General features: G+C 61.0%; 42 protein-coding genes (1 of these 42 running past the window's edge). 28 read left to right on the top strand and 14 right to left on the bottom strand.

Features of this window, described 5'->3' with window-relative positions; translation table 11 throughout:
* From CFR71_RS09005 to CFR71_RS08990, 4 genes are all read right to left on the bottom strand, one after another.
* Positions 1 to 1184, bottom strand: the 5' portion of a protein-coding gene (locus CFR71_RS09005; RefSeq protein ID WP_239020333.1) for a M13 family metallopeptidase. 892 nt of this gene lie to the left of the window's left edge; the window shows 1184 of its 2076 coding nt (coding positions 1-1184); it begins with the start codon at positions 1182 to 1184; its stop codon lies off the left edge, out of view.
* Positions 1185 to 1439: 255 nt separating this feature from the next.
* Complete coding sequence (locus CFR71_RS09000) at positions 1440 to 3890, bottom strand: TonB-dependent receptor domain-containing protein (RefSeq protein ID WP_207781354.1); 2451 nt, start codon at positions 3888 to 3890, stop codon at positions 1440 to 1442.
* 1074 nt (positions 3891 to 4964) lie between these two features.
* Positions 4965 to 7964 (bottom strand): TonB-dependent receptor plug domain-containing protein, encoded by a 3000-nt coding sequence (locus CFR71_RS08995; RefSeq protein ID WP_239020336.1) that lies wholly within the window; start codon positions 7962 to 7964, stop codon positions 4965 to 4967.
* 288 nt (positions 7965 to 8252) lie between these two features.
* On the bottom strand, positions 8253 to 10913 hold the full coding sequence (locus tag CFR71_RS08990) for a M1 family metallopeptidase (protein WP_110530424.1): 2661 nt from the start codon (positions 10911 to 10913) through the stop codon (positions 8253 to 8255).
* A gap of 347 nt (positions 10914 to 11260) precedes the next feature.
* Between CFR71_RS08990 and CFR71_RS08985 the strand changes: the two genes are divergently transcribed.
* Positions 11261 to 13252, top strand: a complete 1992-nt coding sequence (locus CFR71_RS08985; protein WP_239020331.1) for a CocE/NonD family hydrolase — start codon at positions 11261 to 11263, stop codon at positions 13250 to 13252.
* Positions 13253 to 13298: 46 nt separating this feature from the next.
* Positions 13299 to 14783, top strand: a complete 1485-nt coding sequence (locus CFR71_RS08980; RefSeq protein ID WP_110530418.1) for a peptide MFS transporter — start codon at positions 13299 to 13301, stop codon at positions 14781 to 14783.
* A 9-nt stretch (positions 14784 to 14792) separates the two neighbouring features.
* On the opposite strand, the gene CFR71_RS08975 is transcribed toward CFR71_RS08980, so the two are convergent.
* From CFR71_RS08975 to CFR71_RS08965, 3 genes are read right to left on the bottom strand one after another with little or no spacing between them, the layout of a single operon-like run.
* Positions 14793 to 15572 carry an amino acid ABC transporter ATP-binding protein gene (locus CFR71_RS08975; RefSeq protein ID WP_408891787.1) on the bottom strand — a complete coding sequence of 260 codons (780 nt, stop codon included), beginning with the start codon at positions 15570 to 15572 and terminating at the stop codon, positions 14793 to 14795.
* Positions 15562 to 17076, bottom strand: coding sequence for an ABC transporter substrate-binding protein/permease (locus tag CFR71_RS08970; RefSeq protein ID WP_338065927.1), 1515 nt, complete (start codon positions 17074 to 17076; stop codon positions 15562 to 15564). Before CFR71_RS08970 ends, CFR71_RS08975 begins: the two co-directional genes overlap by 11 nt.
* Positions 17077 to 17111: 35 nt before the next feature.
* A complete protein-coding gene (locus tag CFR71_RS08965) occupies positions 17112 to 18098 on the bottom strand; it encodes a LysR family transcriptional regulator (RefSeq protein ID WP_110530336.1) in 987 nt (328 codons plus the stop codon).
* Positions 18099 to 18380: 282 nt separating this feature from the next.
* Here CFR71_RS08965 and CFR71_RS08960 point away from each other — a divergent pair, with 282 nt between their 5' ends.
* The 14 genes from CFR71_RS08960 to CFR71_RS08895 all read left to right on the top strand — a co-directional run bounded on the left by CFR71_RS08960 (position 18381) and on the right by CFR71_RS08895 (position 34975).
* On the top strand, positions 18381 to 19250 hold the full coding sequence (locus CFR71_RS08960; RefSeq protein WP_110530334.1) for a dimethylarginine dimethylaminohydrolase family protein: 870 nt from the start codon (positions 18381 to 18383) through the stop codon (positions 19248 to 19250).
* A 252-nt stretch (positions 19251 to 19502) separates the two neighbouring features.
* Positions 19503 to 20681: a pyridoxal phosphate-dependent aminotransferase gene (locus CFR71_RS08955; protein WP_110530332.1), complete on the top strand. Its 1179-nt coding sequence runs from the start codon at positions 19503 to 19505 to the stop codon at positions 20679 to 20681.
* Positions 20682 to 20745: 64 nt separating this feature from the next.
* Positions 20746 to 21471 carry a class II aldolase/adducin family protein gene (locus tag CFR71_RS08950; RefSeq protein ID WP_110530414.1) on the top strand — a complete coding sequence of 242 codons (726 nt, stop codon included), beginning with the start codon at positions 20746 to 20748 and terminating at the stop codon, positions 21469 to 21471.
* Between the two features lie 406 nt (positions 21472 to 21877).
* Positions 21878 to 23239 (top strand): Nramp family divalent metal transporter, encoded by a 1362-nt coding sequence (locus tag CFR71_RS08945; protein WP_110530330.1) that lies wholly within the window; start codon positions 21878 to 21880, stop codon positions 23237 to 23239.
* Between the two features lie 58 nt (positions 23240 to 23297).
* Positions 23298 to 23438, top strand: a complete 141-nt coding sequence (locus CFR71_RS16515; RefSeq protein WP_165829231.1) for a hypothetical protein — start codon at positions 23298 to 23300, stop codon at positions 23436 to 23438.
* A gap of 153 nt (positions 23439 to 23591) precedes the next feature.
* Positions 23592 to 24932: a dihydroorotase gene (locus tag CFR71_RS08940; protein WP_110530412.1), complete on the top strand. Its 1341-nt coding sequence runs from the start codon at positions 23592 to 23594 to the stop codon at positions 24930 to 24932.
* 206 nt (positions 24933 to 25138) lie between these two features.
* Positions 25139 to 26176: a L,D-transpeptidase gene (locus CFR71_RS16510; RefSeq protein ID WP_239020330.1), complete on the top strand. Its 1038-nt coding sequence runs from the start codon at positions 25139 to 25141 to the stop codon at positions 26174 to 26176.
* Positions 26177 to 26758: 582 nt separating this feature from the next.
* The gene (locus CFR71_RS08925) at positions 26759 to 27565 is read left to right on the top strand and encodes a hypothetical protein (RefSeq protein WP_110530326.1); all 807 of its coding nucleotides are present in this window, start codon (positions 26759 to 26761) and stop codon (positions 27563 to 27565) included.
* A 16-nt stretch (positions 27566 to 27581) separates the two neighbouring features.
* Positions 27582 to 29267, top strand: a complete 1686-nt coding sequence (locus CFR71_RS08920) for a hypothetical protein (RefSeq protein ID WP_110530324.1) — start codon at positions 27582 to 27584, stop codon at positions 29265 to 29267.
* Positions 29268 to 29339: 72 nt separating this feature from the next.
* Complete coding sequence (locus CFR71_RS08915; RefSeq protein ID WP_110530322.1) at positions 29340 to 29666, top strand: DUF4282 domain-containing protein; 327 nt, start codon at positions 29340 to 29342, stop codon at positions 29664 to 29666.
* Between the two features lie 87 nt (positions 29667 to 29753).
* The gene (locus tag CFR71_RS08910; protein WP_110530320.1) at positions 29754 to 31013 is read left to right on the top strand and encodes a hypothetical protein; all 1260 of its coding nucleotides are present in this window, start codon (positions 29754 to 29756) and stop codon (positions 31011 to 31013) included.
* A 372-nt stretch (positions 31014 to 31385) separates the two neighbouring features.
* Positions 31386 to 33083: a thiamine pyrophosphate-binding protein gene (locus CFR71_RS08905; RefSeq protein WP_110530318.1), complete on the top strand. Its 1698-nt coding sequence runs from the start codon at positions 31386 to 31388 to the stop codon at positions 33081 to 33083.
* 267 nt (positions 33084 to 33350) lie between these two features.
* Positions 33351 to 34004 (top strand): DedA family protein, encoded by a 654-nt coding sequence (locus tag CFR71_RS08900; protein WP_110530316.1) that lies wholly within the window; start codon positions 33351 to 33353, stop codon positions 34002 to 34004.
* A gap of 119 nt (positions 34005 to 34123) precedes the next feature.
* Positions 34124 to 34975 (top strand): SDR family NAD(P)-dependent oxidoreductase, encoded by an 852-nt coding sequence (locus CFR71_RS08895; protein WP_110530314.1) that lies wholly within the window; start codon positions 34124 to 34126, stop codon positions 34973 to 34975.
* 16 nt (positions 34976 to 34991) lie between these two features.
* On the opposite strand, the gene trhA is transcribed toward CFR71_RS08895, so the two are convergent.
* Positions 34992 to 35648: a PAQR family membrane homeostasis protein TrhA gene (gene trhA, locus CFR71_RS08890; RefSeq protein WP_110530312.1), complete on the bottom strand. Its 657-nt coding sequence runs from the start codon at positions 35646 to 35648 to the stop codon at positions 34992 to 34994.
* Between the two features lie 328 nt (positions 35649 to 35976).
* Here trhA and CFR71_RS08885 point away from each other — a divergent pair, with 328 nt between their 5' ends.
* The 5 genes from CFR71_RS08885 to CFR71_RS08870 are packed head-to-tail and all read left to right on the top strand — an operon-like array spanning position 35977 to position 42230.
* A complete protein-coding gene (locus CFR71_RS08885; RefSeq protein ID WP_239020329.1) occupies positions 35977 to 37842 on the top strand; it encodes a M1 family metallopeptidase in 1866 nt (621 codons plus the stop codon).
* 6 nt (positions 37843 to 37848) lie between these two features.
* The gene (locus CFR71_RS16165) at positions 37849 to 38277 is read left to right on the top strand and encodes a hypothetical protein (protein ID WP_133251120.1); all 429 of its coding nucleotides are present in this window, start codon (positions 37849 to 37851) and stop codon (positions 38275 to 38277) included.
* Between the two features lie 2 nt (positions 38278 to 38279).
* On the top strand, positions 38280 to 38966 hold the full coding sequence (locus CFR71_RS08880) for a 2Fe-2S iron-sulfur cluster-binding protein (protein ID WP_239020328.1): 687 nt from the start codon (positions 38280 to 38282) through the stop codon (positions 38964 to 38966).
* Positions 38963 to 39955, top strand: coding sequence for an FAD binding domain-containing protein (locus CFR71_RS08875; RefSeq protein ID WP_110530310.1), 993 nt, complete (start codon positions 38963 to 38965; stop codon positions 39953 to 39955). Before CFR71_RS08880 ends, CFR71_RS08875 begins: the two co-directional genes overlap by 4 nt.
* Positions 39948 to 42230 (top strand): xanthine dehydrogenase family protein molybdopterin-binding subunit, encoded by a 2283-nt coding sequence (locus CFR71_RS08870; RefSeq protein WP_110530308.1) that lies wholly within the window; start codon positions 39948 to 39950, stop codon positions 42228 to 42230. The genes CFR71_RS08875 and CFR71_RS08870 overlap by 8 nt, the downstream gene beginning before the upstream one ends.
* A 75-nt stretch (positions 42231 to 42305) precedes the next feature.
* Here the strand turns inward: CFR71_RS08870 and serA are convergent, their stop codons facing one another.
* The 3 genes from serA to CFR71_RS08855 all read right to left on the bottom strand — a co-directional run bounded on the left by serA (position 42306) and on the right by CFR71_RS08855 (position 44980).
* Positions 42306 to 43571, bottom strand: coding sequence for a phosphoglycerate dehydrogenase (serA, locus tag CFR71_RS08865; protein ID WP_110530306.1), 1266 nt, complete (start codon positions 43569 to 43571; stop codon positions 42306 to 42308).
* 105 nt (positions 43572 to 43676) lie between these two features.
* Positions 43677 to 44471: an inositol monophosphatase family protein gene (locus tag CFR71_RS08860; RefSeq protein ID WP_110530304.1), complete on the bottom strand. Its 795-nt coding sequence runs from the start codon at positions 44469 to 44471 to the stop codon at positions 43677 to 43679.
* Entirely contained in the window at positions 44471 to 44980 is a 510-nt protein-coding gene (locus CFR71_RS08855) for a c-type cytochrome (RefSeq protein WP_110530302.1), read from the bottom strand. The genes CFR71_RS08860 and CFR71_RS08855 overlap by 1 nt, the downstream gene beginning before the upstream one ends.
* A gap of 137 nt (positions 44981 to 45117) precedes the next feature.
* On the opposite strand from CFR71_RS08855, the gene CFR71_RS08850 reads away from it, so the two are divergent.
* The 4 genes from CFR71_RS08850 (at position 45118) to smpB (ending at position 48315) form a co-directional block, all read left to right on the top strand.
* Entirely contained in the window at positions 45118 to 45867 is a 750-nt protein-coding gene (locus tag CFR71_RS08850) for a 3-deoxy-manno-octulosonate cytidylyltransferase (protein WP_110530300.1), read from the top strand.
* On the top strand, positions 45864 to 46754 hold the full coding sequence (locus CFR71_RS08845; protein ID WP_110530298.1) for a prephenate dehydratase: 891 nt from the start codon (positions 45864 to 45866) through the stop codon (positions 46752 to 46754). The genes CFR71_RS08850 and CFR71_RS08845 overlap by 4 nt, the downstream gene beginning before the upstream one ends.
* A gap of 169 nt (positions 46755 to 46923) precedes the next feature.
* Positions 46924 to 47814 (top strand): 4-hydroxy-tetrahydrodipicolinate synthase, encoded by an 891-nt coding sequence (gene dapA / locus CFR71_RS08840; RefSeq protein ID WP_206057906.1) that lies wholly within the window; start codon positions 46924 to 46926, stop codon positions 47812 to 47814.
* A 3-nt stretch (positions 47815 to 47817) separates the two neighbouring features.
* Positions 47818 to 48315: an SsrA-binding protein SmpB gene (smpB, locus tag CFR71_RS08835; protein ID WP_110530296.1), complete on the top strand. Its 498-nt coding sequence runs from the start codon at positions 47818 to 47820 to the stop codon at positions 48313 to 48315.
* 116 nt (positions 48316 to 48431) lie between these two features.
* Here the strand turns inward: smpB and CFR71_RS17135 are convergent, their stop codons facing one another.
* Positions 48432 to 49100, bottom strand: a complete 669-nt coding sequence (locus CFR71_RS17135) for a cold-shock protein (RefSeq protein ID WP_110530294.1) — start codon at positions 49098 to 49100, stop codon at positions 48432 to 48434.
* 349 nt (positions 49101 to 49449) lie between these two features.
* On the opposite strand from CFR71_RS17135, the gene acuR reads away from it, so the two are divergent.
* On the top strand, positions 49450 to 50142 hold the full coding sequence (acuR, locus tag CFR71_RS08825) for an acrylate utilization transcriptional regulator AcuR (protein WP_110530292.1): 693 nt from the start codon (positions 49450 to 49452) through the stop codon (positions 50140 to 50142).
* On the opposite strand, the gene recG is transcribed toward acuR, so the two are convergent.
* Positions 50126 to 52261: an ATP-dependent DNA helicase RecG gene (gene recG / locus CFR71_RS08820; RefSeq protein WP_110530291.1), complete on the bottom strand. Its 2136-nt coding sequence runs from the start codon at positions 52259 to 52261 to the stop codon at positions 50126 to 50128. The two genes, acuR and recG, sit on opposite strands and share 17 nt — an antisense overlap.
* A 105-nt stretch (positions 52262 to 52366) precedes the next feature.
* Here recG and CFR71_RS08815 point away from each other — a divergent pair, with 105 nt between their 5' ends.
* Positions 52367 to 52678, top strand: coding sequence for an FAD assembly factor SdhE (locus CFR71_RS08815; RefSeq protein ID WP_110530289.1), 312 nt, complete (start codon positions 52367 to 52369; stop codon positions 52676 to 52678).
* Positions 52675 to 56148, top strand: a complete 3474-nt coding sequence (mfd, locus tag CFR71_RS08810; RefSeq protein WP_110530287.1) for a transcription-repair coupling factor — start codon at positions 52675 to 52677, stop codon at positions 56146 to 56148. Before CFR71_RS08815 ends, mfd begins: the two co-directional genes overlap by 4 nt.
* 381 nt (positions 56149 to 56529) lie before the next feature.
* Here mfd and CFR71_RS08805 read toward each other — a convergent pair whose 3' ends face one another.
* Positions 56530 to 57432: a hypothetical protein gene (locus CFR71_RS08805; RefSeq protein ID WP_239020327.1), complete on the bottom strand. Its 903-nt coding sequence runs from the start codon at positions 57430 to 57432 to the stop codon at positions 56530 to 56532.
* Positions 57433 to 57671: the final 239 nt, after the last annotated feature.

Below are 57671 nucleotides of genomic sequence, written 5' to 3'. Positions count from 1 at the left end.
AGGCCCACCATCTTGTCATGATAGGGTGCCGGGAAATACCGGCTGACATAGACCTTGCCCAGCGCCATGCCCATCGCTTCGCTGGTCGCATGTCCGGCACGTTTCCACCGCGCGGTCAGCTGGGGCTGTCCCGACAGGACGCGGCCATGGAAATTGAACGACGCATTGACGAACGCGCGGGGCAGGACCTGAGCCGCGTTGTCGGCAAGGTGGAAAGCCAGCCATGCCTTCAGCGTCTTCATGTCCGTCTGGGCAAGGATGTGCGCCTCGGCCGTGATGGCGGAAGGCTCGCCCACGATGATGTTGTCCGAATGAATGACGGCATCGGGAACGCCCGCGGCCTGCAGATAGGACAGCCAGTCGAAACCGGGCGCCTTTTCCTGCAGGGCAGCCAGCGTCATGGGGTTATAGATCTTGTCAGGATCGCGCATGTCCTGGCGGGCCCAGTGCGCCTGCGCCAGCGAGGTCTCGAGCTTCACGATCGCGTTTGACGCCCCGCGCGCATCCGGCCAGTGGATCAGGTTCAGGACCTGCGACACATAGTTCTGGTAGGCGGTTTTCTTGGCCTGCATCTCGGGCTTGAGGTAATAATCCCGGTCCGGCATGCCCAGGCCCGCCTGATCCAGCGTCAGGGTATATTTCGTGGGCGTGCGGGCGTCGGGCTGGATGCTCAGCGCGAAAGGCGTGAACTGGTACCCATACTGCGCCGTGCCCGACAGGCTGGCAAAATCGGTGGCGCCTGCGATCGCGCGTATTTTCGACAGGTCGTCGGAAAGGGGATGGATGCCCCGCGTCTCTATGGTCTTTTCATCAAGGAAAGTTGCGTAAAACGTTCCCAGCTTCTGTTCGATCGTCTGGGGATCCTGCACGGGATGGGCCGACAGTTCCTCCAGAATGGTTTTCACCCGCGTGCGCGACAGCTCCGCCAGTTCGTTGAACGGACCGTACGACGTCATGTCAGGGGGGATGACGATATAGCGGACCGCCGTGCCGTCCGCATATTCGAAAAAGTCGTTCCCGGGGGCGACGGCTGCGTCGCGGCCGGCAAGGTCAAAGCCCCAGCTTCCGAAATTTTCGGCCACGTTGCCGTCCGAAGCGGCAAAGGATGCCCCCGCACCGCAGGTCGCCAGCAACGTGGCCCCCATCAATCCGGCGCGTATGGTACGTCCTGTCTTTCCTGCCATTATATCTCTTCCCTGTTGCGAGAGCATGATTGAGCCGCGACATTTTGACCTCAAAATGGAATCACGACAATACGCCCACACATATAAGAAACCTGAAGTTCACATCGGGAAATGCATATCTGACAATGGGATGTATCATATTCAAATAACAGTCTTTCCAACCGGAATGGGGACACCGCGAGGACTGTTATCCGTTGTTGATTCGTATCGATAATCACAAAAAAAAGCGCGACCCGTTTCCGGATCGCGCCATGATCAGAACTGCGCGGAGACAGATCCGAAGAATTCCCGTGGCGCCGCCACGTAAAGGATGGGATTGTCATCCCCCTTGAGGCTCGCGGCCCCATACACGCCGCCGATATAGTTCTTGTTGAAAAGGTTGGTAATCCCGAACGTCGCCTTGATATTGCGGGCAAACCCGACCTTGCCGAAATTGTAGCTGCCGTTGAGGTTTGACGTCCAGTAGGCCGGAATATACTGGTCATTCAGATAGGTGAGGGGACGCCCGCCCGTATAGGTCGCGTTGAAGTTGAACATGGCGCGACGCCAAGTATAGCTCAGGTTCGCCTTGTACATGAACTTGGGATAAAAGACCTGATGCCTTCCCTTCAGGCTGGTCCCATTGATGCTGCCTTCATAAGTTGCATCATTCCAGCTGAAGCTGTTTGTGATTTCCAGTCCCTTTACCGGACGCACGGCCGCCAGCACGTCAGCGCCATTCATTGATTCGCGGCCGACATTCGCAACTTCGCTATACTGGTTGGTGGTTGGGCCGGATGTCACGGTCGCCAGACGGTTGTAATAATCCGTGTGGTAAAAATCGACGCTGGCAGTCAGCATTTTTGAATTGTAGCGATACCCCACGACATAGTTCCAGGTCCGTTCCGGGCGCAGCGTTTTCTTGTTCTCATTGAAAACGGTCTGGGCCGGGTTCGATGCACTTCCCAGTCCACCCCAGACGGTCCCGCTGCTCTGCTGGGTGGAATAGTCGTACGCGCGCATGTTTTCCGCGATATCGAAATAGACTTCGTGATTTTGCTTGAAATGATAATCCCAGTTGAAATGCGGCAGGAACGCGTTCGCGGCGGTCATGCTGCCATTCGCCGGATGACTGTAATAGGTATTCCAGTCCGCAAGGCCGGCCGTATCATCCATCTTCGTGCCGCCATGCGTCGTCTGCAGCAACGACCGGAAACCGGCGTTGATGGTCATGCCGGGAATGATATGATAGGTATCCTGCAGGTAAAACTGGAATGTATTTGTATTAAATGCATCCGAATACCAGGTTGATGCCTGGCTTGCCCGGAAATCCCCGACCGAGTTATGGGCCTGGTCCACGCCGTCCTCATACAGGCGCATCGGATACGAATAATCGACATTTTCATACCAGATGCCGGTCTGGATATCGTTATCATGGACCTTGATATCGAAACTCTGGGTAAAGCCGATGCGTTGCGTGCTCATATGGCCCGTTTCCATCGCCATGTCGACACCAGAGGTTGGCGAGACAAGGTACGGGTTGGTGCCGCTATAATCGCCGCTGGACACATGGGCATAGGCCACGGTCTTGGACGTCACATTCGGGAACAGCTGGAAATCCGCCGTGACAGCCGACAGGTAATTACGCTGCGTCTGCGTGCCGTCATAGGCATAATCGCCAATTTCGTCATTCGTCAGGATACCCTGAAGATTGGCGGGCACGCCGCCATTCTGGGCATAATAGGCGTATTCCTTGGCCAGGGCGTAATTGGGTTTCAGGAAAGTCGTGTTCCGCCCCTGCGTTTCCCAAAGCCCCTTTGTCAGCCCCATATAGTTGTACTGTTCAAAATTGGAATAATCGAAAATCGCCGTTATCTTGCCCCGATCGCCGACAGGCTGGACCAGCTTGAAATTGGCCTGCTGTTCCAGCTGATAGCCAAAGCCTTTCCACAGGTCCTGATCGGTCCGGGCATAGGAAGCATAGAATTTCGTCCCGGTCGAATTCAGGACGCCACTGTCAACGCGACCGAACGTGCGAAAGGCATTATAGCTGCCGAACGTCTGCCCCACACGCCCGCCTGCCTTGCTCAACGGATCGGACGTGGTGTAGGTCAGCGCCCCGCCAAGATTCTGCGCGGATGGCGTGTCCACGGCCCCGGCCCCCTGAGAAACCGTCATGCCCGACAGGTTTTCCTGAATGACAGCTTCATCAACGGTCAGGCCGTTGATGTTCCCGAACCCCTGTTCGCCCATGGGAATGCCATCAAGGGACGCACCGACCTGATTACGGCTGAACCCACGGATATAAAGGGTATTCGCCACGGTATCGAGGCCAAAGGCATCATCGGACGCGAAGCTGACGCCGGGGGTTGTCATGGCAAGGACCTGATTGGGGCTCGTGCCTTCGACGAAATGGTCCATCTGCTGACGCGTTACCGCCTGTACCGCCCCGTGGGAACGGATGCGCGACACACTGACCTTCAGGGTTTCCGGGGCTGAATGCGGGGTAGCCGTGCTCTGACTATGGGCAGGGCGGGCATGCGCAGCCTGTCCCCCAGCAGCCGGCCGATGAAGACGATGGGCAGTCGCGGCAGTGGATGTGGCCTTTCCTGCCTGCGTCGCAGCCATGGCGGCAGAACCAACCGACAGCAGCCATAAAAATGCAGAACCTGCCAGCACCGGCCGACAGGACAGACGAATTTTTTCCCGCCTCGCTATATTTGGCATAGAGGACTTTTTCCAATCACAGCCATGACGTGATGCCGCATCGGATTACTCCGTGTCCTGCACCGTCATATTGTTGATATTCACGCCACGGCGTGAGGAAAAAGCACGGAATGTCTTACTCATTATCCCCCCTCGTACGGCATTGCCGACTACCGCAGCATGATTTCACGATGAAAATCATTACAGGGTCAGAAGAGGGAAGATTCAACGCAGAAAAAAGACAGCACCGAGCAAACGCGCTTTTTGTGTTCAAAAAGCAACATTCGTCAGCCTATCTTACAAAACATCAGATGTGATTTTTACAAACTTTTCCGCATCATGCCGTCGCGGAAAAATAGCCTGTTATCTGACTGTTATTTTCAACCCTTTCAAAATAGATTTAATATATTTCCCAATCATATCAGAAAACCGAATCAAAAGGAAAGATAAATTCTCATTCCACAGTCGCACCAAACCGAGACATCGGCTTACCATTTTGAAAATACAACGTTTTTCCCGTTGAAGAGACGGCTCTCTTGACACAAAAAATTCACGAAAACTCTGTTTTGTGACGTTTTGCGTCCAAATGGGGCTAGCCAACAGGAAAAAAGTAATATCCTGAACACCTTAGGAAATTTTCACGAACATAAAATATGAAAAATATGTTTTGAAGTTAATGATATTGCAAACTTAGAGAGACGACACAATTCTGCCCATGCGAAACTTATTCAAATTTCGATTTAATGACGAAAATAGTATAAGGATTTTGAATTAACGATTTGTCTTCCGGATGCCCGAAAAACAGCCATGTGCAGCCTTCGGATTATCCATCTGCCTGAGGGAAGGGGATTGAAGCCCCTGACAGGAGAGAAAAAGCATTTTCTGCCTATCTCGATCCCGGAAGAGTCTGGCACGACGCTTTGCCTGTCGGCAGCAGGTTCTTATTTCTGTTTTTCCTCATCCAGCTCTTGCTGGACAGGCAGGCGCCCCTTCAACGCAGACAGCCTGCTCCCTGTTTCAAGGGAAACATGAGAGAAAAAAATAATCCCGGGCTTTCGATTGCTCGAAAACCCGGGATATTTCAATGCGTTCCGATCAGAGTTTTACGTTAACGCCGAACTGGAACGAGCGGTAGATAACACCCTTCTGCGACCAGGAAGAGTTGTAGAGGTAGGAACCATAGGTTCCATAGTCATACGGAGAGCGGAAGCCAAGCAGGTTATACACGTTGGCATAAACCGACCAGCGACGGTTGATGTTATAGTTAACCGTCAGATCCACATCCCAGTAGTTCTTGACGTGGCACTGTCCCTGCGGTGCGAAGGTCTGGGCATACTGTGTCACCGAGTTGGCGCACGACCCGCGGGTTCCAGGACCCGTCGCATCTTCAGCAACGGTCTTGTAGCCACTGGTGTAGTACACGGTCGGCGTTACGGACAGGTTCCTCCAGCTGAAGGTGTTCTGCCAGTTCGCACGCCAGCGCGGCGTTCCCGAAGCCGAGGTGATTTCCCACGGCCCTTCGGTGCCCGCGAAGTGCTCAACCTGGCCATCCGGCAGGGTCAGGTTGAAGCTGCGCACATACGTCGCTTCACCACGGCTGTACCAACGGATGTTATGCAGGAAGCCCGGCAGACGACGGCTGGCGTCAATATGCAGGTCAACACCATCGGTCGTAAGCTTGTTGGTGTTGACATAACCCATGTTGATGATGCCGGGACGGACCGGAGCATTCGGGTGCAGTGTGTCAACCACGTCTGGCGTGACCGTCACACCGGCCGGCAGCGCCTTGCCTTCCACGTAATCTTCCGCAACCGCGTCGTACGACACGGGGTTGGGGGCGATATAGTTGGACTTCTTGATGTAGTAGTAGTCAGCCGTCAGGCTCAGCCAGGGAAGGGGACGGATAACCGCGCCACCCGTGAAGTTGGTTGAGATTTCAGGCTTGAGGTCAGGGTTACCCGACGTGTTCAGACCCATGCTGTAGGCCTGCGCATACGAGTCAGCCGTGCCGTTGGAGTTCAGATGCTGGTTATGCCATGCAGGATCCTGAATGGTGTAGGTCACGTAACCAACGTTCGCGCCACCCGTTTCCGCGAAGCTGGGAACGCGGAAGCCGCGGGAGAACGTGCCACGCAGGGTGAACTGCTTGACCGGCTTGAAGTTCACGCCGACCTTTGGCGAGAAGTGGCTGTATCCTTCCGAGTAATGGTCATAACGGCCGGACACGTCGACGTTCAGCATCTTCACGATGGGAATGCCAACTTCGAAGAAGCCGGATTCAACCCAACGGCTGCCATAAGCATAGAACGGGTTGATGTAGCCCGCGTACTGCGCTCCGGGATCCGCCGGATTGGACTGGTTTGCACTGGGATCGTTCAGGGATTCGTAACGGACGTTGGCCCCGATCGCGAGGTCAACCATACCGCCCGGCAGACGGAACAGCCCCTTGCTGAGCGAAACTTCGCCCGAATATTCCTGCGTCTGGGCGTTCATCACGTTCTTGGGCGCGATCGAATTGAGAACCGACTTCGAATTCGCGGACGGATCCAGGAAGTTGTAGGTCCCGTTTATGATCGCGTCTTCAATGCCATTGATCGTGGGGACGCCAGTGATGGTCTGCTGCAGATCGGTGTTCATGCCAACAAAGTTGGCATCATATTTCCAGTCCGAACCCCAGTTGGAATGCGCGCTGCCGTTATAACGCACGGAGCCACGGAAGTTCTGGCTGTACTGGCTGGTTCTGGGAACCATGCCGGCAAAGGCATATTCCATTTCCGCCGCCTTGCCCTGGGAGGCATACGGATCGTTGGGGTTGAGCTGACCATTGGGCAGGTACGCCGGAATGGGCACGCTCAGTGTATTCGCCAGTTCCGACTGGGTGTAGTTACGCACGGTGTCATAGCTCAGCGGATCGCCGGAATACTGCGACAGGGCCTGCGAGTAGGTGAACATCGCAGTCAGCTGGGAATGCGACGTCACGTTGGCGGTGAAATGCGCCGTAGCCTCGATACGGCGGAGCGACGGAGCAATCTGGCTGTAATCGTGGGTGCTGTCCACAGTACAGGTCGTGCTGGTGGAACCAGCCGGCGTGCCCGTGACATAACCCGAAACCTCTTTACCCCTTGCGCAGCCCGCTGACGGATTCAGCAGCTGCCAGGCGCCCGTTCCGCTGTTGCCGCCATCGCTGGGACGGACAACCGGGGTCGTCGTGGCACCGAAGTTCTGGATCGAGCCATCGGCCCCCAGCGCGTTGGTGTCACCGTTGGTGCCGCCGATACCGGTCAGGTTGCTCGAGCTGTAGGGATAACCGACCTGACGGTTATACAGCGCGTCATCCTGCTGATATTCGGAGTTGATGTAGAAGTTGTAACCATCGCGCTCAAGATCGCCATGACCATAGGTCGCGTAAAGGCGCTGATGTCCCGCGTCCCCGCGCTGGCTCACGCCGCCTTCGGCATTTCCTTCAAAACCCTGGATTTCCTTACGGGTAATGAAGTTGATCACGCCCGCAACGGCGTCAGCACCATAGGTCGCGGAACCACCGTCGTTCATCACGTCGATCGTCTGCATGATCGAGGATGGCATCCAGTTGGTATCGACGAAGTTACGCTCACCATCATCCGACAGCGGATAATAGGAAAGACGCTGTCCATCCATCAGGACCAGGGTGGAGTCAGTACTCAGTCCGCGCAGTGACGGGGCCGACGCACCGCCAGCGAACGCGCCGTTGGCCGAGAAGGCGTTCGTCAGGTTGCCCGAACCGTTGGAAGCCAGAAGCTGCAGGGCGTCGGTAACCGTCTTGATACCACGCTTCTGCATGTCGCCGGCTGTGATGTGCGTAATGGGCGATGCGCTCTGCAGGTTGGGATCATGCAGCAGCGAGCCGGTCACGACGATGTTTTCAGACCGTGACGGCGGGTTGGCGGAGGCATCCGTCTGCGCCTGCGAAACTGCAGCCGCACCGGTGGAAGTCGCGGTGGTGCTCGTCGAGCCCGCGTTCGTAGTTGCCTTCTTTTTGCTTTTTTTGACAGTCACCTTGTTGTCGGTGGTTTTCGACGCAACCGTCTGGGCCTGTGCATAGGCCTGCGGCCACATCAGGACCCCCAGCGAAACGTAGGCCAGCAAGAAACGAGAATATCTAGAATCTATCGACAGCCTGCGTGATGATTTGAACATTAGCAATTCTACTCCCTACGACATCCAGTCGACAGCTAACACATGCATACATTTTGCGATGCGCCGATGGGCGAATTATCGGTGTTCTCATTACACAGTCGAAAACAACCTCGTTCAATAAGAATATACTAAAGTGTAACCTTACCCCACGTTGTGTTGCTCAAAGACAACACAACGTGGGTCATTCCTTTAAGTTTACATTCGTTTTTATTTAACGTTTCTGGACTGCATCCACTCTGTCAGCTCGGTACGCGCCCGGCCATAGATCTCGGCGTTGGAGCGTATCTTGTCGGCGGCCTGACGTGCCGCGATCAGGCTCCCGCGTGAGGAGTTGCTTGAGGGATTCGCCAGCAGGGCGGTTGCGATATCAGGATTCACGCTTTCCCCCGCCACGGCGGGAAGCAGTTTTTCCTGCGACCAGGGGGCCAGAAGCTTCCTAATGGCATCCTGATTCTTCAGGACGATATCCCACACCTGATCGGGATGCCCGCTTCTGCGCGCGACCGTGGCGAGGGACATGACTATGCGCCCGTTGGGGATGATGCCGCTATACGCCAGGGCGACGCTGCGCTGCATCAGCGCGGGATCATGCGCCGAAGCCAGTGCGCCGAAGAAACGAAGTTTCTGTTCGGTGTCGGGCGCCGTGCGGATGACCTTCTCGATCTGGTCGTACGTTTTTTCCGTCGCTTCGCTGCCGACGATGACGGCGACCGGCTCAATCAGGCTGGAGGGCAGGGAATTCGGCTTCTTGATGTATTTCTGGAACCGGACCTGTGCCTCGGCGATGATGTCACGATCCCCGAACTGACCCAGCGCCCGGATCACGCTCGGCCGCAGCAGCGTGTCGGTAAAGGGTTCGTCCGCGCGCACGTCCCAGCCCAGGCGCTGCATCTGTCCCTGCAGGACCGAACGGGCGAAGGCATGGAACTGTGCCTGCGCCGGCGTACCGGTCATCATGGTATCCAGCGCCATCAGATGCGAAATCGTATCCTGCCATACGGCGATATCGTTTTCATGCGTGGCGGGCAGGTTGGCCACCAGCGACAGGTAATCCTTCAGCGACGCCTGCCCGGACTGGAACAGGGCGAATTCGTCGCCAAGGATGTTGGCGCGATCCGCCGGCCCGAAGGAGGCGAAATCCTTCTGCAGCAGCGCGAGCGAGGCCGCGTCATAGCGCGTCCGGTAATACCCGTTTTCGCCAAGGTTGATCTTCACCGCCTGATCACATCCCGCGACACGCAGCGTGACGGGGCTTTTGCCAAGAACGGTTTTCTGCACGGTGGCACCCGTGGCGTTGCCGGCGACAACGGGGATCTTCCACTTCAGCGGCGCTGCATGCGGGTCATGGATGCTGAAGCGGCTTTGCGTCAGGGTCAGGACCGTATTGCCACCGACACAGCGGCGCGCCACGTTGACCTGCGGAATCCCGGGCTGTTCCACGAAAGTGCGGGCGAGGGGACCGACATCCTGTCCCGAAGCATGCGACAGCGCCTTCCAAAGGTCGTCGCTGGTGGCGTTGCCATAGGCATGGGCCTGCATGTATTCGCGCATGCCGTCGCGGAACCGGTCTTCGCCCAGCCAGTTCTCGATCATGCGGATGACCTGCTCACCCTTCTGATAACTGATGCGGTCGAACGCACTGCTGGCTTCGCTGACATCATGGATGGTCTGCTGGATCGGATGGGTGGTCGACTGCGCATCCAGCGCCATCGCCGCCTCACGATCGGAATGCTGCCGGGGCCAGATTTCCCATCCGGGATTGAAATGATTGGTGGCCTTTGTTTCCATCCACGAGGCGAAACCTTCGTTCAGCCAGATGTCATTCCACCATCCCATGGTCACAAGGTCGCCCGACCACTGATGCGCCATTTCATGCGCCACCACCAGATAGACCCATTCCTTGGTTTCGGGGGAGCTGTGCTTGGGATCGAAAAGGACCGCATTGTCGATGAATGTCATCGCGCCCCAGTTTTCCATCGCGCCGGCTTCGTAATTGCCGGGGATGGCGATCAGGTCCAGCTTGGGCAGGGGATATGAGACACCGAAATACTGGTTGTAGTACGGCAGGATCGCGGTTGCGGCACCCAGGGCGTATTCGCCCTTCTTTTCCTCACCCGATGGGGCATAGACATTGATGGGGGTTGCGCCGGCATTGCCATGCACCGCGCCCAGATCGCCCGCGACCACCGCCAGCAGGTAGCTGGACATGCGGGGGGTCGTTGCGAAATTGACGTATTTCGTGTCGCCCTTTTCCTTGGAAACCGAGGTGACGGGCATGTTGCTGACAGCGGTATAGGAACGCGGCACCCGCACGCTCAGCTGATAGGTCGCCTTGAAGGACGGCTCATCCCAGCTGGGGAACATTCGACGGGCGTCGGCGACCTCGAACTGGGTCACCAGCATCCGCTTCTTCTTGCCCTTTTCGGTGCGGTAGTCATCGTAATAGATGCCATTGGGCGTCTGGGGGATCGGCCCGCTATAGCGGATGGTCAGCACGTGCTTTCCTGCCGGAAGCTGCCCCGGCACCGGCACGGTCAGGGTGGCGGTCTGCGCGGCCTCGTCCTGCGTGACCTGCAGCGGGGTGCCATCGACGGTGGCGGCCTCCAGCTTCAGTCCCGCCTGGTTGAGCACGATCCGCCCCACGGGACTTGTCACGGTAAGGTCGATATCCTCATGCCCCTTCAGCACGAGGGCCTTCATGTCCGTATCGACACTGATGCGATAGGCTGACGGAACGACGCTCCGTGGCAGGCCACCCGGCGTCAGGTCGGAAGAGGAAGCGGAAGAAGAAGGCGCGGCTGCCTGGGTCGGGGAAACGCATGCGATCCCCCCTGCGACCAGGGTAAATACCGACAATATATGACGCATTGAAAATTTACCCGACGCGTCGTCATCTGCGAAACGCACAATATCCCTCCTTGCGGAATGTCATTTCCCCTCCTGTCATAGACATAAACCGTTACGGTTCCATATTTTTTTATGTGAAATTCATTAAAATAAATACAGTTCCGGCCACGCGTTCCGCGAAATTCCGCCATCCATGACCTTTCATCGCAGGCTTGTGTTCCCGTTTTTTGCAGGGGCCGGCAGGGCAGGCGGACGCCATTTTCCGGTCCTGGGGAGGGTCTGGCGTTTTGACCGTTCGGAATGACGGGTTGCTATGATAAGGGCAGTGCGACAACAACGTCCCATGGGCAACAGTGGAGTGGAATGACGTGACACGGCTTTCCTGGCGGCGGCTGCCGTCGCTGGCAATCATGATTGCATGCGTATCGACCGGCGCGATGTTCGACAGGTCATATGCGGCGGATACAGCGCCCGCGCCGGCAAAGGCGGGATCCCCCGATGCCGACGCGCTGACGGTACAGACCGGCAACGACATTCCCGCCCATGTGGTTTTCCCTGACAGCGCGCGCAACTATATCAAGCGCGACGTCATGATCCCGATGCGCGACGGCGTGAAACTGCATACGGTCATTGTCATTCCGAAAGGGGCCACGCAGGCGCCGATCCTGCTGACGCGCACGCCCTATCACGCGTCGGCCCGGGCGAACCGCATTCCCGACGCGCCGGACATACGTTCGATTCTGCCGCAGGGGGACGATACCTTCGTCGAAGGCGGCTATATCCGCGTCTTTCAGGACATCCGCGGCAAATACGGATCGGAAGGGGATTATGTCATGACCCGTCCGCCGCGCGGTCCGCTCAACCCGACCAAGACGGACGAGACGACGGATGCGTGGGATACGATCGAATGGCTGACCCATAACGTGTCCGAAAGCAACGGGCGCGTCGGCATGCTGGGATCGTCCTATGAAGGATATACGGTGGTCATGGCGCTGCTGGACCCGCATCCGGCCCTGAAGGTCGCCGCCCCCGAAAGCCCGATGGTCGATGGCTGGATGGGCGATGACTGGTACCATTATGGCGCGTTCCGCCAGGGTGGCCTGGACTATTTCACCATGCAGATGACCGAACGCGGATCGGGAAAGGCCATCCCGCGCGTCGACCATGATGACTATACCAATTTCCTTGCCGCCGGTTCGACCGAACAGTTCGCGCATGATGCCGGACTGGACCAGTTCCCGTGGTGGCAGCGCATGCTGGCCCATCCCGCGTACGACAAATTCTGGCAGCAGCAGGCCCTTGACCATCTTCTGGCGCAGCGCAAGGCCACGGTCCCGACCCTGTGGGAGCAGGGGCTGTGGGATCAGGAAGACATGTGGGGCGCCATTCATGCCTGGCAGGCCCTTCAGGCCACGACGCCTGCCGTTCCCAATGTCCTGATCATGGGACCATGGCGGCACAGCCAGGTGAATTACAACGGTTCGTCGCTTGGGCCGCTGCAATGGAATGGCGATACCGCCTCGCAGTTCCGCCATGACGTCCTGCGGCCATTCTTCGATCAGTACCTGCGTCCCGGCGCGACCCCGGTCCATCTGCCCGAAGCGATCATCTATAACACCGGCAAAAACCACTGGGACTATCTCGATCGCTGGCCGCTGGCGTGCGACGGACACTGCCCGCATCCGCTGCAACCGTTCTTCGTGCATGCGGAACATGGGCTTTCCACCCGCCAGCCGGATCATGAGGAACAGCCGTCGGACCGTTATGTTTCCGACCCGCAGCATCCCGTGCCCTTCATCGCGCGCCCGTTCTCCTTCGTTTCCGATTCAGATCGATGGAAGACGTGGCTGGTGCAGGATCAGCGCCAGGCCGAAAGCCGCCCGGATGTCCTGACCTATGAAACGCCGGTGCTGACCGCCCCGGTCAAGGTCAGCGGCGTTCCCATGGCGGACCTGTATGCCGCCACCACGGGCACGGATTCCGACTGGGTCGTCAAGGTCATCGACGTCAATCCGCCAACCACGGCCGACCGTCCGGAAATGGGGGGATACGAACTCGCCGTGTCCATGGATATCTTCCGTGGCCGCTACCGTCAGGACTTTGCAAAGCCCACCGCGATCACCCCGGGTCAGGTGACGCGCTACCGCTTTACGCTGCCTGCGGTCAATCACGTCTTTGAACCGGGCCACCGGATCATGATCCAGATCCAGTCCAGCCTTTTCCCGCTGTATGACCGCAACCCGCAGAAATTCGTCCCCAACATCCTGCAGGCCCACAAGGAGGATTACACCACGGCCACGCAGGACATCTACCATGACCGGGCGCACCCGACCGCAGTATGGCTGCCGGTCGTGCCCTGAGTTCAGCCAGATGCAGATTCCCGACGTCAAGGCGGACATGAAATCCATGTCCGCCACCGACAGGTCCGCCGCCTTCCGCGTCGTCCTTGCCATCGAGATATGGGAGAGGTTCGGCTTCTATGGCATGCAGGCGATCCTGTTGCTCTACATGGTCCAGAAGCTGGGCATGCACGATACGCAGGCCAACATGCTGTGGGGCAGCTTCGCCGCCATAACCTATGCCGCCCCGGTGGTGGGGGGATGGCTTGGCGACCGGGTGCTGGGATCGCGCCGGACGATGCTGGTGGGCGCCATGGTCCTTGCGACCGGCTATCTCCTGCTGGGCCTGATGAGTGGGGACGCCCATTCCCTCTTTATCGGGATGGCGACCATTTCGGTGGGCAATGGCCTGTTCAAGCCCAATTCATGCAATACGGTAAACATCATCTATCGTGACGAGCCACACAAACTCGATGTGGCCTTCACGATCTATTACATGTCCGTCAATGTCGGATCGACATTTTCACTGTTCCTGACCCCGTGGATCCAGCAGGCCTATGGCTGGGGCGCGGCCTTCATATCCTGTGGCCTGGGCCTGGGGCTGGGGATCTGTGGATATTTCCTGCGCCAGGCGCGGCTGTCGGCCATCGGCACGGCACCGGATTTCCAGCCGGTCCCCATGCGGCGCACGGCGGTGATATCCGTGACGATGCTGCTGGCGATCGCGATCATCGCGCGCATTTTCGAATCCAGTTCGATTCAGGGCCTGCTGGTCATCGCCTCCGGCCTGCTGATCATCGCGGGATGGATCGTCCTTTATTTCAGGGTGGCGTCCCATGAACGGCCGGGCCTGAAGATCATATATCTGCTGATTTTCGAGGTGGCCCTCTATTTCGTTTTCTATCAGCAGATGGTCACGTCGCTGACCCTGTTCACGCTGCGCAATGTGGGCAAGGATTTCACCCTGTTCGGGCTGAACCTGTTTTCGCTGTCAGCCGGACAGTTCCAGGGATTCAACCCGTTATGGATCATGCTGGGCACCCCCCTGGTCATCGGGGCGTACAACTGGCTGGGGCGCCGCGATGCCGACCTGAGCATCGCGGGGAAATTCGTGGTCGGGTTCGCCTGTGTCACCCTGTCCTTCGTGATCTGGTGGCTCAGCGCGCGCATGTCCTCCACCCCCTATGTGTCGCCGTGGTGGATGCTGATCGGATATGGTCCGCTTTCCATCGGGGAACTCATGCTCAACAGCCTCGGCCTTGCCGCCATCGCGCGCTATGTTCCCGCGCGTATCAGCGCCCTCATGGCGGGCTGCTTTTACGTGATGATCGGATTTGCGATGTATGTCGGCAGCATGGTCGCCAACATGGCCGCCATCGACAATACCGGGGGAAAGGAAGCTGATCCCGCGCAGACGCTGATGATCTATGGCAGCCTGTTCCGTGACCTTGCATATGTGGCGGGCGCGGCGACGCTGATCTTCGCGCTGCTGCTGCCGATCGTCAGGAAATGGGAAAGCGCGCACGCGCGGCAGGCGACAGGGCAGGGGTAGGCCATCCGGTCAGAGGCAGAGCATACGATCAAGAAAAGCCCGCGCGCGGGGACTGTCGGGCGCGTGAAAGAAGGTGGCGGCGGGAGCGGTTTCAAGAAGCTTCCCACGGTCCATGAACATGACACGATCAGCCACGTGCCGGGCAAAACCCATTTCGTGCGTGACGAAAACCGTCGTGATCCCCGCCGCGCACAGGTCGTTTATGATGTTTTTCACATCACTGATGGCCTCGGGGTCCAGTGCCGCGGTCGGTTCATCAAACAGCATGATTTCCGGCTGCATGCACAGGGCGCGGGCGATCGCAACGCGCTGCCGCTGCCCGCCCGATAGTTGCGCGGGATATTTTGCCGCCTGTTCCGCGATCCCCATCTTTTCAAGAAATTGCAGGGCAAGATCGCGGGCACCCACGGGGTCCGCATGGCGCACGATACGCGGGGCCAGCGTGCAGTTGTCCAGGACGCTCAGATGCGGAAACAGGTTGTAATCCTGAAAAACCAGTCCGACCATGCCCCGCAGTTTCACCAGATCCGTATTGCGGTCGATCACCTGCCCATGGATTGACAGCGTACCGCTGTCATGGGCTTCGATCCGGTTGAAACAGCGGATCAGGGTCGATTTGCCCGCGCCCGATGGGCCCAGGATGGCTATTTTCTCGCCCTTGCGGATTTCAAGGTCAATCGCGTCCAGCACGGTGAAATCACCATGATACCGGCTGAGCGCGCGCGTCCTCAGCACGACCGGCCGGGACATCGCGGATGTGGCCGGATCATTTGGGGGATCATCTTTCATGCACATGCCCCACATCCCACCCAAAGCGCCGTTCCATCCATTTCTGCACCATGATGAAGGACAGGACCATCAGCAGGTAATATACAAGCGCTGCCGCGTAATACTCCGTAAACTCGAAACTGCGTGCCACTTCCACCTGGGCTACGGAAAGCAGTTCATGCAGGGAAATGACGGATGCCAGCGACGTGGTCTTGAGCAGCGTGATGAAATCATTGATCGTCGGGGGCAGGGCGATCCGCAACGCCTGCGGAAAAATCACATGCCGATAGATCTGCCATCCCCGCATCCCCAGCGCACGCGCGGCGGCAATCTGTCCCGCATCGACAGAAGCGAGGGCGGAGCGGTTGATTTCAACCTGATAGGCGCTTTCGTTAAGTGAGAGGGATATCCATGCCGCAAGAAAGGGCGTGAACCAGGCATGCCGGAAAACGGGACAGAACTGCGGCAGGGCGTTCCATACGAACAGCAGTTGCAGCAATGTCGGCACGGCACGGAACAGATAGACATAAAGACGCAGGAACGAGCGCAGCAGCCCCGGCCGCCCATCCAGGCGGAGCGCCATGGGCACGGAAATCACGATGGCCGTCGCATGCGACGCCAGCGCCAGCCCGAGGGTCAGCGCCGCGCCACGCAGGAACGACAGGGACGTCAGGGCGCTGAAAAAGTCATGCCACGCGAAAACGCCGCCGTGGCCGGAGGACAGGGCAGTCGCATCCCCGGCGGCCAGCGACCACCTGCGGATGATGGCATTGAGCTGCCCGTCGCCAGACAGGCTGCCAACGGCACGTCGCAGGGCGTCGCGATCATGCGGGTTCTTGCGGATATACAACGCGAACTGCCGGTAATCGGGATCGTCCGCGCGCAGGATGACATGCACCCTGCCATGCAGCTGTTTCTGGCGGAAAGATACCTCCACATCCTGGCTGATGAAGGCGAAATCCCGTTCCAGAAGCACCTGCTGCACCACGGCGTCTTCGGTCGGATACTGGTCGATTTCAATGGGAAGGCGATGCCGCGCCACCAGGATTTCATTCTGGCGTTCAAGCATCGCGGCGTAACTTGTCCCCGCCTGCACGGCGACATGCTGTCCCGACAGATCCTCCATGCCGGCAATCGGGGCCGCCGTGACAGGCGCGACGACCACCATCGCCGTATCCAGGTAGGGCACGGCGTCAAAGTTTCTTTCCCGACTAGGCAGGCGCGCGACCCCACTGGCAACCAGCGAACATCTGTTGCCCATCAGCGCAGGAAACAGGCCGGCGAAATCCATGGAAGAGATATCAAGCCGGACATGCCAGTGCGTCGCCAGCGCCCGGGCCAGGTCGATATCCACCCCGGTCGGGACAGCCCCATCCGCGTGATCCATGAAGGTCATCGGGGGGAGGACCGGATTGGTACACAGCGTCAGGACGCCATCATGGACGAAACCCGGCAGGTCCACCGACTGCGCCATGACAGGACGCGCAATCAGGGACAGGAATACAAAAAAAACAAGGCAGAACAACCGGATATCCGTAATTACGCGACAGACGGAATATTTCAATACGATTCTTCCAGGATCGTACGGAAGGTTTCGATCATCAGGCTGGTGTCGGGGGAAGGGCGCACCAGGAAATGGAAACTGGTCATCAGGCGCAGGCTTTCAGGCCCGATATGACGCAAAAGCCCGTCTTCGACCAGGGGACGGGCATAGGCTTCCGGCAGGAAGCCGATATAATTCCCCGACAGGATCAGCAGCGCGCGCGCATCGACATTTTCCGCGCCGGCGCAGAACGTCATCTGTCCCTTGATCCTGTCCCACGCGGGGGAGGAGACCGCGCTGGAAACCTCGATCATACGCTGCTGCGTCAGGGTTTCCAGCGTGATCTCCTCTTCCGGCACGCCGGCAAGCGGATGGCTCGCCCCGCAATACAGGCCGAGGGATTCCGTAAATAACGCCGTGCTCTGCAGGTCGGGACGATGGGGGGCATGCAGCACGATTCCCGCCGTGGCGCGTCCGTCAAGGACGGCAAGCTCCACCTCCCGCGGGGAGGCCGAACACATGTTCATGAAGACCGACGGGTTGCGCGAGGTAAAGATCTTGATCGCGCGGATGACCGCCGTTTCACCATGGATCAGGATGTTATCGGGCATGTAGAAGGAAAAACGCCCCGACAGGATACCGCTTGCGCTGTTGATGCGCTGCTGGAAACGGTCGATGTCCGACAGAAGTTCTTCCGTTGCCTCAAGCACCATGCGCCCTTCGCCCGTCAGTGCGAAACCGCTGCGGCCGCGCTGGCACAGTTTTATGTTCAGACGGTTTTCCAGCGCCGATATGTCAATACTGATGGAAGACTTGCTTTTACCCAGCGCGATTTCCGCGGCGGAAAAACCCCCGCGCTCCGCCACGGTCCGGAATACCCGCAGCAGACGCAGATCAACTTCGGCAACCTGACCGCGAAATCCCCCGCTCCTGCGTCGTTTTGACGCCCGGCGCTGCCCGGAAGGCTGGGGTGGGGAAGAAAGGGTGGTCGGTTGGGCTGTCATGTGCGTCGGGATCCGTCCATGTTACCTGCGGCGGTTCTGTCTGAATGGGTCCAATCGGAACGATGTTACCTGAAAGGTGCCATAATCGTCTCTTATCCCCCTTCGTTTGTCCAGACAGTGCAACAATATATTTCTGGACACAAACAAGTTTTCCGGTTCCATAAATTAATGGAATTTCAAAGTGAACTCATTATCATTTTTATCCCGTCACGTTCCGGACGCTGATAGCGTTTTTCCCTGCCTGGAAAGCAGGTTGCTGTATCTGTTGAGGATTTTCACGTCATGAGAGCAAATCGCTGGTTCATCGACAGCGAAAGCGGGAACCTGTCTGATGTCCTTCTTTGCCGCCCGGATCATTATTCGTGGCTTCCCAGTAACGACATCGCAATCCAGACCATGGCCGGGGGACAGCGCGTCAATCATGCGGTCATGCTGTCACAGTTCGATGAACTGGTGGACGCCCTGCGCATGGCCGATGTCACCTGTCATTTCCTGACGCCCCGAAGCACGATGCCCTATGAGGTCTATACCCGCGACAGTTCCCAGACCACGCCATTCGGCACGGTCGTCACCAACATGGCCCGGCCAGAACGCCGCCCGGAAGAGGCGCAGGTCAGGCAGTTCTATGGCCCGGACGAAATCTGGAAAACCTGCACGCAGGGCCATATCGAGGGCGGGGACATACACTTCATACGGCCCGGCCTGCTGGTGATCGGCGTCAGCGGGGGACGCACGGATGAAGCGGGCGCGCGCGAATTCGCGCAGTGGTTCACGCAGGAAGGCTGGACATGCCGGCTGATCCGTTTTCCGGCGCATTTCCTGCACCTGGATGTCATTTTCACCATGGTCAGCGACGATACGGCCATCGCGGTCACGGATGTCCTGCCGGATGCCGACCTGCAATGGCTGCGCGAACAGGGCATACGTCTGCTGCCAGTCAGTTACAAGGAAGCAATGAATGACATGGGGTGCAATGTTCTTGCCCTTGGCAGGGGACGGGTCATAAGCCCGCGTCACTGCACCCGCATCAACCAGATGCTGCGCGGCGAAGGAATCGAGGTAATGACCCCGAATCTGGATCAGTTTTCACGTGGTGGCGGCAGCGTGCACTGCATGACCATGCCTCTGCGGCGGGACTCCCTCGCGACATGATCATTACCCGTATTGCATGGTAGAATATAATTTATGGAATATCTCATCCGCATCCGGCGCAACCATCAAAAAGAAAATGGCATGTCCCGCCTGCCATTGCCGAGCTGCGGCAAATGACCGTTCCATGCATGTTACGACAGTGTTTTTCACAACGAATCTTGATCGTAACGAATAACCTTGCATGATATGCGAACCTGTATATGGATCGGGGCCACCTTCCGCCCGTGCCCTGTCACAACAAGGAACGCATACATGAATACCCATGCGACTTTGTCGGCTGATGCCCGACGCGACCTGTTGGAACGTGGATATTCACGTCGCCAGTTCGGTCGCATCGGCGCGCTGCTGGGGGCAGGGATGGCACTGGCGTCGCTGCCGGGCAGGGCGGCGCAGGCCCGTGGCGTCGTCGCGTCGGCAGGCAATAACGAAGGCAAAGTGTTAATTGACAGTAACGAATGGTGGACCGGCCCGATGGAGGAAGGCGTGCGCGCCGGTTCCGCCATGGTGGCGCGGGGAAATCGTTACTGGCCCGGTCATCTGCGGCAGGACCTGATCAACGCCGTGGCGTCGGTTGACGGGGTACCCGCCGATCACATCATGCCATGGCCGGGATCGGGCGATCCGCTGTGCCGTGCGATCGTGACCTTCTGTTCCCCGCAGCGTGGGCTTGTGACCGTCAATCCCACCTATGAACCGTCGTGGGAAACGGCGGAATGGCTGCAGGTTCCCCTGACCAAGGTACCGCTGCGCCCCGAAAACAACTGGCGCCCGGATGTCCGCGCCATGCTTGCCGCCAATCCCCGGGCCGGGGTCTATTACATCTGTTCGCCCAACAATCCCACCGGGACGCTGACCCCGATCGAGGACATCGCGTGGCTGGTTGCCAACAAACCTGCCGGTTCGATCGTGCTGGTCGATGAGGCCTATATCCATTTCGCAGGCACACCCAGCGCCGCCACGATGGTGACGGCGGGCAAGGATGTTGTCGTACTGCGTACCTTCTCAAAGCTGTTCGGAATGGCCGGGCTGCGTCTGGGGCTGAGCATGGCGCGCCCCGACCTGCATGAGAAGATGATGCGCTATGATGGCTTCGCGCAGTCCTTCATGCTGTCGACGGTGGGGCTGGCCACCGGCCTGGCCAGCATCACGCGGGCGCAGGAAATAGCGCAACGTCGCGCGCAGACCACGGAAATCCGTGAAAAGACCCTCGCGCACCTGCGCCAGCGGGGCATATCCTATATTCCCAGCACGGCGAACATGTTCATGGTGGACTGGAAACGTCCCGCGCAGCCGGTGCGCGAGGCAATTTCAAAACAGGGCGTCGTGATCGGGCGCAACTGGTCCATATGGCCGAACTGCTCACGCGTCACCGTCGGCTCCGAAAGCGACATGCGCAGTTTCTGCAATGCCGTTGACGTGGTCATCGCCTGAACCCACGCGCATGAAACCGGGGGGCAACAGGCCCATGTCGACCACCACGCCAGACGTGCCCTCCATGCCGGAGAGGGCGCTGAGGCAGGAACTCGCCGCCGCCTACCGGCTGATTGCCCATTTCGGGATGACGGATCTTGTCTATACCCACCTGTCGGTGCGGCTGCCCGGTCCGCAGCATACCTATCTGGTCAATCCCTATGGCTTCCTGTTCGAGGAAATCACCGCCAGTTCGCTGGTGAAGGTGGATGCGGACGGCCATCCCCGGCAACCTACGGCATGGCCCATCAATCCGGCCGGCTTCGTCATCCATTCCGCCATCCACCGCGCCCGTCCCGACGCGGCCTGTGTCATGCACACCCATACGGTCGCGGGCATGGCGGTGGCCGCACAGGATCAGAGGATCCTGCCGGTCAACCAGATCAGCATGGAATTTCATGACCGGATTGGCTTTCACGCCTATGAAGGGATTGCCGCCGACGACAACCTGAGCGAACGCGAACGTCTGGTTCGCGACCTTGGGCAGCATCACGGGCTGATCCTGCAAAATCACGGCCTGCTGACGGTCGGGCGCAGCGTGGCGGAATGTTTTTACCGCATGTATTATCTTGAACAGGCATGCCGCATCCAGATCGCGGCGCAATCAACCGGAATGCCGCTGCATTTCCCCTCCCGGGACAGTATTTTACGGGCACGGCAGCAATTCGAGGATGATACGGACCAGGGACAGCTGATCTGGCAGGCACTGATCCGCAAGCTGGACCGTGAACAGCCTGATTACAAGGACTGAAGACGGCCCTGCGCTCCTGTTCGCGCCATGGGACAGTAAACGCGACAGCCTGACATTACGCCCATTCATTCCATTCGTTTGCGCCGTGCCGATGCGCAGGAAGCGCACGCACTGATCAATGCCAGTCCGGCAACGGAACCGGGCCGGGGTCCAGCGCGTCCTGACGACGCCGCGACCACGGATCGCCCCATCACACCGGCATCAGAGGCGCCAGACAGAGACGCCAGACGGGCAGGGGCCGGACATCGCCACCCCGAGCCAACATCCGACGATGGTTTTCCCTTCCAGCCATGCGTGATCATCCACGCACCATGAAAAATTGTTGTTACCACAACATATAGCATATTGCATATTTCCGGACCGTCGCGTTCAATGGGCACATACCAGCGTCCTGAGGCACCGAGCCATGTCCGACAGCCCATCCGTGCCCTCCCCCCCCGGCTGGCGCTTTGCCCGGCGGAACAGCACGAGCCCCAGCCTGCCGGACGTCCACGGCAGCATTCATGTCCCCGAGGCCACGGCCCCCTGGTGGCGCCGCTTCGCCGCGTTCGTGGGGCCGGGATACATGGTCTCCGTCGGATACATGGACCCGGGAAACTGGGCGACGGACCTGCAGGGGGGAAGCCTGTTCGGTTATCGCCTGCTGTCGGTCATCATGCTGTCGAACCTGATGGCCATCGTCCTTCAGGCGCTGGCGGCCCGGCTGGGAATTGTAACCGGGCGCGATCTGGCACAGGCCTGCCGGGACCATTTCCCGCCCATGGCAAGCATTGCATTATGGCTGTCCTGCGAACTCGCGATCATCGCCTGCGACCTGGCGGAGGTCATCGGCACGGCGGTCGCGCTGCAACTGCTGTTTGGCATTCCCCTGATCGGGGGAACGATCCTGTCCATCGGCGACGCGTTTCTCGTGCTTTTGCTGATGCGGCGCGGCTTTCGGTATCTGGAGGCATTTGTCATCGGGCTGCTGCTGGTGATCGCGGGCTGCTTCGTGGTCCAGCTTGTCGCCGCCGTTCCATCGCTGTCGGCGATCCTGCGTGGCTTCATGCCGTCTCCGCAGATCCTGACCAACAGTTCCATGCTGTATGTCGCCATCGGCATCATCGGCGCCACGGTGATGCCGCATAACCTGTACCTGCATTCGTCCATCGTGCAGACCCGTGATTTCCAGCACACCGTCGCCGGACGCCGCGACGCCATCAGGTGGGCAACGCTGGACAGCACGATCGCCCTCGTGCTGGCGCTGTTCATCAATGCCGCCATCCTGATCGTCGCGGCGGCGGCATTCCATGCCCACGGACATCAGGACGTGGCGGAGATTTCCGATGCCTATCGCCTGCTGTCCCCCGTCCTTGGCGTGGGAATCGCCTCGACCCTGTTTGCGACGGCGCTGCTGGCGGCGGGCACCAATTCCACGGTGACGGGCACGCTCGCCGGGCAGATCGCCATGGAGGGCTTCCTTCACCTGACGCTTCCCCACTGGGCGCGCCGCCTCCTGACGCGTGGCCTTGCGGTGCTGCCGGTCCTTGTCGTCATACCGCTGTATGGCGCGCGGGGGGTGGGGGAACTGCTGATGTTCAGTCAGGTCGTCCTGTCGATGCAACTGCCTTTCGCGGTCATCCCACTGATCATGTTCGTTTCCGATCGGGAGAAAATGGGGGAATTCACCATTTCCTTCCCGATGAAGATTTTCGCATGGATCGTTGCAACGACCATCCTCGTTCTCAATTTCAGGCTGCTGTGGGACACGCTCTCGGGGCAGTCATGAAAGACACAGGCGCATACGACGACGCAACAGCCCCTCACATCCGGGCAAAGGAGGGATCATGACAGAGCGGCATCGCGATATCGTCCCGACAGCCGTCCCGCTTGGCGGTCGGCATGCGGGACCGGATTACTGGTCCGGGCATCTCCTCATCATCGTGATGGCCACCCTGTGCGTCATCATGCTTTTCGTTGCGCAATAGGACCGCCGTCAGGTCATGGCGGCCTCATGCCGCATCGAAACATGAAACGAAATGCCTGCTTCTGGACGTTCGCATGCATGTCGATTATTTTCCGTTCCACGCCGGAGCCGGTTGAGCATCTGCTCCACAAACGCATACGAGACGGAAGAGCTGATGCCTGGCACATTTTACGACCTGCTTCTAAAGAACGGGACGGTTGTCCTGCCTGACCAGACCGTGGCGACGGACCTGTACGTGCGCGACGGGCGCATTGCCCGCATTGGCGGCACGGGGGAGGCCCGTCGCACGATTGACTGCACCGGCCTGACCATCCTGCCCGGCGTGATCGACACGCAGGTCCATTTCAGGGAGCCGGGTCCCGGCGATGCCGAAGACCTTGAATCCGGCAGCCGCGCCGCGGTGCTGGGCGGGGTGACCGGCGTTTTTGAAATGCCCAACACCCAGCCCCCCACCGATACCCCCGAAGCCGTCCGGGACAAGCTGGCGCGGGCGCATGGCCGGATGTGGTGCGAGCATGCTTTTTATGTCGGCGCCACGACCGACAATGCCGACCGGTGCGGCGAACTGGAAAAGCTGCCGGGTACGGCGGGCATCAAGATTTTCATGGGATCCTCGACCGGCAGCCTGCTGGTTTCCGACGACCGGATCCTGGAGCGGGTGCTGCGTTCCGGATCCCGCCGCGTGGCGATCCATGCCGAGGATGAGGAACGCCTCCATGAACGGCTTGGCCATCGCGTGGAGGGCGATCCGTCATCGCACCCGGTCTGGCGGGACGAGGAAACGGCAATGCGCGCGACCCGGCGCATCGTGCGGCTGGCGCGCAGGACGGGACGCCGCATCCATGTCCTGCATGTCACGACGCCAGCGGAGCTGGAGTTCCTGTCCGCGAACAAGGATATCGCCAGTTGCGAGGTCACGCCGCAGCATCTGACCCTTGCCGCCGAGGATGCCTATCCCGAACTGGGCACGCTGGCGCAGATGAACCCGCCCATCCGCAACCGTGCCGCCCGCGACGGGCTGTGGTTCTGGATGGGGCAGGGGGTTCCCGACATCATCGGCTCCGACCATGCCCCCCATACCACGACCGCGAAGGAACGCGCCTATCCCGCGTCCCCGTCCGGCATGCCGGGGGTGCAGACGCTGCTTCCCCTGATGCTTGACCATGTCGCCCATGGACGCCTGACGCTACGTCGCGTGGTGGACATGACATCCGCGGGTCCGCAGCGCCTTTTCGGACTGGTGCGAAAGGGACGTATCGCCGTTGGGTATGACGCGGATTTTTCCATCGTGGACCTCAATGCCCGATGGGAAGTCAGGCAGGACTGGCTGGCCTCGCGCTGCGGGTGGTCGCCCTTTGTCGGGCGCACGCTGACGGGACGGCCGGTGGGGACCATCATCCGGGGCCATACCGTCATGTGGGAAGGCGAACTGCCGGGCACGGCCATTGGCGAGCCCCTGCGTTTCGAGGCCACGGATCGGCCCCAGGACACCTGATCGGGTCCCATCGCGCATCCGTGGCGTAATTTGGCCGCCATGGATGCTCGCGCGCCTGATCCCGCCTTGCGCCATGTCCCATTCCGCCCCGATGACAAGGACATCAAAATCAATAGACAATTGAATATACAGACATGTCCCTGAACGACTTTTTCAAGATGGCACGGAATAACGCTGGATCATCGGGTCATCATGTCAAAAACCACATGTGGATGGTTTCATGCGCGGCCGGGGTGTTCCTCATTCTGGGCTGCGCGATGGAACAGGGGAGGGCGGAGCCTTCAACGCCCGATGTCTCACGCGAAATAGGCGCTCTCCAGACGGCCATGAAGGCCGAGGTGGGAACGCAGATCGTACGGACCAGCCCAGCCCTGACCAGCCACAGCCTGTCGCTGGCGAAGCAGCTTCTGGACAATGCCCATCTCTGGCCCGACAGCCCGCAGGTCATCCTGGTGGTGGACCGTTCCGAACGGGTGCAGAGACTGTGGGTTACCGTTGGGGGAGGGGACCTTGGCACCCTGACCTCCCTTGGCACGGTGCGCGTCAGCACGGGACGCCCCGGCCGCGCGGAACATTTCCGGACCCCGGTCGGCATCTTTACCAATGACGGGCAGATTTATGGATATCGCGCGCAGGGCACGAAAAATGAATTCGGCGTCAGGGGCAACGGCGGCAAGGGCATGCGGGTATGGGATTTCGGCTGGCAGACGACCGAGGACTGGCGCAGGAAAGGCGCGGTTGCCGTCGTGCGGCTGGAAATGCATGCAACCGATCCGGACCTGCTGGAACAGCGGCTGGGCCGCTCTGATTCCGAAGGGTGCATACGCATCCCCTCGCGTTTCAATACATTCCTTGACCGTCACGGCCTGATTGACCGCGACCTGGATAACCTTATCCGTGACGGGCACGAGGCGCGGGGCCTGCAGGCGTTGCTGGGGGCGGGGCATGTGTCCGCCTCCCTCGCGGGGGACAAGGTCGTCGTGATCGATTCCTCGCAGGTGGATGCGCTGGTTTCCGATCCGCAACTGGCGCGCAAGATACAGGACGATTTTGCAAAGTTCCTTGCACAATCGGCAAATCCTGCTCCTGCTCCTGCTCCTGCTCCTGCTCCTGCTCCTGCTCCTGCTCCTGCTCCTGCTCCTGCTCCTGCTCCTGCTCCTGCTCCTGCTCCTGCTCCTGCTCCTGCTCCTGCTCCTGCTCCTGAAGAAGGTCAGCCCGCGGACGAGGCTACGACAACCCTCTGATCCACAATTCATGAAATAAATATTTCATCATGTATTGTATTTTTCAATGCATCCAGCACGACACCCAAAGTATCGTGTAAATATTCCACCTCATTTTATGCTGGATCATATTTCGGGATTTTTCATCCCGATACTCCCGGCACCGATTTTCCATGGGCAGGTTTCAACCGGCAACCATGGCGACGTATTATCCGGTCAGGATATCGACCACGATCTCTCCCCAGACATTTCCGGGCAGCCCGTTAATCATTTCTTTAATGGAACATTATACGGAGGATTCTGGAAATCCGTCAGAAATTCCCAAATACATGTCAAAAATCTGTAACACAATGCCCTTTCGAACAAGGAGAACCCAAAATCCGGAATACTGACCGATCATGCATGTCAATCGCGTTTAGAGAAGAAAATTCAAAAAGATAATATTTATTTTTCCGTTTTTATATCTTCATCTTTCACGTATTCAACCTGAAATTTCCTGGTTAGATGTACATCCGGTCTATTTTTTTGATTGACGATCCGTTGAAGCAACGTTATCCCCGTCCGAAATTTCAACTTGCATAATACATTAGGAAAAGATCGGTAATGCGTGACTTTTACAGGATTGGCGCAAAAACTTTTTCCATCCTCTGCATTTCCGTTTCGATTTCGGGGTGTGTGACGGACCAGTCAGGAAATACTGCCCAGACCGGAACGGAACCCGGTGTCCATACCACCCGCAATCACGTCGTGGCTGGCCTGGCAAGCCTGATTGGCGGTGAATCCTTTGGTTCGAGCATCGGCAACATGCTCGACAACATGGATCGCAAGGCGCTGGCCCGCAAACAGCAGCAGCTCCTGATGGCGCAGGGCGATAACCGCACGGTCACATGGCAGTCGGACCATTCGGCCATGCGCGCCACCATCACGACGTCGAACACCCGCCAGGAAGAAAAGTCGATCCGCATCGTGCGTAACGCCAATGTCGCGGCACCCGGATCCATTCATGCGATTGGCGCGCGTTATCAGGTGACATCGGCGGCCCCCGTCTATCTTTCCCCCTCCACGTCAGCCACGGTTGCCATGACGCTTCCGACGCAGTCCACCATCATGGTTGTGGGCCAGCTGACAGGGCAGAACTGGATGCTGGTTTCACAGCAGGGACGCGCGGTCGGATATGTCACGGCATCCGCCCTGCATCCCATGACCGCAGCCAGCCGTCACGCGGCCAGCAGCGGCACGTTTGACCTTGATGCCGCGCCGTCGGCCCCGGCCAGCAAGACCGTGTCGTCTACCGTCAATGCAAGCGTCACCTGCCGCGACCTGAAGACCGTCGCCACGGACAAGGGGAAATCCAGCACCGCGACCGAAACGGCATGCCGTTCGCCGCAGGGCGTGTGGGAACTCAACTGACGTGAGGAGCAAGCGCATGATCCGGTCGGTCCTGCATACCCCCGGCGCGCGCCAGCGCCTTGTGGCCGGGGTGGCGCTGGCGATGGCGTTGATCCCCATGGCGGCACGGGCCGATGACGAAGCCCTGATCGCACGTTCCAGCGCCCGCCATATCGAGGTCTATGCCGCAGGTGGCGCCAACTGGTGCCAGCCCAGCCTGCACCTCAGGATGGTCCTGACAAGCGAAAGCGCGGACAGGGGCAATCCCGCGGCACAGGTCGAGCTTCTGGACAAGATGCGCCGGGAATTTGAACAGACCTGCCCGACAGCGGAACGCGCGGACGCCAACGTGTCCGAAGATGGAAACATTACCGGCCATTTTCACGCGGAACGCAGCTCCGGCTGGACTTTCGCGGCCGTGACGCCTCCCGCATCCACATCCCCGGCATCATCTTCCGCCGAGCCGCCCCCGCCATGGGCGCTGTCGCCTGACGGCAGCACGCCACAGGGCGCGGACGCCACGCCGGCACAGCCAACACCTGCCGCGACACCGCCAGAACCTGCGCCCGCGCCAGCCGCGCCATCAATCACGATACCGCCCGTGGGTGACCAGAATTACTGGGGCTATCTGCTGTTCGCCGGCAAAAATGACCCCTCGTTCCTTGCCAATCCCGACGTCCAGCGCTGCTGGGCGCAGGGCCATATGCAATCCGAATGGTTCCGTGCCGGCAGCGACGATTTCCGCCAGCATGAAATCCTGGAAAAAGCCGGCCAGGACATGCAGGCCCAGAGCAGCGTGATCGGGCCGAACCTCATTTACGCAAGCATCGAGACCGAATTCGGACATTACGATTTCCAGACAGGCACGTTTCCCATCGAAATCCATGGGGATACGCTCAACCTGTCAGGATCCTGCGCGGGCGATGGCATTCCCTCGCGCGTTCCGCTGCATGTACCGGACATGCAGAGCATCACCGGTTTTGCAATGTCGCCTGAGGATGCACGTAATTTCGAACGCAAACGCGAAAACTTTGGCTGGATGAACCGCCGCATCTGGGTCCTGATGACTTTCGAAGTCAATCCCAAGAGCGCCAGCGGCAATGGTGGACAGACGGCATATTCCGCCACGCTTCGCGGATATGCCGTCTATGGAAACAGCCATATGGAAACGCCGATTTACCAGGCGGGTCCGGAACAGATCGCGGCACAGCGCGCGCAGGCGGCAAAGGTCGCTGCCGAAAAGCGGCAGAAACAGCTCATGGCCCGTCGGGACAGCGAAATCCAGCAGCTGTCCAACGCCCCGCCGCCAGTACGCATGGCGAACTGGATCAACGATGACAAACCGGTCGAGCTGTTCCGTTCGCTTAACAATATCCGCGATACCCGTTTCGCATCGATGCAGAACAATGGCAGCCCGGTGGAGGCCAGTTTCCTGGTCCAGACAGACGGTTCCGGCCACAAGGACGTCGCCACCACCTGGCCCGGTCACCTTGACCTGACAATGGCTGATGAAAAAGCCACGTTCGGGGATGCCGGCTGGTATCTGGTGCGCGGTACCCTTTCGACCCCCACGACGGGTGATTTCCCCGACGCGCAGATGACGGTCGTGCGTGCGTATGCCTGCAAGCAGGCGCAGTGCGCCGACGCAACCGACCCCACGGAAATCGAAAACCGCAAGATCGCCAATGCCACACAGGCGGCGACGGGTGCTCCGGCACCCTGATTTTCCTGAATCCGGCCCCTTTTGCTTCTGACACCAACCGTTATGTTTTTTTCCTGACAAGGACCAAATGCAATGAAGAGCCTCCTGTCCTTCAATACGCTTATTACGCCCCAGTTCATGAAGATATTCTATTATATCGGCGTCGTGAGCTGTGTTCTGTCCGGACTGGGCACGTTCGTCGGAATACTTGGGCTTTTCATCAATTCAGCGGAAATGCTGGGACAGTCCACGACGCTGGCCGCCCTTGCCGGTCTGTTCATCGGGGGGATAGCCGCCCTTATCATCACCGTCCTGAGCATCATCCTGACGCGCATCGCCTGTGAAACCGTGCTGGTGGTGTTCATGATCCGTGACGAACTGGCATGGCAGCGCGAAAACGCGCAAAAGCGCGTCGCCTGATCCGGCAGAGCAGACAAAGGGACGATGACGGCCATGCTGACCCCCGGCACACCTCCTCCGCCAGGCGCTGCTGCGCTTGATTCCTCCATGTTGCTGCCGCCACTTGGCGAACTGCTGCCGCCAATCAGCCCCCTGATTCCCTCTGGGACCCTGCTGGCGGCAGGCGGGATCGCCCAGACCGCCGCTGGCGGTGACATGGGCGCCACGCTGAAGGCGGATGAAACGCTGGAGCAGCTGGGCAAGGGGCTGAAGGAATTTTCCGCCCGCACCTCCAGCTTCGTCGCATCGCAGGCGCCCAAGGTCCGCGCGGCCCAGCGTTCCGCCACCGAATACATGAACAAGGCGGCCCATGAACTGGGCAATGCGGAAAACCGCCGTTCCTTCGTGCAGAAATACCGCCGGTGGCTGATGGCCGGGGCAGGGGGCATGGGCTGCCTGCTGCTGGCCGGATGGGGCGTGATGCATCATCTGGCGACGGAAAAGGCGACGAAATCCGTCCATGACGCCCTGCTGTCCGCCCATCTTCTGGACGTGGTGCAATATGATGGGGTCAGCGCGTCTCCCTTTGGCACCGTGTGGCTGTCCGGTGTGAAATGGCACGTGACGCCGAATGCCGACATCACGATTTCCAGCCTTGGTATTTCCAATATCGATACGGCGCATCCGGTTCCGCACCATCTGGATATCTCGGCTTCGGGAATGGATATCCCTGTCCAGAAACTTCTCAACAGCGGATCGGGCATGATGATGCCCGATATCCTGAACAAGCTTGTCCACGCGACGGCGCGCGACGGATACAACAACCTGCGCGGTTCGTTTGAACTGGCCTACAAGCTGCAGGATGCCAAGTCGTTGATGGATATCCGGACCAGCGCCACGCTGGATGATTACGCAAGCTGGAAAGGCCATGTCGAACTTTCCCAGTTCTCGTCAGTCCTGCTCGACCCTTCGCTGTTTGCTCTGCTGTCGCAGAACAAACGGGGCATCAACGGTTTCCTCGTCTTCAACATCCTGCAGAGCCTGTCGCGGATCGGTGTGCAGAACGAGGACATAACGATCGACACGACGCCCCAGACCAGGCGGGAAAAGGAACTGCCCAATACGCCGCTTCCCGTGGATGGGTCCGATACCCAAAAGGACGGAATGATTGCCATCAAGGAAAACCAGGCCCGTCGGGCCGGCCTGTCGGATAAGCAGGCACATCTGGCGGCCCTGCTGGACACGGACAATCTTCCGGCCTTCAACCTGAAATCGGACAACAAGAACGCCGTGCCGCTTAACGAACTCAAGGACATGCAGCTGCCTGAACTTATGCAGCGCCTCAACGCCACGCTCAGCCAGATGTAAGGCGGTCCGTTTCCACGCGCCCTCGCAAAACGCCGCGCGGGGGCATCATGTCACATGTCCACCCGGCCCCGTTCCGTTGGCTGGGCGACATGGCAGCGGGAAGGACATGGACCTTCCCCATCCCGCATCATGTTTCGGGAGAAAGGCTGCCCCTCGGGACGGGGAGGGGCACATCCGCCACATGCCGGGCGGGCCGGCCCGGGCATGAGATCATAACATTATATTCTGAAATATGTTTTTGAATATAAATAACCGATAATCACATCCAAACTGTTCTCGTCTGTCTTATATGCGTCGGGGCCATATTGGACGGATGACAATCCCTGTTTTCATATTACAGTCGCAACGACACCAGTATGAAAGAGGCCATTCATGCAGATCACGGCAGTCAGTGATATCGACGGTCAGCGCAGCCGCAGGGGCGCTGACATCCTGCTCGAACTTCTTGAAAGCGAGGGGGTCAGGTATATTTTTGGCAATCCCGGCACCACTGAACTGCCGCTGATTGATGCCCTGCAGAAACGCCCCGACCTGCATTATGTCCTTGCCCTGCAGGAAGCCAGCGCGGTCGCCATGGCGGATGGATATGCGCAGGCCGCGGGACGTCCGGGCTTTCTGAACCTGCATACCGCGGGCGGCCTGGGACATGGCATGGGCAACCTGCTCAACGCCAGCGTGTCGCAGACGCCACTGGTCGTTACGGCGGGCCAGCAGGATTCACGCCATACAATTTCCGACCCCCTGCTGTTCGGTGATCTGGTCAGCATCGCGACACCCGCGGTCAAATGGGCGCAGGAAGTGATGCATGCGGACCAGTTGCCGATACTGGTGCATCGCGCGTTCAACGATGCCATGGCGGCGCCCACGGGACCGGTGTTCCTGTCATTGCCCATGGACGTGATGGAGGAAATGAGCAACGTCGCCTCCACACCGCCCTCGCATATCGACCGGCAGTCGATTGCAGGCGGCCTGCCGGAACTGGCGCAGGCGCTGGCGCGGATTGCGCCGGGACGGCTGGGCATCATCGCGGGCGACGAAGTCCATGCCGCCGGTGCCTCGGCACAGGTCGCGGCGGTGGCGGAACTTCTGGGCGCGCCGGTATTCGGATCATCCTGGCCTTCGCGCATTCCCTTTGCGACGTCCCATCCGCTGTGGGAGGGGAACCTGCCGCCCCGTGCCGCGGACATCGCGGCAAAGCTGCGCGATTATGACGCGATTTTCGCCCTGGGTGGCAAATCCCTGATTACCATCCTGTATTCCGAAGGCTCCGCCGTGCCGCCGGGCTGCGCGATCTATCAGGTTTCGGCCGATATCGGGGATCTGGGCCGCACCTTTTACACGCCGCTGTCGCTGGTCGGGCATATCAGGTCCTCGCTGGAGGCATTACTGCCCCTGCTGGAACAGGCCACCGTGGCCAACCGGGAGGCATACGCCAAAAACCGCAAGGAAGTGGCCGACCGGAACGCAGGGCGTCGCCGTCATGCGATCAAAACCGCGCTGCAGCACATGGATGAGCCCGTCATCGCCCCCTGTGTCGCGGCCTACGAGGCCGTGCGCGCCATCGGTCCCGATGTCGCGATCGTCGATGAAGCCATCGCCACGTCTTCCCATGTGCGCTCGTTCCTCGACAGTGACTGGCCGGCGCAATATTCCTTCCTGCGGGGCGGCGCGCTGGGATGGGGCATGCCCGCGGCTGTCGGGGCCTCGCTGGGGCTGGGCAGGGAACCTGTCGTCTGTCTGGTGGGGGACGGGGCCTCGCTCTATTCCCCGCAGGCGATCTGGACGGCGGCGCATGAGAAGCTGCCCGTCACCTTCGTCATCATGAACAATCAGGAATATAATGTCCTGAAGGGCTTCATGCGGCGGCAGACGCATTACGTCTCCAGCCGCAATGGCAATTACCTTGCCATGGACCTGAATGACCCGGCCATAGATTATCAGGCGATGGCGACTTCCTACGGACTGTCGGCCATCCGCGTTACCCGCGCCGCCGACATCGGCCCGGCCATCCAGGCAGGGATCGCGTCAGGCCGCGCGAATGTCGTGGAGATCATGATCCGCGCCGAATAGGAAACGCCGCCCACGGGATCGCAGAAGATCGGTTGTTTTTCCCGTCTGCCTTCTGCGATCCATTTCCGCCCGACACCCTCGACATGATGGAAAGCAGCTATTTGAAAAATGGGGTTCCCACGGGTTGCAAATTCCCGCATTGCGGTGTCCACATGGCATGTCAGGCGACTGGGGATCCCGCATAACAGGTGATGGTAGCCATTTCCGGCCGCATGAAAGGCGCCCCGCGCATGCCACGCGCAAGGAGATTGTAAGCTGCTTCACCACATGGACTCCCTGTTCCAGCATTATGGATATGGCGTAATCACCTTCATCGTCATGCTGGAAAGCATGGGCCTGCCGCTGCCTGCGGAAACGCTGATCATCTCGGCCTCGCTCTATTGCGCGGCGACCCACCACATGAATATCGGATGGGTGGCGGTTGCCGCCATCATCGGCGCGATCATAGGGGACAATATCGGCTACATGATTGGCAGGGCCGTGGGCATCCCCCTGCTGCAACGTTACGGCACGCGGATCGGCATGACGCCGGACCGCCTGCTGCTGGGCAGGTTCCTGTTTCGTCGCCATGGCAGCGAAATCGTCTTTTTCGGCCGTTTTATCGCAGTCGTGCGCGTGTTCGTGGCGCTGCTGGCGGGCGCAAACCACATGACGTGGCCGCGTTTCCTGATTTTCAACGCCGCCGGCGGCATCTGCTGGGCCGGTGGCTATGCCATGCTGACCTATTACCTGGGCCACAAGATCATGCAGTTGTCCGGCCCCGCGAGTGTCATCGGCGTGATCGGCGTCGTCGTGGGCGTTGGCGGTTCGGCCATTTTCCTGCGGCGGAATGAAAAACGCCTGACGGAAAAGGCAATGCAGGAAGCGCGCGACGACATGAGCGGCAATGATGAAAAATCGGGCACATCAAAGTCACGGTGAAAGGGGCAGGCGTACAATTTGCCTTCGACGCACTGATGACGATATGTTACAACAGGTAACATGAGCCGTAAGCATATCAGGTTGAAAATCATCACTTTCCCACCCAGCGCGAGATTGCCATGACGGATCCGCTTCCATCATGTTCGACGCGGCATCCACTGGCGGTCATTACCGGCGGCGCTGGGGGAATTGGTCGCCTTGTGATCAGGGGCCTGCTTGCGGCCGGGTATCATGTCGTGGCGATAACGCGGCGGGGACAGATCCCGATGCTGCCGGATTCACCTGACCTGACCACGCTGCGCTGCGATCTGGGCGATACGCACTCCATTGTTCCGGTCACGGCGCAAATCCGTGCCATGGGCGCGCCGGTTCAGGTGCTGATCCACTGCGCGGGCGTAATCGTGCCGCAAACCGTGTCGGATCTTGATGACGCGGCCGTCGCGGAACAGATGAAGGTCAACCTGCAGGCGCCCGTCATCCTGACCACCCACCTGCTGGACCTGATGCCGCGCGGGGGACACATCGTGTTCGTCAATTCGATGGCGGCCATCGTCCCGCTTGCCGGAAGCAGCGTCTATGCGGCCACGAAATTCGGCCTGCGCGGCTTTGCCCTGTCCCTGCGCGAGGAAGTGAAGTCACGCGGCATACGCGTGTCGTCCGTTTTCCCGGGCGCGGTTGATACCCCCATGCTGCAGCGCGAGATGCAGAACGGCGGGTCCGCCCTGAATTTCGTGACACTGCCCGTTCAGCCGCAGATCATCGCCAACATCATCCTGCGTACCCTGCGCCGCGGCAGCCGGGATGTGTTTGTTCCGTCCTCGGACGGGATCTTCGGGCAGATCCTGCTGATCTTCCCGGCCCTGTGGCAACGCCTGCTCCCGATCATGCTATGGATCGGGGAAAAGGGACGCCGGAAATACCTGCGTGCCCACAGGGACGACGGGGCAGGCCCCACCGACCGTCCTGCCTGACATCCACGATCCGCCCTCAGGTCGCAAGATCGATCATCCGCTTGACGGCGTAGATATGGGTGGAAGCACCCAGCACGACGAAGACATGCCACAATACATTCGAAAACGGCATGTCTTCGTGATTATAAAATACTGTCCCGATGGAATAAAACGCCAGGCCAAGAATAATAAGCAGCACCACCTGAAATGGGAGGTGCCAGAATACCGGATCAGGGCACAGGAAAAACATCCATGCCACGGCCAGATAGGGGATGACCTGATATTTCTGGCTTTTGGCGAACCAGAACAGTTTCATGGCCATTCCCGCCAGTGCGCACAGCCATAACAGCATGCAGAACCACAGGCTGAGCGCGCCGCTTCCCCCCATGATGATGAAGGGGGTATAGGTGCTGGCGATCGCGATGAAGATCATTGCCTGATCGACCCGCTGCAATCCGCCCTTGAGACGGCAGGCCGGGCAGAAATTATAGGCCGCCGAACAGAAACAGACCAGGATCAGGCAGCTTCCGTAAAGGAACACGGACTGACGCGCCGCCCAGGACGCATCGCGCGGCACGGAAGCGCCCAGCCATCCCGCGCCGGCGACCATGACGGCGACCCCCACGATATGGACGGCAAAATCCACCACACGTTCGAACAGGGTATAGGAAGGAAAGCGGGCATTTATTCTCATGGCCGCGAATTATATCCCAAATACGCCCTGCCGCGACACGCGGCAGCCATGCATCCCCTGAATGAAACAGGCAGACCTGTCGGCATTCGTTACATCAACATGCCGAATTGATCGGGAACCGATATGGTTTTCAGGGATCTTTTTGATATCATGACATTTCATGCTCCCGCAGGAAGAAGGTTTCCAGACACTTATGAATTTTCATGAACGTTCAGCGAGATACCGTCTCCTGCTTCTGGGCTGCGTGGCCTGTATCGCATCCGCCCCTTCGGCATGGGCACGCGAAGAACATCCATCGGGCATGACATCCAGGGCTCCGGCGATTTTCATGCCCCAGCCAATGCCTGACCGGCCAACCGTTTTCCGCTCCGCCGCGGGGGTGCCGGGCCGTGCCTACTGGCAGAACCGGGCGGACTATGCCATCCACGCCACCATCACGCCCGAAACCCGGACCCTTTCGGGGGAGGAAACCATCACCTATACCAACAACAGCCCGGACGGGCTGGATGAGGTATGGCTGAATCTGGACCAGAACATCTACCAGCCCGGTGCGCGTTCCCAATTTGCGTCTGATCGCTTCTCCGCCTCGCGCACCGATGGCGTCCGGATTGAAAAAGTCGTCGTTGAATATCAGGGAACCAAAAAAGAGATCACCCCGGTCATCAGCGACACCCGCATGCAGCTGCGCCTGCCTGCCACGTTGCGGGCAAAGGGGGGACGGGCGCGGATCCATGTGACATGGCATTACGTCGTTCCGGGACCGTGGGGGGGACGCACCTCCGTCACGCCCAGCAGAAATGGCGATATTTACGAAATCGCCCAGTGGTATCCGCGCATGGCGGTGTACGACGATATCCGGGGATGGGACACCGCACCTTATCTGGGGCAGGAATTCTATCTCGAATATGGAAATATTGATTACCGGGTGACGGTGCCGTGGAATTACACGGTGGCCGGGTCGGGCACGCTGCTCAACCCCGACAGGGTGCTGAGCACGGTCGAACGCAGGCGCCTGTCACAGGCCGCCCACAGCGACACGCGCGTCATGATCCGCACCGCGCAGGACGTCACGGACCCGGCCAGCCACCGCCACGACCATGGAAACGCCACATGGCATTTCCGCATGGACAATACCCGTGACGTGGCCTTTGCGGCGTCGCCGGCATTCATCTGGGACGCGGCCCGGATGAACCTGCCATCGGTACGCGGCGTGACGAAGGGACCGCACCTGGCCATGTCGGTCTATCCGGTCGAAGGGGTAGGGGCCGACGGCTGGGATCGCTCCACCGAGTATGTGAAGCATGCGATCGAATATTTCTCGGCCCAGTGGTATCCCTATCCCTGGCAGAACGCGATCAATCTTGGCGGCCATGGGGCGGGGATGGAATATCCCGGCATCGTGTTTGACGGGATGGAGGATCGCGGCCCCCCGCTGTTCTGGATCACCACGCATGAACTGGGGCATGGATGGTTCCCCATGATCGTCGGTTCCAATGAACGGCGCAACGCCTTCATGGACGAGGGATTCAATACCTTCATCGACGTCTATGCCTCCGACCATTTCAACCATGGGGAATTCGCCCCCAAGAAGGACAACGAATTCGCGCCCAAGACCGGCAATCCCGCCGATGATATCGTGCCGCTCCTGCGCGACAGGGATGCCCCGACCCTCATGACGCCATCGGATCTGGTGCAGGAGAAATATCGCCACCCGGTTACCTATTTCAAAGGCGCGTATGGCCTGAAACTGCTGCGGGAACAGATCATCGGGCCGGAACGTTTTGATCCGGCATTCCGGCGCTACATCCAGGTCTGGGCCTTCCATCATCCCACCCCCTCGGACTTCTTCCGTTTCCTCGGCAGCGAAACCGGGGAGGACCTGTCATGGTTCTGGCGGGGATGGTATTTTGAAAACCAGGCCCCCGATTACGCCTGCACGGCGATCCATCCCGACACGAACGGATACAGGGTGACTGTCAGGAACAAGGGGGGCCTGCCAATTCCGGTCGTCATGCAGATGACGTACATGGATGGTTCAACGCAGCGCAGGACCATCCCGACCGAGGCATGGTACCAGCACGACGCCATCGACGTGCCGGTCGCGACCCATGGCGTGCTGAAGACGGTCACACTCGACCCCGATCATGCCATTCCCGATATCGACCGCGCCGACAACACCCTACGCGTGCCCTGACCGGACATGAAAGGCGCGCCTGATTTCAGGCGCGCGATCAATGTCGGCATGACCTCGGAAGAGGGGATTTTATCCATCGCATTGCCTGTCGCGTGGAAAAATCCCCCTCCGCGCCACGCCCCTGTCGGGGCGGAACGGCTTTTGAGCCTGCCTGAAAAGTGCGGCCCGATAATACCTTGGAATCATAAAGGTTTTTTGGTGAAGCTTTTTCCAAAAAGCTTTAAAAGACATTCCCTTTTTGGAAAAAGGCGACACATTGACGTGAACCTGATGCCATCACGCGCAAGGATGGACCATGATGCATCGCAGGGACAATCAGCCAATCATCCGACATATCCGGCATCCCGGGGAACTCTCCGGGGCAACCATGGGTCAGGCCCCGATTTAATACCCCGTATTCCCTTTTTTCCATTCGTGGCGAAAGGCAGCACTTGAACGTGACGTTTCCCCGTAAATCCATCGGCCTGCTCCGCACCTCCCTTTCACGCCGCATCGTGCTTCAGGCCGGCGCGGCGGTAACCGGGATGGTGGATGCCTCCCTGTCTTTGGCACGCACATCGCCGGGCCGGATTACACGATCGGCCCGGGCCACTCCCGGCAATGCGCAGCATGGGATCACGGTGCGCCTTACGGTCAACGGGACGGCCCGCGAGGTCGAGATTGACACGCGCACCACGCTTCTCGACCTGCTGCGCGAGCATCTGCATCTGAGCGGAACGAAAAAGGGGTGCGACCATGGACAGTGCGGGGCCTGCACCATCCTGATTGACGGACGCCGGGTCCTGTCCTGCCTGTCGCTGGCCGCATCCCATGACGGGGCGGAAATCACCACGATCGAAGGACTTGCACAGGGCGGCCACCTACATCCCATGCAGCAGGCCTTTGTCGATCATGACGGCTTTCAGTGCGGATACTGCACCCCGGGACAGATATGTTCGGCAATCGGCATGCTGGCGGAATGGAAGGCAGGCTGGCCCAGTCTGGTCACGATGGAACAGATGGAACGCCATCCTCATCTGGACATCGCCGACCTGCGCGAACGCATGGCGGGCAACCTCTGCCGATGCAGCGCCTATCCCAACATTACGGCAGCCATCCTGGATGTTGCGGAACATTCGGCATGAAACCGTTTTCCTATGCACGCACGACCAGCCTGGACGCCGCGACGCGGGAAAAAACCACGGGGGCGACCCTGCTGGCAGGCGGGACAAACCTGCTGGACCTGATGAAGCTTCAGGTGATGCAGCCGGATCGTCTGGCCGATATCAACCGGATTGACGGATTGCGCGACATCACGACCGATGACGCGGGCAATACGCATGTCGGCGCGCTGGTCACCAATTCCGACGTGGCGGCGCATCCGACGATCCTGCGCCATTACCCCGTGCTGGCGCATGCCATCCTGGCGGGCGCATCGGGGCAGATCCGCAACATGGCCACGACCGGCGGGAACCTGCTGCAACGCACGCGCTGCGTCGCTTTTTACGATACCGCCGCATCGTGCAACAAACGCCAGCCGGGCACGGGATGCGACGCCATGGGCGGCGGCAACCGGATGAACGCCATCATCGGCGGCAGCGAACACTGCATCGCGGTCAATCCGTCCGACATGGCGGTCGCGCTGCGCCTGCTGGACGCGCGCGTCCGGACGCGACGGGCAGGGGGCGCAACGCGCGAGATTCCCATGGCCGACTTTCACCTGTTGCCCGGCGCCACACCGCAGGTGGAAACGGCATTGCAGGGGGATGAAATGATCACGACCCTCATCCTGCCGCCCGCCCCGCCGGGACGCCATGCGTATCGCAAGGTACGCGATCGCGCGTCCTATGCCTTCGCACTGGTTTCGGTCGCGGCGATCATGCAGGCCAGCGACGGATACATGCGCACGGTCCGCTTCGCCCTTGGCGGAATCGCCCCCCGGCCATGGCGGATCGAGGCGGCGGAACAGGTCCTGACGGGACAGAAGGTATCGCTGCCTGCCCTGTCGCATGCGGCGGATATCGCGCTGGCCGGGGCGCAGGGGCATGGGGATAACGATTTCAAAATCCCGCTTGCGCGACGCACGCTGATCCACGTCCTGTCCACGCTGGCGCGGGAGACTGAGGATGAATGATCGCGTCATGCCACCAGCCGACATGCCCGATACGGCCGCCCCGCTGATCGGGGCAGGGATGCAGCGCGTGGAAAGCGCGCTGAAAGTCCGGGGCGAGGCACGCTATGCCTATGAAATGGATGCCGCGACATTGGGCGTCACGACCGAACCCCTTGTCGGTGTCATGGTGCTTTCGACCATCGCGCGGGGCCGGATCACCGCGACACGGACCGCGACGGCCCAGGCCATGCCGGGCGTGCGACTGATCATGACGGCGGACAATGCCCCAGCGCAGGCGCCATGGGGGCCTCTGGTTGCCAAAGACCGCTTCGCACGGGCGCAGCCCGTCCTGCGGGGAACGGACGTCCATTATTATGGGGAACCTGTCGCCCTTGTCGTGGCCGACACGCTGGAGGAAGCACGCGCCGCCGCCATGGCTGTCGACGTCCGTTATGACAGGTTGCCGCACGACGTCCTTCTGGATGCCGCCCGCGCGACGGAGCCGGAATTCCTCAACGGCTTCAAACCGGCCAAAACGGAATTCGGCGCGTTCGATACCAGCTACGCAGGTTCAGAAATCCGTGTGGAGGCCATATACGAAACCCCGCACCAGAACCATGCACAGATGGAACCCCATGCCACCACGGCGATGTGGCAGGGCGATACGCTGATCCTTCATACCTCGGCGCAGAATCTGGTCTCGATCCGCAATGGCATTGCCGCGACGCTGCAGATCTCGCCCCATCGCGTCCGGGTCATCAGCCCGTATGTCGGCGGTGGGTTCGGCGGAAAACTGCCTTATTTCGCGGATGCGATCCTGGCTGGGCTGGCGGCGCGGTCATTGGGCAAGCCCGTCAAGGTCGGCATGACCCGGCCCCAGATGTTCTCCGCCACGACCCATCGCACCGCGACCCGCCAGACCCTGCGCATCGGCGCGGACCGCTCCGGCCGCCTGCGCGCCATCAGCCATGACGCGCTGTCGCACTGCGCATCGTTCGATAATTTTGTCGAGGATACGACCACCATCACCCGTGGCCTGTATCGTGCCGATGCCATCCGCACGACGGCCCACCTCAACCATCTTGACCTGCCACGCTCGGATTCCATGCGCTCGCCCGGCGACGCCGTGGGGATGATCGGGCTGGAATGCGCCATGGACGAGGTCGCGCATGCCACCGGCATCGACCCGGTGGAACTGCGGCTGCTCAACGATACGCCAGACGATCTTACCGCCCACAAACCCTTCAGCAGCCGTCACCTGAAGGAATGCCTGGAGGAAGGCGCGCGCCGTTTCGAATGGGCGGCGCGAAATCCGCTTCCGGGACAGACGCGCGAAGGGGAGTGGCTGATCGGGATGGGGATGGCCTGCGCGATGCGCTACAACCTGCTCAAGCCATGCCAGGCGCTGGCGCATCTCGACGTCGGGGGGAACCTGACGGTGCAGCTTGCCATGACGGATCCGGGCACGGGCACCCAGACCATCCTGACCCAGATCGCGGCGGCCGCCATGGGCCTTTCGCCCACGCAGGTCCATGTCGAAATGGGCGATACGGCCTATCCTCCCGCGCCGGGATCGGGCGGGTCGTTCGGGGCGGAAAGTGCGGGTTCAGCCGTGCTGCGCGCCTGTGAAAACCTGCGCGAACTGCTGTTGCAGGCCTGCGTCGCGGACGAACGTTCCCCCCTGCATGGGCTGCCGCGGGAACAGCTTCATCTTGGCGGCGGGAACATCCATGCAGGAAACCGGCATGAATCCCTGTCCGCGCTGATGGAACGGGCGTTTCCCCATGGCGTGGACGCCCACGGACAGATCGAAGCCGACGCGGCCTCCCTTAAATGGTCACAGGCTTCCTTCGGCACGCACTTTGTCGAAGTGGCGGTCAGCGCCGTGACCGGGGAAACCCGCGTGCGAAGGATGCTGGGCGTCTTTGCCTGCGGGCGTATCCTCAACCGCCGCACCGCGCGATCGCAGCTGCTGGGCGGAATGGTGTGGGGCGTGTCAAATGCCCTGCATGAGGAAAACGCCCCCGATCCCCGTACCGGACAGTTCATGGCGCATGATCTCGCGAATTACCATGTCTCCACGCATGCCGACATGCCCGAAATGGACGTCGTCATGATCGCCGAAGACGAGCCTGTTTCCAATCCCCTGCATATCAAGGGACTGGGGGAGGTCGGGATATGCGGGGCGCCGGCTGCGATCGGCAACGCCATCTTCAACGCGACGGGAATACGCGTCCGCAGCTTTCCCATCACGCCGGACCAGCTATTGCCGCACCTGCCTGCCGTCACCGTGTAGAAACGAAAGAAAGGGACACGCCGGAAGAACGTGCCCCTTCTTTCATTCGCGCAACAGGGAAGGGCGGTTTACCGCTCAGCGCTGCTGATAGAGCAGGCGGGCGCGGATCGTTCCCTTCAGGTCCCGCAGCATGGACAGGATGCGGTTGTCCTTTTCCACGTCCCCGCCCGTATCGGCCTCGACCACCACGTATCCCAGTTCGCCTGCGGTCTGCAGGTACTGGGCGGTAACGTTGCAATCCTCGCGCGAGAAGATCTCATTGATCTGCAGCATGACGCCCGGCGCATTGGTATGTACGTGCATGAAGCGGGTGCCGTGCGGATTTTCCGGCAGCTGCACGGTAGGAAAATTTACCGCCCCCAGTGTGGAGCCGATATCGGAATATTCCAGCAGCTTGCGGGCCACTTCCTGACCGATCCGTTCCTGTGCCTCGGCCGTGGAACCGCCGATGTGCGGCGTCAGGATGACATTGTCCAGCCCGCGCAGCGGCGTCTCCAGGCTTTCGCCCGCGGCCTTGGGCTCCTTGGGGAACACGTCGATCGCCGCGCCGAGCAGATGCCCGTCCTTGAGTGCCGCGGCCAGGGCGGACAGGTCCACCACGTTCCCGCGGGCATTGTTGATCAGGAAAGACCCCGGCTTCATCGCGCGGATCTGCGCCTCGCCCATCATGTTCGCGGTTTCGGGCGTCTGCGGCACATGAAGGCTGACGACATCGCTCAGCGCCAGCAGTTCCTCAAGCGTGGCGACGGGATGGGCATTGCCATGCACCAGCTTGTCAATAATGTCGTAATAGAACACGCGCATGCCAAAGGCTTCGGCCAGCACGGAAAGCTGCGACCCGATGGAGCCGTATCCCACGATCCCCAGCGTCTTGCCCCGGACTTCCCAGCTGTTGTGCGCGGATTTGTTCCATATGCCCTCATGGCATTCGACCGACTTGGGAAAGATCCGGCGCATCAGCATGACAATCTCGCCCATCACCAGTTCGGCAACGGAACGCGTGTTGCTGAACGGCGCGTTGAAAACGGGAATGCCGCTTTCACGGGCCGCGACCAGGTCGACCTGATTGGTGCCGATGCAGAAACAGCCAATGGCGATCAGGCGGTCCGCGCCCTCGATCACCTGCCGCGTCAGCTGCGTGCGCGAACGGATGCCCACGATATGCACCCCCTCCAGCGCCTTGCGCAGGGCTTCGCCCTCGAGCGCGGTCTTGAGGCGGGTAACGTTCTCGTACCCATTTTCCCTGAGCAGCGCGACCGCGCTGTCATGTACCCCTTCGAGGAGGAGAATGCGGATCTTGTCCTTGGAGAGGGAAAGATGGCTGACGGAGGGCTGAGTCATGTCGAGTGCTCACGCTTGTTCGATCAAAGGGATGCCCTATCTGATTGCATGGCGCATGGCTAGGGCGGTTTCACGCGGGACAGGGATTAAGGAAGGAATAATGTCCTAATCCGCCAGCAGGTCCCGGACAGGGGAAAGCAGGGCCGGGTTGCCCAGCGCCAGGACGGTCCCGTCGCCATCCAGCCGCAGGGGACGGCCCGCCCAGTCGGTCACGCTGCCGCCCGCGCCCTCGATCACGGGAACAAGGGCGGCCCAGTCCCATGGCTTCATGGTGCATTCGGCGATGACATCCACCTGTCCCAGCGCCAGCAGGCCATAGGCATAGCAGTCCCCCCCCCACGAGGTGCGCTTGACGGCACGCGACAGACGGTCCCATCGCGCCCGATAGGCCCCTTCGAGGATTTCCGGCGACGTGCATGACAGTTCGGCCCGGTCCAGCGCGGGGCATGCCCGCGTTCCCGCCCGCCCCGGAAAGGACGAGACGTAGCGCGTGCGTTCGCCCCGGATCCCGATCCACCTTTCGCCGGTGATCGGCTGGTCAATCACGCCAAGCACCGGCACCCCGTCATGCAGCAGGGCGATCAGGGTGCCAAAGGTGGGACGACCGGTCAGGAACGCCCGCGTGCCGTCAACCGGGTCAATCACCCAGCGATAGGACGCACCGGCGCGTTCCAGGCCGAATTCCTCGCCCATGATCCCATGTTCCGGCAGGCGTTCGCCCAGAACGGCGCGGATCGCGCGTTCGGCGGAACGGTCGGCGATGGTGACGGGGCTCTGGTCAGCCTTGTCATCGGCCGCGACGCCCACGCGGAAAAACGGCCGCACGATGCACCCGGCCACATCCGCCGCCGCCAGCGCCGCGTCCAGCAGCCGATCGCGTTGTGGCAATGATCCGGACATCAGTTATCCCCATCATGAAGCGAGCGGATGAACGCCACGAGATTGGCGCGTTCAACCGGCGAGGAAACGCCCGGGAAGGCCATCTTGGTGCCCGGCGCGAACGCATCGGGCTTCTTGATCCATTCCGACAGCAGGGCAGGGGTCCAGACGTCTTTCTTGCGCGCGCTCAGGGCTTCGGAAAATTCGTAGCCGGGGATGTCGCCTATGTGCGTGCCCATCACGCCAAACAGGTCCGGGCCGATGACGGACGGGCCATGCGGGGCAAAGCTGTGGCACATCCCGCACTGATGATCCGCCAGTTCGCGTCCCTTTGCCACGTCGGCATGCGCCAGCAGCGTCTCGATCGGGGGATCCTGTCCATCGTCTGGCGTGGATTGCGGCATGGGAACCGCCGTCTGCGCCGCAGCGTGATGGGGTACGAGGACATCGCCCAGAACCCAGCTGCCGCCGAATGCAACCGCCGCAACCAGACAGGCTGCCCCCATCTGGTTAAGCCGTAGAGTGTTCATACCTTAAAGACACCTTTCGTGCGCGGTTGCATGACTTTGCTTCATTACCTAGACTGCCGCGCAGCTTGTGTGAAGCATCCACAAGCGCGCACGTGACGTGTCGCCTCAGATGAACCGATGGGCCAAAACCTGATTTCATGAACCCGATTGTCATAATACCGGCCCGCATGGCGTCATCGCGCCTGCCCGGAAAACCACTGGCCGATATCGCCGGCCGCCCGATGATCGCCCATGTTCTTGAACGCGCCCTGGCCGCCGGTATCGGGCCGGTGGCTGTCGCCGTCTGCGACGCCGCCGTTGCCGAAGCGGTGGAAAGGGCAGGGGGAATGCCCGTCATGACCGACCCCGACCTGCCATCGGGCTCGGACCGCGTATGGCAGGCGCTGGAGCGGATCGACCCGGCGGGGCGGCATGACATCGTCATCAACCTCCAGGGCGACCTGCCGGAGGTAAAGCCGGATGTCCTGCACAGGGTCCTGCAGCCGCTGGACGACGCGCAGGTGGATATCGCCACGCTGGCGGCACCCGTCCGCGACGCGGCGGAAGCGGCGGCGGAGTCCGTGGTCAAGGTCGCATGCGCCTTCGACAGTGGCGCGGACGTCGCGCGCGCGCTCTATTTTTCCCGGATGCCCGTTCCGTGGGGACCGGGTCCCCTATGGCATCATGTCGGCATCTATGCCTATCGCCGCGCCGCGCTGCAGCGATTCGTCAGCACGCCGGAATCCCCCCTCGAACGGCGCGAGCGTCTGGAACAGCTTCGCGCGCTGGAGGCGGGCATGCGCATCGGATGCGCCCGGATCGCCCATGCGCCCTTTGGCGTCGATACGCCCGCGGACCTTGAACGCGCCCGCACGACGGCCCGACAGTCCTCCTGCGCCCTGACATGACAGACGCGCACGCCACCGGAACCATCGCGTTCCAGGGTAGGCCCGGGGCCTATTCCGACCTTGCCTGCCGTGAAGCCCGGCCAAGCTGGACGACATTGCCCTGCGAAACCTTTGCCGACACGATCGCAGCCGTGCATGACGGCCGGGCCGACGCGGCAATGCTGGCCTGTGAAAACAGTCTGGCGGGGCGCGTGCCCGATATCCATGCGCTGCTGCCGCAGTCGAACCTGTTCATCGTGGGCGAACATTTCCAGCGTGTCGAACATTGCCTGATGGGCATTCCCGGCACGACCCTGCAGGATGCGCGCCGCATCCACACCCACCCGGTCGCCATGGCGCAGATCAGGGGGCTGATCCGCGAAACGGGCCTGAAGCCCGTCGTGGAATTCGATACGGCGGGATCCGCGGAACTGGTCCGTGAATGGGGCAGGAAGGAAGACGTGGCCGTGGCCTCGTCCCTTGCGGCGGACCTGAACGGGCTGGTGATCCTGCGTCACAATGTCGAGGACGCGGCCCACAACACGACCCGTTTCTATATCGCCGCGCGCACGCCGGCCGAACTGCCCCGTGGCATCCGTGACAGCATGACGACGCTGCTGTTCCGGGTCAGCAACCAGCCCGGCGCGTTGTACAAGGTCCTGGGCGGGTTCGCCACCAACGGGATCAACATGACCCGGCTTGAAAGCTACATGCTGGAGGGATCGTTCGCCGCCACGCAGTTCCTTCTTGACGTGGAGGGACACCCGGATGATCCCGCGCTGTCCGCGGCCCTGCGTGAACTTTCATTTTTCGCCGAACAGGTCGATCTCCTCGGCGTCTATCCCGCGTCCCCCTTCCGCCACGACAGCGTGTCCCCGCCGCGATCCGGAACGCCCGTCATGAAATGACAGGACGATCCAGATCGGGATGCTTTGCCATCCCCGGTCCCCGTACCTATATGTGAGGGGACAGTCGCGGTCGGGGCCTGTATCCCGCCCACAGAGTTCAGACAGAAAAAAGATCCTCCGCCATCGCGCTCCGCTCGCCTGAATCCGGGTGGCGGGATCTGACAAGCAAGTGGAAACAACCATGTTCAAGGGTTCCATTACCGCCCTGATTACGCCAATGAACCAGGACGGGTCGCTCGACCTGGCCTCCATGGGTGGCTTCATCGACTGGCAGATCCAGCAGGGAAGTTCCGCGCTGGTTCCTGTCGGCACCACGGGCGAAAGCCCGACCCTTACCCCCGAAGAACATGCGCAGGTGGTCGAATTTACCATCAAAACGACCAATGGCCGCGTTCCCGTCCTTGCCGGCGCGGGCTCCAACAGCACGGCGGAGGCCATCAAGATGGCCCGGGATGCACAGTCGGCGGGGGCTTCCGGCGTGCTGGTGGTCGCCCCCTATTACAACAAGCCCGTGCAGGAAGGGATCTATCGCCATTTCATGGCGGTGGCCGACGCCATTACGATCCCGCTTATCCTGTACAACATCCCCGGACGCTCGGTCATCGACATTTCGGTGGAAACGATGGCACGGCTGGCAAAACACCCCAATATCATCGGCGTCAAGGACGCGACGGCCAATCTGGTGCGGCCGCTGCAGACACGTCATGCCATCAGCAAGCCGTTCATCCAGCTTTCGGGCGAGGACGCGACGGCAGTGGCGTTCCTGGCCTCTGGCGGGGACGGGTGCATCAGCGTGACCTCCAACGTCGCCCCGACGCAGTGCGCCGAAATCCAGGCCGCGTGGAACGACGGGCGCGTCATGGAAGCCATGGAAAAACATGACCGGCTTTTCCCGCTGCATGAGGCGCTGTTCTGTGAAAGCAACCCCGTGCCCGTGAAATTCGCCGCAAGCGTGCTGGGCCTGATGGGGGAAACCTGCCGCCTTCCGCTTGCCCCCCTCAGCGACGCCTCACGCGCGCGCGTGAAGGACGCCATGTCGATGGCGGGATTGCTGGACTGACCCATGGCAGCGAAACAGAGAAACGGCAGCGGCATGATCTCCACTGGGATCGCCGCGCAGAACCGCAAGGGTCGCTTCAACTATACCATCCTTGAAACCCTGGAGGCCGGGCTGGTCCTCAAGGGACCGGAGGTCAAGAGCCTGCGGATGGGGCGCGCCACCATTACCGAGGCCTATGCCGCCGAACGGGACGGTGAACTGTGGCTGTTCAACAGCTACATCCCCGAATATCAGGGCGGGGTCCTGTCGCGCTTCGAACCCCGTGCCCCGCGCAAGCTCCTGCTGCATGGAAAGCAGATTGACAGGCTGCTGGGGGAAACCGCCCGCAATGGCGTCACCCTTGTCCCGCTGGACATCCATTTCAACAGCCGTGGCATTGCCAAGCTGACGCTGGGAATAGGGGAGGGGCGTAAGAAAGCCGACAAGCGCCACGCCATCGCGGAACGGGACTGGCAACGCGACAAGGCACGCCTGATGCGCAACAAGGGGCGCGAGGACTGACGATACCCCGTCCACCGGGCATAAAAAAACAGGGCGTCCCGCAAGGAACGCCCTGTTCTGATTCCTGACGTGGCCTGATGTTTTTCATCAGGCCACGGGAAAATCAGTAGATAAAATCAGTCAACGCTGATGGCAGCGGCTTCCGGACCCTTCTGGCCCTCGACCACCTGCACGTTGGCCGTCTGGCCTTCGGCAAGGCTGGTCAGGCCCGAACGTTCCAGGGCGGAGGCATGCACGAAGATGTCCTTGCCACCGCTTTCGGGCGTGATGAAGCCAAAGCCCTTGGTGGCGTTGTACCACTTCACGACGCCGCGCATGTCCTGTGCCTGCGACAGGTCGGGGGCGGGACGACCGGAGCGGGAGAAGCCGCCACCGGCACGCGGGCCACCAAAGCCACGGGGCCGTTCCGGCTGCGCCGTGCTTTCGTCAACGGACACCACGGCGGCGACCTGACGTCCCTTCGGGCCCTGACCGATACGCACGACAAGCGTGCTGCCGGGGGAGACCGTCTCGAAACCGGTCGGGTTCAGTGCATTCGCATGCAGGAACACGTCGCCCGATCCATCCGACAGTTCGACAAAGCCGAATCCCTTTTCGCTATTGAACCACTTGACAGTGGCGCCAATCTCCGGCCCGGATGCGACGATCTGCGGACCTCCGCTGCCGGCAAAGGGGCGACGGGGTGCGCTGGCGCGGTCATTGAATGACGGTGCCGACATGAAATCATCGTCAAATCCGCCGCGGCGCGGTGAGCGGGAGCTGCGGTCGGTCCTGTTACTTCTCAACGGTCGTAATCCCGAGGTCTAGGTGGCGGGTCCCTGTCTCGGGAAGCCGCCGATATGAAAACGCTTGTTCGCAGAATAGAGTTTTGCCTGTCTGGCACTGCCGTGATTCAGGCGGCCCGCCGGGAAACATATTCTCCGTCCTGTTTTTGATCCTAGCATGAACTGCATCGGTATCACCAACATCTAAAGCATATTCCGAGCGCAGGATTCCACAGCATTTTTCGACTCTGAACATTTTTGTGACAAACCCGGGGTGGCGAAGCGGCCTTAACCCTGTCAGGAAAAGTCGCCGCACCATGTTCCATCGCGAAACACCGCCATTTTCCCGAAACAGGGAGAGATGCCTGACATGAACCCGACCGCATCCACAAGGCCCCCCGGGAGGCGCGGACGGGGACGGCCGCGCAAGGACGTCTCCGAACAGCACGACATCCGCCAGCAGCTCATACAGGCGGGCACCATCGCCCTGACGGAAAAGGGATTTTCGGCAAGCGGACTCGACGACATCCTGCACGCCGCCAATGTGGCGAAAGGCTCCTTCTACCATTATTTCAGGAACAAGGAGGATTTCGGCAGCGCCGTCATCGAAAGCTACGCCCGGCATTTCAATGCGAAGCTCGACAGATGGCTGGGCGACGAGGCCTATCCCCCCCTGCAACGCCTGCGTCATTTCATGGAGGACGCCAAGGCGGGCATCATGCGCCACAGCTACAGGCGGGGCTGCCTGATCGGCAACCTGGGTCAGGAACTGCCGATTCTTCCGGCCTCATTCCATCAGGAACTGCGCGGTGTGCTGGTCGGATGGGAACGCCGCGTGGCCACGTGCCTGATGGCCATATTCGACACGCCATCGCCCGCGTGCAGCCATATCTGCCTGCGCTGGGCGGAGTTTTTCTGGATAGGGTGGGAAGGGGCGATCCTGCGCGCGCGCCTTGAGCGGTCGGTCCAGCCGATGAGCCTGTTTTCGGACATCTTTCTCGAAATGGTGGAAACCGAATGCGGCCTGAAGGACACTGCCCCCATCCTCAGCCCGCCTTCATGATCCGCTGCGCATCGGTGCGCGAAAACAGTTCCAGCAGCAGCCCGATGGCCGCATGACGTCTGCGCACGCCGGGCGCCCCGTCCTCCACGACGCGCCGGGCATCCTGCGCCGCCGCACGCAACATCTGCTCGATATGCACGCCTGCCGCCATGCGGAAATCCGGCAGTCCCGACTGCCGATGTCCCGCCAGGTCCCCACCGCCGCGAATGCGGAAATCCTCATCCGCGATGACAAACCCGTCTTCCGTATCGCGCAGCAGGGCCAGGCGACGGCGCGCGGTCTGGCCCAGTTGGCTGTCATGAAGCAGGAGGCAGAAGGATTCCGCCTGCCCGCGCCCCACGCGGCCACGCAGCTGATGCAATTGCGCAAGGCCGAAGCGTTCGGCATGTTCGATCATCATGACCGTCGCGGAGGGAATATCCACCCCGACCTCGATCACGGTGGTCGCGACAAGGATACGGGTCCGGCCACTGGCGAAGGCGCTGATCGCTTCCTCGCGCACGGCGATGTCCTGCTGGCCATGGGCAAGGCCGACCAGATCGCCGAAATGTTCACGCAGCATCGCATACCGCGCTTCCGCCGCCGCGATATCCAGCGCCTCGCTTTCGGAGACGAGGGGACAGACCCAGAAAACCTGCGCGCCGCGATCCAGCGCCCGGCGCAGGCCCGCCACCAGTTCGGGCATGGCCGACAGCGCGTGCAGGGACGTGCGCACGGGCTTGCGCCCCGCCGGTTTCACGTCGAGGCGACTGACCTGCATGTCCCCCCACTGCGTCAGCAGCAGTGTGCGCGGGATAGGGGTTGCCGTCATGACCAGCATGTCGGTCCTGTCGCCCTTTTCCCCCAGCATCATGCGCTGCGCCACGCCAAAGCGATGCTGTTCATCAATGACGACAAGGGCAAGGTCGGCGAATTCCACCTTGTCCTGAAACAGGGCGTGCGTGCCTATGACAAGTGGCGCGGCACCGGTGCGGATGTCTTCGAGCGCCTGCCTGCGCGCGCGGCCACGCACGGATCCGCTCAGGAACGCGACCGGCACCGGCGACAGTTTCTGGAATGTCGCCAGATGCTGCCGTGCAAGGATTTCGGTCGGCGCCATCAGCACGGCCTGATGCCCCGCCTCCACCACGCCCAGCATCGAAAGCAGCGCCACCAGCGTCTTGCCCGCGCCCACGTCCCCCTGCAGCAGGCGCGTCATGCGATGGGGGGCGGCAAGGTCGCGGCCGATTTCTTCCAGCACGCGGGTCTGTGCCGTGGTGGGTTCGTGGCCAAAGCGTGACAGGGCAACGCCACGCAATGCGCCTGTTCCTGCAATCGCGCGGCCGGGACGTTCGCGGTTGTCCATCCGGGCACGCGCCATCGCGATCTGCATCGCCAGAAGCTCGTCATAGGACAGGCGGGCCCGCGCACGCTCGCTCGCGGCGGCATAGCGTTCGCCTTCCATCAGGTCGGGAAAATCCGCGGGACGGTGCAGTATCCTCAGGGCCTGTTCGAAACCCGGCCACTTGCGCTGTCGCACCATGTCCGGGTCCAGCCATTCCGGCAAGGCGGGGAACCGGGCAAAGGCCCCCTGCAGGGCGGTGCGCAGGTGGCGTGGAAACAGCCCGCCCGTCAGGGGCCAGACCGGATCCAGCAGGGGAATCGTGGCGGCCTGTTCGGCGGGAACCATGTAATCGGGATGCGGCATGCTGAGGCGATCGCCAAAACGTTCCAGCATGCCCGATACGCATATCTGCATGTCCACCCGCAGCCGCTGCGCCTGATAGGGGGAGAAGAAAACCAGTTCAGCCTGGCCTGTCCCGTCGCTGACGACGATACGCCACGGCTTGCGGCCGCGACTGCCCTCCGGGGCGATGATCCGCATGACCCGCGCGCAAAACGTGCAGACCCGGCCTGCCTGCGCCTGCGCCAGCGCGGGACGGTACCGCCGGTCCACCAGCCCGTCGGGCAGGTGGAACAGGAGGTCGATCACCCGGCCGCCACGCGCCACGCGCCCGATCAGGCGCGCAACCGACGGGCCGATGCCCGGCAGGGTATCCACGCCGGCCAGCAATGGCGCAAGGAGCGCGTCGTCATGTTCGGGCGGGGAAGGGGGACAGGGTGACACGCGTCGGTTCATCCGGCAGGTTGGCATGCTGGTCGTCCGGGCTGACAGACAGCCCGGGGACGGCTATAGGACAAATGCGTTACAGAACAAAACGCAACCATGACGGGGTGGAACGCAATGCAAACCAACAATCCTGATATGTCGCACCTCGATCCGCGCCGGCGCCGTATCTATTACCGCGCGGTGCATCGGGGCACACATGAAACCGATGTCCTGATCGGCGGCTTTGTCGCTCCGCGCCTTGCCACCATGACCGATGCCGAGCTTGATGCGCTGGAGGAAGTGATGGAGCTTCCCGACGCCGACCTCGCCGACTGGCTCAGCGGTCGCCGGCCCATCCCGCCGGAGGTGGACACCCCCATGATGCGCGCCATCCTGGCGGACGCGAACGACCCCGCGCGCCTGGCCGCGATCCGAGGTCCCAAATGAACGAAATCCGCGCCGCGCGACAGACATCCGGCCTGACCCAGATATGGGGCGTGCCAGAGGGATATGACGCGTTTCTTCTCGCCCGCCGCATGTCGGAACATGAGGGCCCGCTGCTCCATGTCGCGCGCGACGACGCGGAAATGGCGCGGATTGGCGACCTGCTGTCCTTTATCGCCCCCGACGCGGAAATCCTGCGTTTCCCGGCCTGGGACTGCCTGCCATATGACCGGGTTTCACCAAACCCGGCCATCGTGGCCGAACGCGTCGCGACGCTGACATGCCTGCTGGAAAAACCGAAACGTCCGCGCATCGTGCTGACGACGGTCAATGGACTGATCCAGCGCGTCCCCCCGCGCCGCGCGTTCGAGGGACAGTCGCTGAACATCGCGACCGGGGAGGCGCTGGACCAGGAATTCCTGATCGAACTGCTGATCGCCAACGGCTACAACCGGACCGACACGGTCATGGAACCGGGCGAATTCGCGACGCGCGGGGGAATTTTCGATATCTTTCCGGCGGGTGAGACCGAACCTGTCCGCCTTGACCTGTTTGGCGACGAAGTGGAAAACATTCGCGGATTTGATCCCGCGACACAGCGTTCCACGACGCAGAAGACATCCCTTGTCATGCGGCCCGTGGCTGATTTCAGCCTGGACGCCGACAGCATCTCGCGCTTTCGCACCGGCTGGCGCGACCTGTTCGGTCCCGCCGCGGCCGAGGATCCGATGTACCTGCACGTCTCCGAAGGACGGCGGCATGCGGGGATGGAGCACTGGCTGCCCCTGTTCCACGAAAACATGGAAACGCTGCTGGATTACCTGCCGGGCGTTTCCATCTCGCTGGCGCATCAGGCGGAAGAGGCGTTCACGGCACGGCTTGAAATGATCGCGGATCATTTCGATGCCCGCCGCCAGCTTACCCGCGAAGGGGAGGTGCCGTATCGCGCGCTGCCCCCGCACCTGATGTATCTGGATCGCAAGGCATGGGACGCCATGCTGTCGGGTCGTCCGGCGATGGTCTTCATGCCCTTTGCCAAGCCCGACGGTGCCTCCGGCATCGACGCCGGCGGGCGGCCGGGCCAGATGTTCGCCAGGACCGCGACCGATGGGATGCGCGAAAACGTATTTCCCATGCTGGGCGCGCGCATGAACGAATGGGCGCAGACGGGACGGCGCACGTTCGTGACGGCATGGAGCCGCGGGTCCGCCGAACGCCTGGGCGTACTGCTGCGTGAATACCGCCTGCCGGTGCAGTCGTTCGCGACGTGGCACGAAGCGGCGCGTATGAAGGCGGGCACGATCGGCCTGCTGACGCTGGGACTGGAGCGCGGATTCGTGGCCGACGACATGGCCTTCGTCTCCGAACAGGACCTGCTGGGGGAACGTATCTCCCGCCCGCCGCGCCGCCGCAAGAAGGCCGACCAGTTCATCGCGGAAGCGTCGGAGATCGCTGAAGGCGACCTCGTCGTGCATCAGGATTACGGCATCGGCCGCTATGACGGGCTGGAGACGATCGGCGTGGGATCCGCCCCGCATGACTGCCTGCGCCTGATTTACGACGGCAATGAAAAGCTGTTCCTGCCGGTCGAAAACATCGAACTGCTCAGCCGCTTCGGCTCCGAACAGACCGGGGTCGCGCTGGACAGGCTGGGCGGCGTGTCGTGGCAGTCGCGCAAGGCGAAGATGAAGCAGCGCATCCGCGACATGGCGGGTGAGCTGATCCGCACGGCCGCCGCCCGTGCCCTGCGCGAGGCGCCGGCCCTGACCCCGGCCGAGGGGCTGTGGGACGAATTCTGCGCCCGCTTCCCGTTCGTGGAGACCGAGGACCAGTCACGCGCCATTGCCGATGTCCTGGACGACATGGCGTCCGGTCGCCCGATGGACCGGCTGGTATGTGGCGACGTCGGGTTCGGCAAGACGGAAGTCGCCCTGCGCGCGGCGTTCGTCGCCGCCATGTCGGGGGGGCAGGTTGCGGTTGTCGTGCCCACCACCCTGCTGGCGCGGCAGCATTTCCGCACATTTTCCGCCCGTTTCGCGGACCTGCCGATCAAGGTCGCGCAGCTGTCGCGCATGGTCACGGCCAAGGAGGCGACCGCCGTGCGCAAGGGACTGGCGGATGGCACGATCAATATCGTGATCGGCACGCACGCCCTGCTGGCCAAGACCGTCAAATTCGCGGATCTCGGCCTGCTGATTGTCGATGAGGAGCAGCATTTCGGCGTCGCGCACAAGGAAAAGCTCAAGGCCCTGCGCGAGGGCGTGCATGTGCTGACCCTGTCGGCCACGCCGCTGCCGCGCACGTTGCAGCTGGCCCTGACGGGCGTGCGGGAAATGAGCCTGATCGCGACCCCGCCGACGGACCGGCTGGCGGTGCGCACCTTCATCATGCCCTTCGACAGCGTCGTGATCCGCGAGGCCATCCAGCGTGAGCGTTTCCGTGGGGGACAGGTGTTCTGCGTCGTGCCGCGTATCGAGGATCTGGACCGCATGGCGACGCGGCTGAATGAGATCGTGCCCGACGCCCGGATCGTGCAGGCGCATGGCCGTCTGACGCCGACTGAACTGGAACGGGTCATGACGGAATTCAGCGATGGCAAGTATGACATCCTGCTGTCCACCAACATCGTGGAAAGCGGGCTGGACATGCCCGCGGTCAACACGCTGATCATCCATCGCGCCGACATGTTCGGGCTGGGACAGCTCTATCAGCTACGCGGGCGCGTGGGACGTGGCAAGCAGCGTGGATATGCCTACCTGACATGGCCGCAGACGCATGTCCTGTCGGCTGCCGCGCAGAAACGGCTGGAAGTCATGCAGACGCTCGATACGCTGGGGGCGGGCTTTACGCTGGCCTCCCACGATCTGGACCTGCGCGGGGCGGGGAACCTGCTTGGCGACGAGCAGTCGGGGCATATCCGCGAGGTCGGGATCGAACTTTACCAACAGATGCTTGAGGACGCGGTGGCCGACCTGCGTCATGAAAAGGGACGGCGCAAGGCAGAAGATCGCGACTGGACCCCCAACATCATACTGGGCCTGCCGGTCCTGATCCCCGATACCTACGTGCCCGACCTGCCGGTGCGGCTGGGGCTTTACCGACGTATTTCCGCCCTTGCCAACGACGCGGAAATCGAGGCGATGGAGGCGGAACTGATCGACCGTTTCGGCCCCCTGCCGGACGAGGTCCGCAACCTGCTGGATGTCGTAGCACTCAAGCGCATGTGCCGGGCTGCGGGCGTGGAACGGCTGGAGGCCGGGCCAAAGGGCATGGTGATCCAGTTCCGCAACAACAGTTTCGTCAATCCCGCCGGCCTGGTCACATGGATTGCGCAACAGAAGGACAGCAAGGTCCGGCTGCGTCCCGACCACAAGCTGGCGATCATTCGCGAGATGACCAACGCACAGCGCATCACGGAGGCCCGCAGGGCACTGACCGCACTCAACAGGCTGGCCGAGGATACGGCCGCCTGACACGTCACGGCCTATTTCGGAGCCATGCAGAGGGGACGAAGGAAGATGGCATCCTTCGTCCCTTTTCCATTTTGTGCGGCAATAGCGGAAAATCCCGCTCAGGGTTATCTTGCTTTTTCCCTGAATCAGCCTTGCGGAAGGAAAGCGCTGCCATATGCCAGCCCCAAGAAGTTTTCCCGGCTTTTGATGACAATGGCCTCGTTAAGACATTCATTCCCAGCGGCCGTTAAAGCTTTCGATCGGCCAGTTCCGCCGGGAAGTCACCGGGTCGATATAGCGCCATTCGACCTACATCTCATCGGTCCATTCCATGACGTAAACTTCATGGATCAGCGGACGCTGCAATGGCCCGGGAAATCAACGTGAATGGCCGCCGTGATGTCAGTGAATGGGCAGCGGGATATGGTTGACCGTCAGGACCCCGGCATCCCAGTTCACGTCCCATGACGTGCCATTGGTACCCCGATGGCCAAACAGCTTTGCCAGCACCAGCGCAGCACTTGCCTTCGTCTGTCCGCTGTCACGCAGGGTGGCGATGATATCGTCCAGATGCTGGACCGCGATATGCCCTTCGCCGGCGGATGCGTCGGCATTGCCCGTCAGGGTCGCCTTGCCATTGCCGGAAATCTGCATCGTATCGCGCACGGCCTTGACGGATGTCAGTTCCACCGGCACCGCGACACTTTCGGCGGCATGCCCCACGATGGCCGCCGCAAGCGGCCCCATAGAGGAGACCGGCATTGACGCGGATGCCGAGGCCTGCTGGGGCATCGTGGCCTCCAGCAGGTGGTTCTTGCTGCCATTGATATTCACCCCCTGCGTTTCCAGCGTCATGACCGCCGGCGCGTCGGGGGTGCTGCCGCCGGTCAGGCGCAGGTGGGCGCGCCGGAAGGAGAGGTGGACCGTGCCGGTGGACATGACCCCATTATCCCACACCAGGTCATAGCTCTTGCCGGACTGCACCCCATCAAGGACCGGGGCCACGGCCTGCAGGAAATAGGCATTGGGACAGTGATCCGAATGATGCCCCGACAGGCTCGCCACCATCACCAGCGACGCCGCGTCCTCCAGATCCTGCAGGGAGCCGGCATCCAGTCCGTTCCCGCTGACGATGATATCGCCCGCCTGGAGTTCCTGATGGGCATGTTCCCCCACCAGCCGCAGGTCATAGCCACGTGACATGAGGCTGCCTGCGCCGTGTGGCTGGGTGGTGGTGGCGGTGGAGATGGCGCATTCCGCCGGCAGGGATGTCGCCCATGCCGACGGCGCAGGACAGGCGAACACGGGGGCGAATGTCCCCAGGAGAAGCGGGAGAAGGAGTTTCTTCATTGTGATGCGTAAACTGGCTTGGATACGTCCATTATGCAATCCGTCCCCGGCACAAAACGCCAGATGCCTTTCTGTCATCAGAAGTTTCACGCTCCACGCGGATTTCTCACACTTGAGGCAATTTCGGGTCATTTTGTAGAATTCAGTCATCCCACAGGAGCCCGATCTGGAATATTGACGATATTCTGCTTCTG

This window comes from Novacetimonas pomaceti, from assembly GCF_003207955.1.
Classification (GTDB): domain Bacteria; phylum Pseudomonadota; class Alphaproteobacteria; order Acetobacterales; family Acetobacteraceae; genus Novacetimonas; species Novacetimonas pomaceti.
Note: the sequence above shows the minus strand (reverse complement) of the source record. Positions and strands in the feature narration are given on the sequence as shown.

What these genes read in the sequence shown, in the direction of transcription:
- CFR71_RS09000 (WP_207781354.1), bottom strand. Translation starts at nt 3,890, where the DNA reads ATGCCAAATATAGCGAGGCGGGAAAAAATTCGTCTGTCCTGTCGGCCG.
- CFR71_RS08995 (WP_239020336.1), bottom strand. Translation starts at nt 7,964, where the DNA reads ATGTGGCCGCAGGCCTATGCACAGGCCCAGACGGTTGCGTCGAAAACC.
- CFR71_RS08990 (WP_110530424.1), bottom strand. Translation starts at nt 10,913, where the DNA reads ATGCGTCATATATTGTCGGTATTTACCCTGGTCGCAGGGGGGATCGCA.
- CFR71_RS08980 (WP_110530418.1), top strand. Translation starts at nt 13,299, where the DNA reads ATGTCCGCCACCGACAGGTCCGCCGCCTTCCGCGTCGTCCTTGCCATC.
- CFR71_RS08975 (WP_408891787.1), bottom strand. Translation starts at nt 15,572, where the DNA reads ATGAAAGATGATCCCCCAAATGATCCGGCCACATCCGCGATGTCCCGG.
- CFR71_RS08965 (WP_110530336.1), bottom strand. Translation starts at nt 18,098, where the DNA reads ATGACAGCCCAACCGACCACCCTTTCTTCCCCACCCCAGCCTTCCGGG.
- CFR71_RS08960 (WP_110530334.1), top strand. Translation starts at nt 18,381, where the DNA reads ATGAGAGCAAATCGCTGGTTCATCGACAGCGAAAGCGGGAACCTGTCT.
- CFR71_RS08955 (WP_110530332.1), top strand. Translation starts at nt 19,503, where the DNA reads ATGAATACCCATGCGACTTTGTCGGCTGATGCCCGACGCGACCTGTTG.
- CFR71_RS08950 (WP_110530414.1), top strand. Translation starts at nt 20,746, where the DNA reads ATGCCGGAGAGGGCGCTGAGGCAGGAACTCGCCGCCGCCTACCGGCTG.
- CFR71_RS08945 (WP_110530330.1), top strand. Translation starts at nt 21,878, where the DNA reads ATGTCCGACAGCCCATCCGTGCCCTCCCCCCCCGGCTGGCGCTTTGCC.
- CFR71_RS16515 (WP_165829231.1), top strand. Translation starts at nt 23,298, where the DNA reads ATGACAGAGCGGCATCGCGATATCGTCCCGACAGCCGTCCCGCTTGGC.
- CFR71_RS08940 (WP_110530412.1), top strand. Translation starts at nt 23,592, where the DNA reads ATGCCTGGCACATTTTACGACCTGCTTCTAAAGAACGGGACGGTTGTC.
- CFR71_RS16510 (WP_239020330.1), top strand. Translation starts at nt 25,139, where the DNA reads ATGTGGATGGTTTCATGCGCGGCCGGGGTGTTCCTCATTCTGGGCTGC.
- CFR71_RS08925 (WP_110530326.1), top strand. Translation starts at nt 26,759, where the DNA reads ATGCGTGACTTTTACAGGATTGGCGCAAAAACTTTTTCCATCCTCTGC.
- CFR71_RS08920 (WP_110530324.1), top strand. Translation starts at nt 27,582, where the DNA reads ATGATCCGGTCGGTCCTGCATACCCCCGGCGCGCGCCAGCGCCTTGTG.
- CFR71_RS08915 (WP_110530322.1), top strand. Translation starts at nt 29,340, where the DNA reads ATGAAGAGCCTCCTGTCCTTCAATACGCTTATTACGCCCCAGTTCATG.
- CFR71_RS08910 (WP_110530320.1), top strand. Translation starts at nt 29,754, where the DNA reads ATGTTGCTGCCGCCACTTGGCGAACTGCTGCCGCCAATCAGCCCCCTG.
- CFR71_RS08905 (WP_110530318.1), top strand. Translation starts at nt 31,386, where the DNA reads ATGCAGATCACGGCAGTCAGTGATATCGACGGTCAGCGCAGCCGCAGG.
- CFR71_RS08900 (WP_110530316.1), top strand. Translation starts at nt 33,351, where the DNA reads ATGGACTCCCTGTTCCAGCATTATGGATATGGCGTAATCACCTTCATC.
- CFR71_RS08895 (WP_110530314.1), top strand. Translation starts at nt 34,124, where the DNA reads ATGACGGATCCGCTTCCATCATGTTCGACGCGGCATCCACTGGCGGTC.
- trhA (WP_110530312.1), bottom strand. Translation starts at nt 35,648, where the DNA reads ATGAGAATAAATGCCCGCTTTCCTTCCTATACCCTGTTCGAACGTGTG.
- CFR71_RS08885 (WP_239020329.1), top strand. Translation starts at nt 35,977, where the DNA reads ATGCCCCAGCCAATGCCTGACCGGCCAACCGTTTTCCGCTCCGCCGCG.
- CFR71_RS16165 (WP_133251120.1), top strand. Translation starts at nt 37,849, where the DNA reads ATGAAAGGCGCGCCTGATTTCAGGCGCGCGATCAATGTCGGCATGACC.
- CFR71_RS08875 (WP_110530310.1), top strand. Translation starts at nt 38,963, where the DNA reads ATGAAACCGTTTTCCTATGCACGCACGACCAGCCTGGACGCCGCGACG.
- CFR71_RS08870 (WP_110530308.1), top strand. Translation starts at nt 39,948, where the DNA reads ATGAATGATCGCGTCATGCCACCAGCCGACATGCCCGATACGGCCGCC.
- serA (WP_110530306.1), bottom strand. Translation starts at nt 43,571, where the DNA reads ATGACTCAGCCCTCCGTCAGCCATCTTTCCCTCTCCAAGGACAAGATC.
- CFR71_RS08860 (WP_110530304.1), bottom strand. Translation starts at nt 44,471, where the DNA reads ATGTCCGGATCATTGCCACAACGCGATCGGCTGCTGGACGCGGCGCTG.
- CFR71_RS08855 (WP_110530302.1), bottom strand. Translation starts at nt 44,980, where the DNA reads ATGAACACTCTACGGCTTAACCAGATGGGGGCAGCCTGTCTGGTTGCG.
- CFR71_RS08850 (WP_110530300.1), top strand. Translation starts at nt 45,118, where the DNA reads ATGAACCCGATTGTCATAATACCGGCCCGCATGGCGTCATCGCGCCTG.
- CFR71_RS08845 (WP_110530298.1), top strand. Translation starts at nt 45,864, where the DNA reads ATGACAGACGCGCACGCCACCGGAACCATCGCGTTCCAGGGTAGGCCC.
- smpB (WP_110530296.1), top strand. Translation starts at nt 47,818, where the DNA reads ATGGCAGCGAAACAGAGAAACGGCAGCGGCATGATCTCCACTGGGATC.
- acuR (WP_110530292.1), top strand. Translation starts at nt 49,450, where the DNA reads ATGAACCCGACCGCATCCACAAGGCCCCCCGGGAGGCGCGGACGGGGA.
- recG (WP_110530291.1), bottom strand. Translation starts at nt 52,261, where the DNA reads ATGAACCGACGCGTGTCACCCTGTCCCCCTTCCCCGCCCGAACATGAC.
- CFR71_RS08815 (WP_110530289.1), top strand. Translation starts at nt 52,367, where the DNA reads ATGCAAACCAACAATCCTGATATGTCGCACCTCGATCCGCGCCGGCGC.
- mfd (WP_110530287.1), top strand. Translation starts at nt 52,675, where the DNA reads ATGAACGAAATCCGCGCCGCGCGACAGACATCCGGCCTGACCCAGATA.